Raw genomic sequence first — 56,716 nt, 5'->3', positions numbered from 1 at the left:
GACCCTGCGCACTCCCCGGGGAGAAAGACGCACGGAAGGGACCTTCATGGTAAAAGGCCCAGACGCTTCAGGATCTCCAGGCTCCGAAGGGTGTCACCGGGCCCGACAGTATGAGGGCTCACCGGACGCTCCACAGAGCCCGCGGGATGCCAGTCCTCCACCACCACCTCGTCGGCGGCGTTGACATAGGAGAGATGCAGGTCCAGAACGGGTCTTACCGGAGAGACTCGCCCCTCTCGGTCCCGCCCCAGGGTTACCCTCTCGAACCGCCTCCGTTCGAGGGTCAGGAACCACACTCCCCGGCGCGGTTTTCCCGTAAGCCTGTCGGTCATGATCCCCTTGGGGGTCTTTCCCCGGAAGAATTCCCGGAACTGGGCCTCGATCTCGGCGTCCTGCTGCACGAAGAGCTCCTGCCACTCGTCCCAGTCCGGGTTCTCGTAGAGGGTGAGGTAGAGACCCTCGTCCCGGGCCATCCACACGGCGTGGCAGGCGATACAGCGGACCCTGGCAAGCACCCTTTCGGTGTGGAAGGGACGGCGTCCCTTCACTTTGCGATGACAGGCCAGGCAGCTCTTCCCGGGCTTACCCTCCATGAGCTCGGCCCGTCCGTGGCAGTCCACACAGGTGAGGCCCTTTCGAGCGTGCACATCCGGGGTCATCTCGTGGAACTCTATTCCCCAAGGACGGGCGGGAAATTCTCCCTCCACCAGGGGGGTGCGAAAGGCGTAGGGAAGATCGTGGGCGAAGAAACCGTAGTAGTCCCATCCGATGCGATTGCCGTAGTGGCAGTGCAGACAGTTACGGGAGGAGGGTTTCTGAAACCGGTGATCCGCGAGTTTTCCCCCGGCATAGGGCAGGTGACAGGCGGCGCATCCCGTGCCCCGACGGGCCTCGGGATAGTCCTCCCCGGGGTAAAAGAGGTGACACTTGAGGCAACGGCGGCGCAGGAGGTCGTAAACCAGGTCGGCCCTGGTGGTTATGCTCTTCGGTGCGGGAATCTCCAGGAGGGACCTCACCCGCGGGAGGCCGAAGGCGGAAAGCACGGCGTTTACCGCCGGAGCCAGAGTGTAATGAGAGGCCCGGATAAGGATTCGGATCTCCTTTGCGTGGCAGGGGCCACAGGCCTTACGCCAGTTTCGGGGATGGGCCGGACGCAAAACCAGCCCCCGATGGGCCTCCTCCGCGGTCTTTCCCTTCGGGTTCCCGGCGTGACACCTGGTGCAGGGGAAGGAGTGGTTCCGGTCAAGCTCCAGCCGGTGGCACCTCCGGCAGGAGGCCCCGGCCGAAAAAGAGCACAACAAAAGAGAGAGGAGTATCAGGATCAGGGTTTTGGCCATAGTGGGGACTATGATAACATGAAAGAGAGAAACGATCTCGGAGGGAAGGGGTGGAGGCGGCCCGGCGCGTCGTCCCGGAAATAGAAGGAAAAGGGGAGGGAGTTTTCGGGCCGGTCTCCGTAGAGGAATATCTGCGTTTCGAGGAGGCCTCGGAGGTCAAACACGAGTATGTGGCCGGATATGTGTACGCCATGTCCGGGGTCTCCAAGAGACACAATCTTCTCACGGTCAAGCTGGCCCATCTGTTGTGGCCAACCGCGGAAAGAAAGAACTGTCAAGTTTTCGTAGCGGATGTCAAACTCCGTGTACGGCTCAGGGATCGGGACTTTTTCTATTATCCGGACCTGGTGGTGGCCTGTGATCCCGAGGATAGGGATCCGCTTTTTGTGGAAAGTCCCTGCCTCATCGTGGAGGTCACCTCTCCCTCTACGGCTCGCATTGATCGTTTCGAAAAGTTCTTCGTCTATGTTCAGATCCCCAGTCTTAAAGAATATCTCATCCTCTCCCAGGATCGGCCCGAGGCGATGTTCTTCCGACGCTCGCGGGAATGGGAGGAGGAGGTCTATACCCGTCCGGAGGACCGGGTGCGACTCGAGTGTCTCGGGATCGAGTTTTCCCTTTCGGAACTTTACGCCGGACTTCCCGAGGGGGATTAAAGTCCGCACACCCTTCGGGCGGCCTCGTCGAGCATCCGGGGAAGGCCGCCCCGTTCCGCGGGGACAAACCCCAGGGCCTCGCGCCAGACCTCCGGGCTTTCCATGCAGAGGTAGACGCAGACCTCCGGGGCGTGTTCGCGGATGCGCCGACAGAGGCGGCGGAAGGCCTCCGTGCGAAGGGGGCGGAAGTAGCGGCGTTTGCCGTCAAGCCCGGTCACGAACTCTCCGGTGAAGATCCTGGTTTCGGGGAGGCGTTCCTCGGCCACCTCCTTGAGATCCGGCATGAAACGCAGGGCCCCCAGGCTGATCCAGACGATGCGCTCCGCGGGGACGGTGGCAAAGATCCGGTCCACCACCTCCAGGTAGGCCTCCAGGGTTTCGGGAAAGAGGATTACGGGGTCGAAGTGGAAGGCCACGGAGAACCCCGAACGAGCGGCGCGGGCCGCGGACGAAAGTCGCTCCTCAAGGGAGGCCGAGCCCCTTTCCTCCTTCCGGGTGATAGTCCGGGCGTTTAAAGACCATGCGAAGACGATGCGGGGGTCCGCCGGAAGCCTCCGCAACCAGTCCTCCCGCAGGGCCACCTTGGTCTTCAACTCCAGCACCGCGGGGGCGGGAAGCTCGACCCAGCGGCGGATCAACTCCTCGGCCACCCCGCAGAGGTGCTCCAGGGCCAGGCTGTCGGCGAACTCCCCGGTCCCAATCCGGAGAATGCGGTTGTCTCTGCGGGCCTCGTTAAGGGCGGCCTCAAGTTCCGGCCAGCCCTCCTCCCAGAGGTTGGCCCAGAGCTTGAGCCCCGGCCGGTTGAAGTAGGCCTGGAGGATGCAGTAGGAGCAGTCCAGCGGACACCCCTCCCCGAAGTGGAAGATCCGGTAGCCGCAGCAGAGATAACGGGTGGTCCCGGGACAATTCCGGAAAAACCTTCCCGCGTAGGGCACGAGAAAAAGCCTCCGTTTTCCCCAGGAAAGGAGCGCGGGCCAGGGCCTAAAGGGAAAAGGATAATCCCTGTAGGAGGGGATGACCCTTACCGGGACATCCCCCGCCCGGGAGAGGACCTCCCGGGTGAGCCCGAAATCGAGGGCCCCCTCCTCCACCAGGATCTCCTCGAGCATAAAGGGTTGAGGGGGTTGCCCCCCGAAGTTACGGTCCAAATTACAAATAGTCCTTTACAAGAATCTCAGCGATCTGGACGGCGTTGGTGGCCGCCCCCTTGCGCAGGTTGTCGGCCACGATCCACAGGTTGAGTCCGCACTCGATGGATTCGTCCTCCCGGATGCGGCCCACGAAGACCTCGTCACGACCGGCGGCCTGAATCTGAAGGGGATAGATCCGGTTTCCCGGGTCGTCCATCACCACCACCCCCGGGAAATTCGAAAGGAGCTCCCGGGCCTTCTCCGGGGTGATCTTGCGCTCGGTCTCAATGTTCACCGCCTCGGCGTGCCCGTAAAAGACCGGCACCCGCACCGTGGTGGCGGTGACCCGGATGCTATCGTCCTCCATGATCTTCTTGGTCTCGTTCACCATCTTCATTTCTTCACGGGTGTAACCGTTCTCAAGAAAGACATCGATGTGCGGCAGACAGTTGAAGGCGATCTGATGCGGAAAGGCCCTGGGATCGGGCATCTCCTCTCCGGCACACCAGGCCCGTACCTGAGCGGAAAGCTCCTCTACGGCCTTCTGGCCGGCTCCCGAGACCGCCTGATAGGTGGCCACCACGATGCGCTTTATGCGCCCGTAATCGTGGAGGGGCTTGAGCGGGACCACCATCTGAATGGTGGAACAGTTGGGATTGGCGATGATGCCCTTGTTTTTGTAGCCGGCCACGGCGTGGGGGTTCACCTCCGGCACCACCAGGGGCACCTCAGGATCCATACGCCAGGCGCTGGAGTTGTCCACCACCACCGCCCCGTCGGCGGCAAACTTCGGAGCGTACTCCAGACTGCGGGCCCCTCCGGCGGAAAAAAGGGCGATGTCGATTCCGGAAAAACTCCTGGTCTCCGAGAGCACCTCCACCGGAATCTCCTCCCCCCGGAACCTGAGCTTCACGCCCCGGGACCTCTCCGAGGCGAAAAGCCGGAGGTTCTTTACCGGGAAGTTTCTCTCCTCGAGCACCCTGATCATCATGCGCCCCACGGCCCCGGTGGCCCCCACCACCGCCACATTAAACTCCTTGCCCATCCCGAAACCTCCGACCCTGCTTTTTTTGGGAAAATCGCCTCTAATCTAGGGCAAAACCCCCCGCCGGTCAACCCGAACGGGGGGAATTACTTTCGGAGATCGGCGATGAGCCTGGGGACGACCAGGTGTCTCTTTATCTTGCGGGTGGAGGTCTTCGGTAGTTCCTCGTCCCTGATGAGGAATCTTTTGACCCGTTTGTAATCCGCCAGAGGGGACATACGCGCCCGCACCTCCCGGGCTATGATCCTCTCCACATCCTCCTCCTTGAGGTGCCGCCCCCGAAAGTCCCGCTCGATGGCCTCGTAGTCCGGCACGATCACCGCCCAGACCTCCTCTCCCCCCTCCCGCGGGAATCCGAAGACCATGCTTTCCAGGATGTAGGGACTCTTGTCCAGTTCGGCCTCGATCTCCTCGGGATAAACATTTTTGCCCGCCGGGGTCACGATGAGATTTTTGGCCCGACCGCAGATGTGCACATACCCCTCACGATCCACGAAACCGAGATCCCCGGTGCGCAGGAAACCCTCCTCGTCGAAGGCGGCCCGGGTGGCTTCGGGGTTTTCGAAGTAGCCCTTCATCACCATGGGCCCCCGGAAGCAGAGTTCGCCCACCCCTTCGGAATCGGGCTCCCGCACCTTGACCTCCACTCCCGGAAGGGGAAGTCCCACGCTCTCGTCGCGGGGGGACGAGGGGGGATTCACCGTGAGCACCGGGCTGGCCTCGGTGAGGCCGTAGCCCTGGATGAGCTTTATACCGAGCCGGCGGTAGAGTTTCGGAAGATGCGGGGGAAGAGGGGCCCCGCCGGAGACGAAAAAGCGGAGGTGGGCGAGCCCGGCCTTCTCCCGGAGCCCGCGAAAGAGAAGACGCCCGGCGGCCTCCTCCCGGACCATCCTTCCGGCGGCAGCCACCGCCCGAAGAAGCGAACGAAAAATAAGACGCTTCGGAAGAGGGGCCCGGCGCACGGCTCGCTCTATCCCCTCGTACAGTTTCTGATAGAGAAGGGGAACCCCCAGCATAACGGTGGCCCGCGAGGCCTTCAGATCGGCCAGGATGTCGCGGCTCTTGAGACTGCGGGCGAAGGTTATGTGCGCCCCAGCGTAGAGGGGCAGAAGAAATCCCGCCGTGCACTCGAAGGTGTGGTGAAGGGGCAGCACCGAGAGGAAACGGTCGTTTTCGTCAAAGGGGAGACTCACATAACAGGCCACCACATCGGAGACGATGTTCCGATGGGTGAGCATCACCCCCTTGGCCTTGCCGGTGGTACCGGAGGTGTAGATGAGAACCGCCACCTTGCCGGGATCGGTAAAGACCGGTTCCCGGGCCCGCCTCCGCCCCTCCTCCAACACCCTCTCAAGGAAGGTTACCTTCCCGGGAAACTCTCCGGAGACCCTCTCCAGCAGGATTATGCGCCTGAAGAGCCCCAGTTCCTCGTCCAGCTCCAGAATGGTTTCTAGAAATCGCGGGGCCACGAAGATGAAGCGGACCCGGGCCTCCTCCAGAATATGCCGGAATTCGTAACTCTTGAGGAGGGAGTCCAGGGGAAGGCACACCCCTCCGGCGGAAAGGACGGAAAGGTAGGCCTGAGCCCACTCCGGGGAGTTGGGGCCCAGGATGGCGCAGCGTTCTCCGGGAACGAGTCCCAGAGCCCGAAGCCCCGAGGCCAGCCACCGTACCCTCTGGCCCAATTCCTCGTAGGTAAGGTGCCTGTAGGCCCCTTCTCGAAAGATGGAAAGGGCCCTGCGGGGCCCGAAGTCCCGCACCGAACGGAAAAAGACCTCCGGGATGGATCCCTCGCCCCGAGAGGGTCGAAAGGGCTCGAGCGTCCGCGTCATACCTAAAACCGGTAGCTCAGGTCAAAGCCCACGATGTGCGCGTGCCCGGTGTAGGTACCGTCAAGATTGGATCGGTTCGCCTCGGGAGCCGTGCCGGGCTTGGCGTCCTCCATGTGCACATAGGTGTAGGCGGCGTCCATGGTGAGGTTGCCCCGGCGATAACCCACCCCGAGGTTGAAGAAGTGCCGGTCGTTGGTGGGAAGCTCCGGCCCCCGGTAGCGGTCGTCTATGGGCGAGGGATCGAAGGCGTAGCCGAAGCGGAGAGACCAGCGGTCGTTAAGCAAATATTCGGCCCCGAACCTCACCGCCCACACATCGTCCCAGTCCTTGGGCTGGACGACCGTACCCGGAGCACCGGTGGGATTTCCGGGCTCGTGTTCGAATTTGTACTTGAGCTGCTCGTAGGTGCTCCATCCCGTCCACATCAGATCCAGACTCAGGATCCAGCGCCGGAAGTAGCGGGTGGTGATCCCAAAGGAAAGCGTGTCCGGAAGGTCGAGAAACACCTCACCGTCCCCGTTGCGGAAGGCTTGAGAAGCCGACACGAAGGTGAAACCTCCACCCGGAGCAGGCAGGACGGCGACGGTTCCCGGGGCATTGTTGTAATATTTAGCGTCTCCCTCGAGGTCCAGGGTGACCTGAGAACGGTACACCAGGCCCAGGGTGGTGTGTTCGCGCAGGCGGTAGGTCAGAGCCACCAGGAACCCTCCGTCCCAGTCGTCCCCGGTAAGCTTGGTTTTGACATCCACCCCGGTGGTGGTGGGGGCCACGGATTTCCTCAGCTCGGCGTCGGCATAGACTATCTGGGCCCCCACCGCCAGGGAGAGCCTCTTGGTGAGCTTCACCGCCACCGAAGGGGTGATGAAGTAACAGAAAAGCGAGGTGTAGACCGCATCGTAGCGCCCGGCCCAGTCGCCGTCCCAGTCGGTGGCCAGCCCGTAGGGGACATTCAGAGAGAGGTTCAGGGTGAGGCGCTCGTTCAGGGGGTAGGCCGCGTAAAGGAAGGGTAGAGGGTGCACCTTCTCCACCATGTCGAAGTTGGGCCCGCGGTCGTTTTCGAACTTAACGGTGGGATAGACCAGGGAGAGGCCGGCCATCACCTCGGGGGCCTTGAGGAAGGCCGTGGCCGAGGGGTTGTACCAGGCGGCCTCCACCATGTCCGTGCGGGCGGTGACCGCCGCCGAAAGCCCCATCACCCGGGCCGAGCCCTCGTTGAAGAGCTGAAACCCCGCGGCGAAGACTCCATTTGTCCCCAGGATCCAGAGAAGTAAAAGCAAAAACATCCTGTGCATGATTTCACCTCCGCGTGGAATCCCGTCACAGATACCTTAAAAGGCAAAAAATGGCAAGTCGTTCGTGTAAAATCCTCCAAAACCGAAGCGAAGTTTATATTTTGCACTTGAGTGGATAACTTTGTTTCTCCGGCTCCGGAGCGGCCCTCTTGACTTCTCCGGCGTGTAGGAGTTAAAAAATCCCCATGGGGGTCAAGGGGGGCGAGTTTCTTCGCCGCAGGTTCGAAAACCGCGCAATTCTTATTCTCACCTGCCGCATCGTAACGCCCATGTTCTTGGGCGATGCGTGGCAGGAGGCGGCCCTGCGCGCTGCACCCTTCAAAGGCCTTCTGCGCTACTGGTGGCGGGTGGCCGCAGGAAGCAGGGTGAAGGATCATAAAGAGTTACTGGAGAGAGAAACGGAATTTTTCGGCGGCGGGGGAGAAAAGGCCCAAAAGAGTCTGGTAAGGATCTGGGTTGAAGGGGAAGTAGAGTCCACTAAAGACGTAATTTCTAAAAAAGAAAATTATGTGGTTCATCCAGAAGTGGATTTTTGCCCTAAAGAATGTCTTAAAGAAAATCCCACTTGTAGATACAAAAAGAAAGCCGATTGCCAAAAAAGGCATGAAATTTCTCCTTTTTCTTACCTGGGAGGAATGGGCCTTTTTTATTCAGACGGTTTTAGAGTAAGACGCTCCTATCTCGCTCCGGGAGAGTCTTTTACGCTAAACATGGGAGTCCCCGAATATCTTCTGGAAGATAATGAAGAAGCCGAGATCTTTAAGACCGCCCTCCTTTACTTTCGGGCTTTCGGAGCTGTCGGCTCCCGTTCCCGCAACGGCTGGGGAAGTTTTCAGGTGGAAGGGATAGAACCTGAAAGTTGTATCCTAAAACTCAAAGACGGGCTGAAGGGAAGTTTGCCTTACTGGAAAGATTGCTTTGATAAGCCTCACCCTCACACTCTGGCAACAGATCATGAAGGCAAAATACTTTTATGGAAGGCAGAGAAATTTAAATCTTGGCAAGAGGCCCTGAAATTTCTTGCAGAAGTTTATATTTATGTGCGCACAGGTTATGTACCTGAAGAATATAATTGGCCTAAAAAAACAAAATTAGATCCAGATGGCACGCACAATATAGCAGAAAGACATCTTTTAGGTTTTCCTTTAACTAATCATCCTGCGGTAAATGTCGGCTGGGGAAAATGGAGCCAGAAGAAGAATAAGTATGTCCCGGATGCAAGATTAGCTTCGCCTCTTCGTTTTTTGGTTAAAAAATATTCTAATATATATAAAGTTTTCGTTTTACATCTTCCGTATTATTTAGATCCGAAACTTTACTCGAAATCTAATGAAAAAGTTGAATGGATTTCAAAAAAACAACAGATAGAAATCTGGCAAAAAGTTCACGAGCGGCTTGATCAGGCCATGCAGAGAGCAGGTATAAATGAGTGCCTTTAAGCGAAGTGAAGAATACTGGCGGGAGAAGCTTGCCGTTTTTCTTCACGATCCGCCGGACAAAGCCCTCTCCATCAGGGAGCATGTAAGCCGGGCGGCTCGCTTAAAGGATATACTCTATATTTCGGCTGAAGAATCCCTCCTCAAAAAGGCCGACCAGGTGGCCTCGGGGCTGGATCGAACCTTTCTTCCCCGAAGGGAAGAAGGAGGACAGATAGAATTTCCCCACCATCCTCGCATCACCCATCCCACAGGGAAAATCGAAGCCTTTGATCTTCGTTCCCTTTCCACCGGAGCAGAAGAATCATTAACCCGCCTGGTAGAACATGATACTCAGAGGTTAAACGACTTCTTTTCCGTCTTTCACTACTTCCGCCATGTGCTTCCCTGGCGCCTGGGGAAGGAAAATATAGGAGGGCTTTCCTGGCGCTGGCATTACCTCCCGGCAGATACCCGCCTCCCGGATCACTCCATCTGGCAACACTGTGCGCTAACCTCGGCCCTTTACTCCTGCTACAGGCTTTCCTCAAACCGAAAGGCCTCCCTCATGCTTTTCAGCCTCACCCCGGTCCAGAACTTTATCGCCCGCTCGCGCAAGCTTCGCGATTATTGGACGGCCTCGCTCATCCTTTCCTGGCTGGCCTCAGAAGGCCTCTGGACGGTAATCTGCCTTTACGGTTCAGACCACATTATCTATCCCTTTCCCGTGGACCAGGCCTTAATTGAAAGTCGGCTTGATGAAAAGTGCGGTTTCGGAGAATGGGCCGAACGCTATCAGCGGGAGACTCGTGCCGCCACCCTTCCCAATAAGTTTCTCTTCCTGGTCCCTGAGGGTGAGGAAAAAAATACTGCTAAAAAGATAGAAGAGACCGTAAAAGGAGTCTGGCTTGACCTTGCCGAGAGGGTACGAAATCTTGTTGAAGAAAGGGCCTTCGGAAAGGTTCCTGCGGAGTGCCTTATCGCCTTTAAAAAGATTTTTTCACGCCAAACCGAACACTTCTGGGAGTTCCACTGGACGGCCGTGCCCTTGCTCGACGAAAGCCTTCTAAATAAAGGGCAGGATTTTATTCCCGAAAATTTGGTTGTATCCCTTAGGGCTTATCTTGAGGAAGCCAGGAAGAAAAATTTTCCCTATCTTAATCTCACCGAAAAGTTCTTTTATCCGGCTTCTCACGATCTTCTGGCGCGGGGGCTGGCCGCGGAAAAGCTCTCCCCGCCAAACACCCGGGCCGAGGAGCCGGGTGTCAAATGCCACCTGCATCCGGATCTTGAGGCCCTGAGGTTTTCGTGTGTGGAGTGTGCGGAGGCGGGGATGGAAAAGTGTCTTCTTCATCCCGAGCGCCGCCCCGACCCCAACCCCCGGCCTAGGGAAGATCCCTGCTGGCAAAAAATCCGCAAAGCCTTTCCTCAATCCGAGTTTAAGGATACCGAAAGGCTCTCCGCCATAGCCCTCATAAAACGCCTGGCCTATCGGGCAGTATCGGATGGGCATCCACTTTATTCCTTTTTCAAAGAGGCGGAGAAGTTTCCCTCCAGCACGGAAATGGCCTTAAGCGAGTGGCTTAACAGGGCGGAAGAGGACATGAAAGAGCTGGGGCTATCCTCCAGAGAAGTTGCCGAGATACTTCACCGAAAAGAGGCCCGCGAAAAGAACGAAATAGAAGAAATACCCGAAGGAGAAGAAAAGGAAATCCGTAACAAAGTAGAAAAACTCCTCTCTCGTCGGAAAGACCGGGGGGATGAGATCCTTCTTCAGGATCGCTACTATGCCATTCTCCTTATGGACGGAGACCGGATGGGTAAACTTCTTTCCGGAGGTTTTGCCGCAACATGGGAAAGCGTTCTGCATCCCGAACTGGTGGAAAGAATCAGAAACGGTAAGGTTAGCAAAAACTTTGTGGAATTCTGGCAGGATTTTCTCTCCTGCAGGCGGCTCCTTTCCCCTGCCACCCATGGGGCCATCTCTCAGGCCCTGGCCCACTTTGCCCTCTACACCGTGCCCTATCTCGTTGAGACCCACGGGGGAAAGCTCATCTATGCCGGGGGAGACGATGTGTGCGCGATCTTTCCGGTATCCACCGCGATCTCTGCCGCCCGAAGGATAGGCGAGGCCTACAACTGGGCCTTTGTAAGACTCCGCAGGAAGACCTCTATTCTGATCCGTGAGGGCCGTAAGATGTCTTACTTATGGAATGAAACTCAGGAGATTAGGGAAGCTTCGGAGTTAAACGACGACGATCTTTTGCTACTTCACCTGGGGCCGGGCGAGAAAATTTCCATCTCCGGTGGGCTTCTCATCGTGCATCACAAGTGGCCGCTCAGGGCGGCCGTTGAGCGGGCCCATGAGCTACTTAACCTGGCCAAAGATTCCGGTCGGGCGGCCCTGGCCCTTGAACTTCACCGGCGGGCCGGGGAAAGGCGCACTTTTGTGGCGGGTTTTCGGGATACCGTTAAATTTTCTGCCGAAGAGGTTTTGGTGTGGGAGGCTTTTCGGGAGCTGGTGGAGGCCTTTGCCCGCAAAGAGCTCAGTTCTTCCTTTGCCTATCGTCCACGGGAACTGGCCGAAGGGCTCAGGGCTTTGAGGGATCAGGGACCGGATAGGGTGTCCGAATTTATAAGAACTCAGATTCGGAGCGAGAGGCTAAGCCATCACGAGGAGGTATCCCGACTCTCCCGAATGGTCACTGCCGTTCTTTTAGGTAGAAGAAAATACCCACAAGGAGAAAGTGATTTAGGTTTTGAAGCTCTGGAGATAGCCAGATTTTTAGGGGAGGCATGGCGACGCCATGCACATAAAACAGTGGCTTGAACTAAAGCCTCTTGACACCCTCTTTTTCCGGGGCGGGGAGCCCATGGTGGCCGGCGAAACCCATGAGGCTGGAAAGCCTGTGTTCCCGCCGGTGCCGGAGACTATAATTGGCGCCCTGCGTGCAGCCATTCTGGCCCAGAAAGGCATTGCCCCCGAAGGGTTAGAGACAGGCAAGCCTCTTGAAAATTTGCCTTACTGGGGCACCCCCGAGGAGCCCGGTTTTCGAGTGTTGGGGCCTCTTCTTAAAGTCCGAGGGGTGGTCCTTTTTCCCGCGCCGGCAAGCTGGTTTTATGTGGGAAAAGGCCGAAACAGGCTTGAAGTGCGGGAGGCCAGGCCCGAAAAACATCCTCCTGTAAAGCTTTCCCGGGAAAAGCCTCTGTGGATAGAAAAACCCCTTCCGGACATGGAGCCTCTTTCCGGAAAGTTCTGGCTTACGCGGAAGGCCCTGGAAAACGAGGGGGGCTTTGAGCTTGATGTTGCCGGGGAGCTAAGGGATATTTCCGAAGATGAAGCTTTAGCCGTGCCCACCAAATTTCTCATAAGAACAGAAGAAAGAGTTGGAATAGCCCGGGATAATATTCGTCGTGCAGTAAAGACCGGACATCTTTATGCTTCTCGCCACCTCCGTTTCACCCCGGAGGTTTCTCTTGTGGTGGGGCTGGACAAGCCGCTTTGTCCCTCTCACTTAAAAGCCGAAGGGGTCTTTCAGCTAGGGGGAGAAGGACGCCTGGTGCGTTACCGAAGGCTAAACGAGAGCGAGATCCCGGAGTTTCCCGAAAACGGCAGGGGTCGTGTCCTGGTTTTATCTCCTCTTCTCTACACCCGGGCCGAAAGATTCGGGCTTTTAAAGTTTCCTTACGCTTCGGGCAAACTCCTGCGCGTGGGCGGCTGGGACATGAGAAAGGGCTTTCACAAACCGGCCAGAGCCTATTTTCCGGCAGGAGCGGTATTTTACACCGAAGAGGACTACGGGCTTTGTGAACTAATGCCTTTTTAAGGAGGAATGAGATGATCTGGGGTGAAGAAAAGAGGCTTTGTCTTCTTTATGCCCTAACGCCCATTCATGCCGGAGCCGGACAGGCTTTAAAAGCGGTGGACCTTCCCATCCAGCGTGAGCGCCACACTGCCTGGCCGATGGTGCAGGCTTCGGGAATTAAAGGGGCTCTCAGGGACTGGTGCGAGAAGGTCTGGAAGAAAATGGGATTAAGGAAAGATCTTGCGGATTGCATCTTCGGCAAGGCGGGTGAAGAAGCCAGCTGGGCCGGGGCGGTAACTGTGACTGATGCCAGGATCCTTTTCTTCCCCGTGCGCTCCAATGTGGTCCCATTTGTGCATGTGACCTCTCCGGCGGTGCTCAAGCGCTTTGCCGAAGACCTCACTCTTTTGGGGTTAGAAAATTCTTTAGGGCAGAAAGAAGTTCAGGAGGACCAGTTTATCCCGCTCACGGGTTCCTTTCCGGATGAGATAGTCCTTGAGGATCTGGTGGCTAAGAAAGCTCAGGATAGTTCTCTCGATGACAAGAATTGGCTAAACAAAAATCTTCCCGAGCTACAAAAGGCAGTCCTCATATCCGATGAGGTCTTCGGCTATCTCGTGCGCACCGCCACCGAGGTCCAGGCCCACATAACTATTGATGATGCCACCGGCACGGCCAAAGAAGGTTCTTTGCGGTATCAGGAATACCTTCCGGCAGATTCCGTGCTTTATTTCCTGAGCTTTTTTGCCGAAGACCGCAAACCCGATAGCTCATGCAAGGAAGGAGGACTTCGTCTTCTTCCTCGGGATGTAGCTTCTCTGGTAATCGATGCGGTTGCCACCCACATCCAAATAGGAGGTGACTTCACCCTGGGTAAGGGTATTTGCAAAGTTTACTGGATAGCCCCTGATGCCTCTTCAGGAGGTGCGTCATGAGAACTGAGGGACAGGAGCGGGCCCGGTTTGCTTACGAAAAGGCCCGTGCTGCTATTAAAGTCCTGGGTGATGGAGGAGCCAAGGAATTTTCGAGCTTTGTAGCCGGACTTCCGGCTATGATCATGCAAAACGGCCTGGGACATACCCTTTGTTTCCTTCTGGCCAAGGCCGCTGACCAGAAAAACGGCAGATACAAAAAAGAAGGCCAAGAGGCCAAACACTGGCTTGCCTTTGAAGCCCTGGCTTCCTGGCTCAAAAACCAAGATATGCTTTCTTTTGATCCTGAAGCTCCCGCCACTACCATTGAAGAAATCTCCCAAAAAGAAGCCCTGGAGTATCTCACCCTACAGGAAGAAGCTTTGAGATTCCTTGAGTGGCTAAAGGTGATGAGTAAGATGTTCGTGGAGGAAAAGGGTGCCTAAGCCTGGCCGCAGAAAAGAGCAAAGACAAAAAGTTCAGCAAAATCCTCAAAAATTCCGGCCTCTACCGGAAAAGCTTGCTTCTTTTTTTGAACATCCAGGCTCGGGATTTAATTTTGGTCTTCACTTTAACAAGGGTCTTTATGCTTACTGGAACACCCAAAAAGGTCTGCGTTTTCCGATGTATCAATTCCAGGCGCAAAAAGAGGCCCGAGAAGTGCTTGATACCTACCACAAAATCAGGCCTAACCTTGAGGGCCTCCTTGAGCGGAAAAATCAAGAGATGGAAGCCCTTTGCCAGGCCTTTAGGGCCTCTGGATACGAAGTGTGGGCTAACACTTACATCCTTAAGGCTCCCCTCATTATCGGCCTCGGAAACGCTCATCCTATGGAGCGCGGTTTCACTTTCCACAGGACTTTGGGGATTCCCTACATCCCGGCGGAAAGTATAAAAGGCGTGGTGCGTCTGGTCTATCTGGTAGAAAAAGCCCAGGAGGATCCGAACTTTTTTGAAAACTGGGCCCGGGAAGATAATCTTTTCTGGAACGAGCTTTCAAAGCCTTTCGGAAGGATGGAAAAGGAAGGCAAGTCAGCCCAAAGAGGCAAAGTCGTCTTCCTGGATGCTTTGCCGATTGAGCCTCCCGAGCTTACCCTGGAGATCATCACCTGCCATTATCCTGAATATTACGAAGAAAGAAGAGGCCCCACTGAGGACCAACATCCCCGTCCTCTCCCATTCCTGGCCGTGGCTCCCGGAAGTAAATTCCGTTTTATCCTGCTGATACACGAAGATTTGGAAGAGGAGTTCCGGAAAAGAGTCAGAGAGGCCTTTGAAGCCGCGCTAACGGAGCACGGCTTTGGAGCCAAGACGGCTTTGGGTCACGGGAGGTTTAACAAGAATGTTTAAAAAGGGGCTTTTGATTTCAGTTGGAACAGGCATAGGTGACAGTCCAGAAAGTATTTTAAACGCTATCAAACTTTCTATTTCTGATAGAAATCCTAACTTTGTTGCTTTTCTTGTATCTAAGGATTCCAAAGATAACGCTAAAGTAGTAGTTGAGGAGTTAAAACTATCTTCGAGGAATTATAAGTTTTTTGAAATTCCAGATCCTAACGACTTAAATGAGTGTGTTAAGAAGACTGAAGAAGCCCTAAGATGGTTATTTAAAAAAGGGTTAGATTCTAGCCAAATTATTGCTGATTTTACTTCTGGAACTAAACCTATGTCTTCTGCCATCGTAATGGTGGCTTTTCAAAAAGATATAGGTCGCCTTAGTTATATCCAAGGAAAAAGAGAAAAAGGTATTGTAAAATCTGGTACTGAAAAAGTTGTATCTTTTCAACCTTTTATTATTAACAGTTATTTCAAATTTGAATTAGCTTATAAAAGTTTATTGCAATATCAATTTAAAATTGCACATTCGTTGATTGGTGACATCCAAAATTTCATAAATCTATTGTCAGATTATAAAAGTGAAGTAAAATATTTAAATTTCATTATACGAGGTTATCACGAGTGGGACTTATTTCACCATCATAAGGCTGCGAAATTTTTTGAAGAAGCTAAAAAAGAGTTAAAAGGTGTTCAAGAAGAAAAGTTAAAAAAACTTTTCCCGAAAGAAATAAGTCATATAAAGTTTATTGGAAATTTAATTTATAAGAAAGAAAAACATCCAGCAATTATAGCTGATTTATTGGCAAATACTGATCGTCGGATAGAAGAAGGGAAATATGATGATGCTATTGCTAGATTATATAGAATTGTAGAACTTATAGCTCAAGTTCTTCTTTTTTGTAAATATAACTTAGATAGTTCGAATGTAAACTTTGAACAGATAAAAGAAAAGATAATTCGTAAAGATCTTTTGCCTGAATGGAAAAAAATATTAGAACAAGAAAATAAAATAGGACTATGGAAATGTTATAAATTATTAAATGATTTGGGTGATCCAATTGGAAAAGAAATAAAAAATTTTCAGGATTTATTATATCAAAGAAACAATTCTATATTAGCCCATGGATTAACTCCGATTAAAAAAGAGATTGTTGAAGAATTGAGAGAAAAAGTGGAAAATATCTGTAAAAGCCAGTTTGAAAATTTTGAAGATTTATATAGGAAATCTGTTTTTCCATGGCAAAGAATTTAGTTTAAAAAATAACAAAAGAAATAAATGCCTCTAAACCTCTCCCCCAAACCCCTAACAAAAATCGTAAGAACCAGACTTCAAGAATTTTTTCCCAAAATTCGGGAGTTTTACGGGGAAAATCTTCTGGGAGTCCTCGTTTTCGGCTCCCTGGTCAGGGGAGACATAAAAATGGGTTTTGATGTTGAAATTTTATGAATATTGAAAAGATTCGGAAAATTTTTCGGGAATAGCCGTATCATCGTGAACGAGTTCCTCGAAAAGTCCGAGAAGTTTCTTTCGGAGGGTCGTGATCTCAAGGCCAGGGAGATAATTCTCCGGCATCGTTTGCGCCCCGGACAAACGGCCGAGGAATATTTTCGGTGGGGAAGTCTTTGCGAGGCCCTGGGATTAAAGGCTCAGGCCGCGGAGTGTTACGATCTTGCTATTTCTCGTGATCCCGACAATTCGCGCTATCTTATGGCCCGGGCGGAGGTGGCCTATGAAATGGAAGATCTGCCGCGAGCGGCCACACTTTTTTATCGGGTTTTGAGGCTGGCCGATTCGCAGACCGTGCGCCGGAAACTGGCGCAGGTGCTGCGGGAGCTGGGGCGCCCCGGAGCAGCCGCCGCGGTGGCCGGGCCTCTCGAGGCCGGATTTCAGGAAACCCCGCTGAGGTACTTTCCTCCCAATCTCGGGGATCGAGAACTCGAACCGTTACGAACACTTTTCCGTGGAAGACCCCTTCATGCCGAGATGCAAATTACCGTTTACGGAAGGACCGCTCTCGTCATCAGGGACGGAGCTCCCACCTCGGAGAAACTTTCACGGCACCTTCTGGGGCGGACCTATCTCGTTTATTTCCCGCTTACGGAGGACAACAGGCTCCATAGCGCCTATTTCGTAATAGCTCTTCCGGAGCGCGAGGTGGACCGAAACCGGCGTAATCGGGGCTGGCTGGCCATCAAGGCCGAAGCCGTAAAGAAGGAGGCCCTTTTGGTGTGGCATCGGGCTCGGGCGTGGGGGCTTGAGGGTGCGCTGGAGCGGGTTAACCCGTTTCGCTATCGGTTGTGGTTTTTCTTTTCCGAGCCGGTTTACTTTCTCTGGGTCAGACGATTTTTTGAGACCCTGAAGGAGAGGCTTCCCTTTCCCGGTGAGGGGATATTCTATTCTTACGAAATCGGAACCCGGGGCGAGGGAGTGGGCTGGCTGGAGAAGGGCTTTGAACTCCCTTTAGGGATACATCCGGCCACGCTTGAGCGTTCGCTTTTCGTTGATTCCGAAGGTGTCCCCCACCCGGAACAGCTTTCTTTCCTCAAACGGATACGACCCATTTCTCCGGGAGCAGTGAGGGAATTCTGTCGTCGGTCCACCCCCGTGATTCTGCCGGAGGGAGATCCTCCCGAGCTGAAAAGGCTTCGCCGTTCATGCGCGATTGTGGATCTGGTCATCAGGAGGGCCGAGGCCGGCAGGCGTCTTTCCCGGGAGGAAAAGCTTACGGTGATGCTTTCGGTGGGATTCCTGCGCAACGGCCGGGAGCTGGTTCATCGAATTCTTTCCGGCACTCCGGACTACAGTTATACGAGGCTTGAGCGGATGTTCAGAGGGGTTCCCCGCAATCCCATAAGCTGCATCAAACTGGAGTCGTGGTTCAGGGATTTTGTGATGGACACCCCCTGTGGGTGTGTGTTCGGGAGGATCTTGAGGGGGCGTTATCCTTCTCCGCTACTCCATGTTGATCCTCACCTGGTTCCCGGGCGGACGGATAGATTGACCCTTGCTTACAGTTCTCCTGCGGAGCTGGCCGGGATTTATCTCCACACCCGGGAGAGGCTTTGCCATCTGGAGGACGAGCTCAGGGAGTACTTACGGCGGCATTCCGGGAGGCTGCGGGCTGGCGATTATTTCGTTTTTCTCGAGGGCGATCGGGTGGCAGTCCGACGCCGGAAGGGTCGCACCCCTTACCCGGACGGGGATGATGTGTTTTAATTAATAAATAGTTCTTTGAAAACCGGGCGATAAGGGTCCCTTTTTTCGTGAGGGTTTTATAACCCGGTATTAAATTGTGATTTTTGGGGTATTGAGGGGAGGAACCCCATCAATTTTGATTTTGCGTGATTTCTTGAGGAGTTACTGTTAATAAGTTGGGGCAGAATCCGGGTGCGATGGGGCTTTCGGGGAGGGTTCTTTATCCCTTATCGAGGTATGATTTACAAATACAGGAAAGTACAGGAGTTACGAAGCATACTGTGAGAAAACTTTCCCTCACGAATAAGGGATTGCGACTTAGAAAAATTATCAAGATGGCGTTTCCACTCGGAGTGAGTGAGAAAACTTTCCCTCACGAATAAGGGATTGCGACAGGATAGGTTAGAGTAATCATTACCCGAGGAGGGTCCGAGTGAGAAAACTTTCCCTCACGAATAAGGGATTGCGACTCTCCGTAGAGCCAAATAAAGTTTCCTGGAAACCCTTTTAGCCCAAGTGAGAAAACTTTCCCTCACGAATAAGGGATTGCGACTTATCATGGCTTCAATATCACCTAAAATCCTCTCTATACCAAGTGAGAAAACTTTCCCTCACGAATAAGGGATTGCGACTCCTCCCTGAACACTTCCATGACACACCTCCTTAAAAGAAAGTGAGAAAACTTTCCCTCACGAATAAGGGATTGCGACGGCAGAGAGCGCGAATCCAACCTGACGAAGTTGTCTGAGTGTGAGAAAACTTTCCCTCACGAATAAGGGATTGCGACCCAGCAAAATCAGTAAAAACTAGCGTGTTAAAGCTTCCGGTGAGAAAACTTTCCCTCACGAATAAGGGATTGCGACCGAGACCTGTCAAATGAATAACATATTGAGAAAAATGTGAGAAAACTTTCCCTCACGAATAAGGGATTGCGACGATTGCGTGGAGGCGCAAAACCTTTCCATCTCCGAACTTTCGTGAGAAAACTTTCCCTCACGAATAAGGGATTGCGACCCCTTACTGCAGGACTCCATGAAAGATCAACCACAAGGTGAGAAAACTTTCCCTCACGAATAAGGGATTGCGACACGGTAAAGTGGAGTGCATTCCTGACATGTGTAACGAACGGTGAGAAAACTTTCCCTCACGAATAAGGGATTGCGACCCAGATCCAACTATGCGCCACCAAGCATAAGCGACACGCTTGTGAGAAAACTTTCCCTCACGAATAAGGGATTGCGACCTCAAATAAAAGGAGCATCAGGGAGGGCTGAAATGATCCTTTACCTCACCGAACAGGGATTAAAGGTGTCGCGGGAGGGGGAAAGGCTCAAACTGGAAATCGGCCATAAGAAAGAAGAGGTCAGGCTGGCCGAGGTGGATCAGGTGGTGGTCTTCGGAAGAGTTAGTTTCACAGCTCCGGCCCTCCAGACCCTTCTAAAACGCGGAATACAGGTCCATTTCCTGACCCTTTCCGGAAAGTACCTGGGAAAACTCTCCACTCCCTTCGGGAAAAACATAGAGTTGAGACTGCACCAGTTTCGGACATTTCACGATCCGACCAGGCGGATCCAGCTGGCCAGGGCCTTCGTGCACGGGAAAATTCACAACCAGCGGGAATACCTCGTCCGTCAGAAAAGGAGACTGGGGGAAACCTCTCTCGAGGGTCCGATATTCCACCTCAAGCGCGCCCTGACGGAACTTCCTGCGGCCAAAAATGTCGAAGAGATATTCGGTATCGAAGGGATGGCCTCGCGTCACTACTTCGAGGGACTGGGGACCCTCCTCAAACGATCCGGTTTCGAATTCCGCGAACGCACCCGCCGCCCTCCTAGAGATCCCGTAAACGCCCTCCTTTCCCTGGGTTATACCCTCCTCCTTTCCCGGATCTGGAGCCTGGTGGAAACCGCGGGGCTCGATCCTTACCTGGGGTTCCTGCACTCGCCGGACTACGGCAAGCCCTCCCTGGTGCTCGATCTCATGGAGGAATGGCGCCCGGTGATAGTGGATACGGTGGTAATTCGAGTCCTGAACTGGAAGACCATAAAGCCCGAGGACTTCACTCAGGAGACCTTTCCGGACGAGGAAGAACCGAAGGAGATCCAGCCCGTAAAACTCGGCCGGGCCGGACTCAAGAAGTTCGTAAAACAGTTTCAGGAAAGGTTAAAGGAGGAGGCTCTTTATCCTCCCCGGGGAAAGCGCTTCCGGTACGCTGACATCCTGCGAGAACAGGTATATCTTTTGGCCCGGGTACTCAAAGGTGAGAGTCCGGAATACCGTCCATTCATGATTTGATATAATTTCCTCATGGATCGGCAGTTCTACATCATCTCGTACGATATAGGGGATCCCAAGCGCCTGCAAAGGGTGCACAAATTCCTGAAGGATTACGGCAAACCGGTTCAGAAAAGCGTGTTCGAGTGCTGGCTAACGGAAAGGGAGCTGGAGAGTGTAGTGTCCTGGCTTGCGGACTTCATAAAACGCACGGAGGACCGGGTGCGCATTTACCGCCTCTGCCGGAACTGTCTCCAAAATGTTGAATTCACCGGTCCGGTATACTTCGCGGAGGAACCACCGGAGGAATTGATCCTGTGAAACAGAACTACTACCTCGTGTGCTACGACATCGCCGACGAAAAGAGGCTCCGAAAGGTGGCCCGCATAATGGAAGATTTCGGGATACGGGTGCTTTACAGCGTGTTCGAATGTCGGTTAACGCCGGAGGAGTTCGCCGTCATGAGACAGACGGTGGAGGAAGTTATTGACGCCCTGGAGGATCGGGTGCGATACTACCGGCTCTGTGAGACCTGTCGCCGCCCGGTGGTGCACCTGGGTTACGGAAAGCACACCCGTCTTCCGGAAGGGGATCACCTTATCCTTTAAAAGGGAGGTTCGTGGTGAAGAGACCGATATTTCCTTTCGCGGCCATAGTGGGTCAGGAGGACATGAAACTGGCTCTCCTCCTGAATGTGATCGATCCCGGGATAGGCGGAGTCCTCATCCGGGGGGAGAAGGGCACCGGGAAGTCCACGGTGGTGCGGGCCCTTGCGGACATCCTGCCGGAGATCGAGGTGGTGGAGGGCTGCCCATTTTCCTGTGATCCCGACGACGAGGAACATCTCTGTCCCTTCTGCCGGGAGCATCTGGAAAGGGAGGGAGAACTCCCCCGCACCAGGCGCAAGGTGCGGGTGGTGGAACTTCCGCTTTCGGCCACGGAGGATCGAGTGGTGGGAAGCATCGACCTCGAGGCGGCCCTCACCCGGGGAGAGAGGCGTTTCGAGCCGGGGTTGCTTGCCGCGGCCCACCGGGGATTCCTTTATGTGGACGAGGTCAATCTCCTTCCCGATCACCTGGTGGACACCCTTCTCGATGTGGCGGCCATGGGGGTGAATTATGTGGAACGGGAGGGGGTGAGCTTCTCGCACGCGGCCCGTTTCGTGCTGGTGGGCACCATGAATCCCGAGGAGGGAGAACTGCGTCCCCAGCTCCTCGATCGCTTCGGACTTTGCGTGACGGTGGAGGGCCTGAAGGATCCCAGGGCCCGGGTGCTCATCATGGAACGCTGGGAGGAGTTCACCCGCGACCCCGAGGCCTTCAAGGAAAGATTCCGAGCCGAGACCGAGGCCCTCGTCGCCCGGGTCGTGGAGGCCCGGGAGAGGCTTCCCCGGGTGAAGATTCCGGAGGAAATGCTCTACGCCATCGCCAAAAAGACCATAACCCTGGGCGTTGACGGTCACCGGGCCGACCTCACCATGGCGCGGGCGGCACGGGCCCACGCCGCCTTTTCCGGAAGGACCGAGGTCACCGGGGAGGATTTAGCCGTGGCCGAGCGCCTGGCCCTGCCGCATCGCCTGCGCCGGCGGCCCTTCGACGAAATCTAGCCGAAGCCGCAAAAAGTTCACAATCCCGCCGGATTCCCTTCACCTCCCTCGATAAGAATCCGGAGAGAAAAAACATCGAGGGAGGTGTCCCATGAGGTACCGGAGAATGATCGGCGGATTGTTGGTGTTGCTCCTGTGTGTGATGGGGGCGGGGAGCCTTCGGGCGGCCTCCGGGATAGAGGATCCCCTCCTCAGAATCCTGGTGCGCAAGGGGATCCTAACCGAGGAGGAGGCCCGCGAGATCAAGCGCGAGGCGGAAGCCGAGGCGGCCCGGGAAAAACAGGCCCGCACCAGGGCCGAAAGGGAAAAGAGGGAAAAGGCGGTAAAGGTCGGAACCCTTACCTATCTGGACTACTCCAACGGTTACGGACCGTTCGACGGAGGAAAGGAGGACGGTCGGAGCTATTTCGCCGTAACCCGGGGTTATCTAAACTTCAAAAAGAGAATCAATCCCTGGCTGTCCTTTCGGTTCACGCCGGACATTCACGACCAGAACGGAAGTTATGAGTTGCGCGTAAAGTACGCCTATGCCCGGTTTGACCTTCCCGACCTGGGAATTCTCACTCACCTCAAGGCGGAGTTCGGGCAGGGGCATTTCCCCTGGCTCGATTTCGAGGAGCACATAAATCCTTACCGGATGCAGGGGACCATGGCCCGGGAGTTCTTCGGCACCTTCAATTCCGCGGACCGGGGTATCTCCCTGGCCGGGAATCTGGGGGGCAAACTCGACGGAGATTTCGTACGGCAACTTACCGCCCACTATCCCCTCTTCAACCACTATGCCGGAAAGTACGGAACCTTCTGGCTCTCCTACATGAACGGAGCGGGTTACCACGGCGACGAGGTCAACGAAAACAAGGCCCTTGAGGGGCGTCTCACCCTGCGACCCTTTCCCCACAGCACCTCCGGACCCCTTCCCCTGGCCGGCCTCCAGTTCAGTTACTTTTTCGTCCGGGGGGAAGGGAACAACGATAACCTCTCGTGGGATCCCGACTACAGCGTTGATCTTTTCATGCTCTCCTATCAGCACCCGTGGTTCGTCGTCTACGCACAATACAGCACTTCCACCGGCAACAACGACGGAAAGTGGGTGGTGGACACCGACGGAGACGGTCTCAAGGACACCGAACTGGACACGAAATGCTGGTCGCTCTTTGCCGATGTGGTCCTTCCCGTTTTCGGAGAGAAACTTCACCTTTTCGGGCGTTACGACCGTTTCGATCCCAACGACGGGGAGCGTTTCTGGGACGGAAGACGCTGGGTTTCCGACTCCTCGGACGAGGCCGAACACTACATGCTGGGGCTGGCCTACTACCTCACCGGGAAAAACATCCTCATGCTGAACTTCGAGTGGATCAATTACGATCGGAACTACCGGATCTCCAAGGATACCTTCTCCGGATGGGGCAAGTACGATCCCGAGGGCACGGATGGCCTCGAGGACGGCTTCCGCGTCCAGACGGTCCTCCAGATAAGCTTTTAGAAACTCCGGAAAAATTCGTGGGGTCGTGCAGTACCGGGGAGGGCTTTAGCCCTCCCCACCTATTTGAAGAGACTCCTGACTTCCGAAGAGTAGCTTGAAAAAATTGAGAACATCGGTTTAGATAGGGCTGAAATTTCACGGGGAGGTTTGAGAATGGGGCTTTCCAATTTCCTCTTCACCTCGGAGTCGGTAACCGAGGGACATCCGGACAAGGTGGCGGATCAGATCTCGGATGCCATCCTGGACGCCATTCTGGAAAAAGATCCCTACGCCCGGGTGGCCTGTGAAACCATGGTCAACACGGGCATGATTCTCATCGCCGGGGAGATCACCACCGAGGCCCGCGTGGATTACGCCACCATCGCCCGCGGAGTGGTCAAGGAAATCGGTTACAATCACTCGGATCTGGGGTTTGACTGGCAGACCTGCGCCGTTCTCACCAGCATCGACCGTCAGAGCCCGGACATCGCCATGGGGGTGGATCGGGGCGAGGAGATCGGCGCCGGGGATCAGGGGCTCATGTTCGGCTACGCCTGCGACGAGACCCCGGATTACATGCCCATGCCCATCTGGTACGCTCACCGCCTGGCCATGCGACTGGCCGAGGTGCGTAAAAAGGGTATCCTCCCCTTCCTCCGACCGGACGGAAAGACCCAGGTGACCGTGGCCTACGAGGACAAGCGTCCGATATATGTGCACACGGTGGTGATCGCCGCCCAGCACGAGCCCTGGGTGGAATATAAGGAGCTAAGGGAAGCCATCGTGGAGGAGGTCATCAAAAAGGTTATCGCGCCGGAGCACCTTCGTCCGGAGACCAGGTTCCTGGTGAACACCACTGGGCGGTTCGTGATCGGGGGGCCCCTTGCCGACTGCGGGATGACCGGCCGCAAGATCATCGTGGACACCTACGGCGGACGGGGACATCACGGCGGGGGGGCCTTCTCCGGGAAGGATCCCACCAAGGTGGACCGCACCCCCTCCTACTACGCCCGCTATGTGGCCAAAAACATGGTGGCCGCCGGGGTCGCCCGGGAGCTGGAGGTCCAGGTGGCCTACTCCATCGGCGTCCCCGAACCCATAGCCATAAATGTGCAGACCTTCGGCACCAACGCCATCCCCGTGGAGCGTATCGTGGAGATCATCAAGGAGCTCTTTGACTTTCGCCCCCGGGCCATGATCGAGTACCTCGACATGAGAAGACCCATTTTCCGCAAGACGGCCTGCTACGGCCACTTCGGACGCAACGATCCGGACTTTACCTGGGAACGCCTGGACATGGTGGAAAAGATCCGGGATCTGGCCGGGCTGGACTAAACGAAAGGGAGGTTTTCATGGAATACCATGTGAAGGATCTTGCCCTGGCGGAGAAGGGACGGTTGCGCATCGAGTGGGCGGGTCGGGACATGCCCGTGCTGGCCCGCATTCGGGAGGAGTTCGAGCGGGAGAAACCCCTCTCCGGTATCCGGATCGGGGCCTGCCTCCATGTGACCACGGAAACGGCCAATCTCATGTTCACCCTCAAGGCCGGGGGAGCGGAGGTGGCCCTCTGCGCCTCCAATCCCCTTTCCACCCAGGACGATGTAGCCGCGGCCCTGGTGGAGGCCGGCATACCGGTCTTCGCCGTCCGGGGCGAGGATCGGGATACCTATTACGCCCACATAAAAGCGGTGCTGGACACCCGTCCGCACATCACCATGGACGACGGGGCGGATCTCATTTCCACCCTTCACGCCGAGCGTCCCGGACAGGCGGCGGAGGTGCTGGCCGGGACCGAGGAGACCACCACCGGGGTGATCCGGCTGCGGGCCATGGCCAGGGACGGAGCACTCCGTTATCCGGTGATCGCTGTAAACGACGCCCTGACCAAACACCTCTTCGACAACCGCTACGGCACCGGGCAGTCCACCATCGACGGAATCCTGCGGGCCACCAACAGGTTGCTGGCCGGGTCGGTGTTCGTGGTGGCGGGTTACGGCTGGTGCGGACGGGGGCTGGCCATGCGGGCCCGGGGCATGGGGGCCCGGGTGATCGTCACCGAGGTGGATCCCCTGCGGGCCCTGGAGGCGGTGATGGACGGCTTCGAGGTCATGCCCATGGACGAAGCCGCCCCTCGCGGAGACTTTTTCTGCACGGTGACCGGGGACATAGCCGTGATCCGCAGGGAACACTTCCTGCGGATGAAGGACGGGGCCATCGTGGCCAACTCCGGGCACTTCAATGTGGAACTGGATCTGGAGGGCCTTTCCGGGATCACCGAGAAGAAAAGACGGATTCGGGAGCATGTGGAGGAATACACCCTGGTGAACGGAAGGCGTATTTATGTGCTGGCCGAGGGGCGCCTGGTCAACCTGGCCGCGGCGGAGGGCCACCCTTCCGCGGTGATGGACATGAGCTTTGCCAATCAGGCTCTGTGCTGCGCCTGGCTGGTCCGGAACTCCGAAAAGCTCGAACGCCGGGTCTATTCCGTGCCGGAGGAGATCGACCGGCGCGTGGCGGAGATGAAACTCGAGACCATGGGTATCCGCATAGATCGTCTCACCCCGGAGCAGGAGAAATACCTCTCCTCCTGGGAGATGGGTACCTAAATGAAGAAAGGCCTTGCGGTGGTCCTTCTTTCCGGGGGGCTCGACTCCTGCGTTACCGCGGCGGTGGCCGCCCGAGACTGGGAACTGGCCTTTCTGCATGTGAAGTACGGCCAGCGCACCGAAGCCCGGGAGGAGCAGGCCTTTCTGCGGCTGTGCGAGCACTTCGAACCAAGGCATCGGCTGATCACCGAAGTCCCAGCGCTTAAGGCCATCGGGGGCTCGGCCCTCACCGACCGGAAGATTTCCGTGCCGGAGGAGGAACCCGATCCCTCAAGGATCCCGGTCACCTATGTGCCCTTTCGAAACGCTCACTTTCTGGCCATAGCCGCCTCCTGGGCCGAGGTCCTGGGGGCCGGGGCCATCTTCATCGGGGCCAATCAGGTGGACTTTTCCGGGTATCCCGACTGCCGGCGGAGTTTCTTCGACGCTTTCGAGAGGGCCATAGAGGAGGGCACACGACCCGAAACCCGCATACGGATAGAGACCCCGCTCATCAACCTCACCAAGGTGGAGATCGTGAGACTGGGAGCGAAACTGGGGGCCCCCTTTCACCTCACCTGGTCCTGCTACCAGCGAGAGGAGGTGGCCTGCGGACGGTGCGAATCCTGTCGTCTCCGTCTCAGGGCCTTCCGCGAGGCCGGAATCAGGGATCCCATCCCTTACGAAATTCCGGTAGGGGAAGAATAGCCCTTATGCCCGAAGGTGAAAGCCCTTCCGAACCCTTTGAGTGTAAGCGCTGTGGTTTCTGCTGTCAGGGGGAAAGTACGGTCTCGCTTTCGGAGGAAGAGGTGCGTCGCATGGCGGCCTTTTTGGGGCTCTCCCGGGAGGAGTTCCTCCGGCGCTACACGGTTTACCGGGGAGGGCGTCTCGAGATGCGCACGGTGGACGGGCACTGCATTTTTTACCGGGGAGAGGAGGGCTGCCTGGTGCATCCGGTAAAGCCGGATCGATGTCGTCAGTGGCCTCTTCACCCCAGCATATTGAAAGATCCGGAAAACTTTGAAATAATTCGTTCCACCTGTCCGGGCTTCCGGGAGGGACTTACCTGGGAAGAACTGAGGAAGTGGCTGGAACATGGACTCTCTGGTGGAAATCATTAAGGAATCGGTGGCCGAGGTGATCGGAACCTACACCGGGGAGACCCCGGTGCTCAGGAGGCAGTTCGTTAAACAGGATAAGGTGGCCCTGGGAGAGGTCACGGCCGTGGCCGGCCTTACGGGAAACAAACTCAGCGGGGCCTTCGTGGTCTCCTTTTCGCGCGAGGCCCTTTTCAGGATCGTGTGTGCCCTTTTCGGTTCCTGCCCCCGGGAAACCACCGAGGAGGTGGAGGACGCCGCCGGAGAGATGGCCAACATGATCTGCGGGGCCTTTCGTCGTCGGTTTGAAAAACAGGGCATTACCCTTTCCGCCTCCACCCCCTCCATCGTCACCGGGAAGGATTATCACATTCATACCCTCTGTAAGTCCGATTTTCTGGCCCTGGAATTTGATCTTTCCGGACATCCCCTGGTCGTTGAATTCTGTCTGGACAGACAATCTTAGGTTTCTGGTTAACGGAAACCCGTCTCCACAGGCACCACGGGGGTTTGGGGGCGAAGCCCCCGACGCGGGAGCCGGACTTATTCGGGAATTTTGGCCTTCACTATCTTCCCCGAATTTTTATAATAGAGGCAGATCCCCGGAAAGGAGGTCTCGAAAAAAATGAGGATTTTTCCCTTTTTCATTCTGATCTTTCTGGTGTTGGGCGGGGTGAGCTACGGAGGGGAGGGTCTCCGGGTGACCAACGAGATGATTTACGAGAAGCTGCTGGAGGTGGAGAAGCGGCTGGTGCAGCTGGAACGAAGGCAGGCGGTGCTTGAGGCGCAGTTTCGGGAGTTCAGGGAGTCGGTGGACAAGCGTTTTGAACAGGTGGATAAGAGGTTTGAGGAGATGCGTGCGGACATGAACGCCAGATTCGAGCAGGTGGACAGACGATTTGAGCAGCTTTACACCTTTCTCTGGATCATTACGGGGATATTTACGGCGCTTGTGGTGGCGGTGATAGGGTTTGCTTTGTGGGATAGGCGGACGACGATAAGGCGAGCGCGGGAGGAGGCTTTTGAGAAGGTGGAGGCGGAGGGGCGGTGGAGGGTGATTCTTGAGGCCCTGCGGGAGCTGGCCAGGGAGGATCGGCGCCTGGCGGAGGTGTTAAGGAGTTTCGGTCTGCTTTAGCCCCCGGTTTCCGGTTAACCGGAAACTAGTGTTGACTTTCAATTTTTGATTTGCTACAGAGTTTTCTGATGACTTCCTCGGAGCTTTTGCGCAAGGCTGCCCTGGGTTGTCTTTTCAAGGGGTATCTCCACAACCTGAGGGGGCCTCTACAGACCCTCCTCATGCAGATCGAGATCCTGGAGAACCGTCTTCCTCTTTCCGGAGAGTCGGAGAAAGTCGGAGAGGCCCTTTCCAGAATGAAAAAGCAAGTCTTTCAAATAGTGGATCTGCTTGCCAGCGCTGAGGACGATCTGGGCCGGGAGGATACCGGCCCCTGGTCCCTGAAGGAACTCCTGGAGAAGGAGCTTTCCTTCTGGCGGGCCGAGCTCGAGTTTAAACACAAGGTGGAAAAGAAGATTGACCTTCCCGAGGATCTGAGAGTAAGCTTCCCCTACAATCGTCTGCGAGGGGCCCTGTGTGCCACTTTTTTCGCCCTGGTCTTCGGGCTCGCCGAAAAGCGGGGGCGTCTCTGCGTTTCGGCCACCGGAGGCGAAGAGGGCGTGGAGCTCAACCTCGAGGTGGCCCCGGCCCTTATTGAACCGGAAAGTCCCTACCTGAAAGCCGCCCGGGAAATTCTATCCCCGGAGGCCGGACTCGAGGTCAACCCCGAAAGGGTGAAGATTACCCTTCCCTCCTGATGGAGCCCTCCGAGGAGAGACTCATTCTCGTCGGACTTGCGGTGCGAAAGGGTTACGCCCCGGTGTGGCCGGTGCGGAACCTTCCCGCGGGAGAGGAGGAATTGATCTCCGAGGGCCGGCGGGAGTGGGAGAGGGCGGGGGAGAGGGGTTTTTCCCTGACCTTTTACGGGGATCCTGATTATCCCGAACTCCTGCGCGAAATATCCGATCCTCCGGCTTTTCTTTATGTGCGGGGAAGGGTGCGGGGGGATCGGCCCCTTCTTGCGGTGGTGGGAGCCCGCAAGGCCACCCCCTACGGACTCAGGATCGCCCGGGAGTGGTCGCGGGAGGTGGTCCGGGCCGGGGCCGGAGTGGTTTCGGGGCTGGCCCTCGGGGTGGATACCGCGGCCCATCGGGGAGCGCTCGAGGGGGAAGGCTACACGGTGGCGGTGCTCGGCTCCGGGGCGGATGTAATTTATCCCTATCCGAATCGGGGGCTGGCCTCCGAAATCGTGGCCCGGGGCGGAGCGGTGCTCTCGGAATTTCCCCTGGGGGCCGGTCCGGAACGGTGGCGTTTCCCCCGACGGAATCGGATCATCGCCGGTCTTTCCAGGGCCGTGCTGGTGGTGGAGGCCGCGGAACGAAGCGGTTCCCTCATCACGGCGCGACTGGCCGCCGATCTCGGGCGCGAGGTCCTGGCCGTGCCCGGAAGCGTATTCTCTCCCCTGAGTCGCGGAACACACCACCTGCTAAAAGCAGGGGCCTGGCCGGCCACCTCTCCGAAAGACCTCCTCGAGGCCCTGGGGCTTTCCTCCGCGGCCACACCCGCACCGGCACCGGAATCCGAAGGCCCGCAAGATCCCCTTCTCGCCCTCATTCCACCCTATCCAAAACACTTCGACGAGCTGGTGGCCGAAAGCGGCCTCACGGTCACCGAACTTTCCGCCCGTCTCCTGGAGCTGGAACTGGCCGGACTCGTTCAGGAGCTTCCCGGAAGGTATTACCAGAGGACCTGAGGGATGCGGTTGCTGAATCTTCCGGCGGATCGGGAGGGAAGGTTCGTTGAAAGGGTGAATAGATTTCTCATCCGGGTGCGGCTCTCCCCCGGGGAGTGGGTGGAGGTTCACCTTCACGATCCCGGACGCCTTCCGGATCTCCTGACCCCCGGCCGGAGGGTTCTTCTCCGCCACGCCGCCCATTCCCGTCGAAAGACGCAGTGGGATCTCCTGGCCTTCCGGAAGAAAGATTACTGGTGTTTCTGCCACTCGGGTTATCATCGAGGGGTGGCCGAGGCCCTTCTGCGCGGGACTCATCCCTTCGGACCCTTCGAGGAGCTTCGACCGGAGCCCGGGGTAGGGGAGGGGCGGCTGGATTTTCTCCTCCAGGGCCCGGCCGGGGAATTGTGGCTTGAGGTGAAGGGCGTAACCTGGGCCCGCGACCGTGTGGGACTATTTCCGGACGCTCCGACCCTTCGAGGACTTCGCCACCTCAGGCTTCTTACGGAACTGCTGGACTCGGACCGGAGGGCCGGGCTTCTCTTCCTGGTCTTTCGCCGCGAGGTGGAGGAGGTGAGAGCGGCGGCGGAGGTGGACCCGGATTTTGCCGAAGCCCTGGCCCGGGCCCTGGATAAGGGGCTTGCGGCCAGGGCGGCGGTGCTCTCCTACGACGGAAAGGCCCTCTATCTCGAAAGGTTCGTGCCGGTGAGGGCCTAAAAGTAGCGTCCCCCCCAGAGGACCTCCTTTACCTCCTCCAGGGTGGTGCGGGCCACCTCCCGGGCCCGTCGATTCCCTTCCTCGAGTATTTCCTCGAAGAGTTGCCGGCGCGCCTCGAGTCGGGAACGCCTCTCCCAGATGGGAGCCAGCGCCCCGATCACCCGCTCGGCCAGCTCCCGCTTGCAGTCCTTACAACCCAGCCGCGCGGCCCTGCAGTCGGCCACGATCTCCCGCAGGCGTTCCTCCGGGGTGTAGAGTTTAATGAGGTTGAAGGCCACGCAGCGGTTTTCCGGGTCCCCGGGATCGCTCCGGCGGGGTCGCCGGGTGTCCGTGACCATCGAGAGGACTTTTTGCCGGACCTCCTCCTCCGAATCGTTCAGGAAGATGGCGTTCCCGTAACTCTTGCTCATCTTGCGGCCGTCGATTCCAGGCACCTTGGCCGCCTCGGGGGAAAGGAGGGGTTCCGGCAACGGAAACACCTCTTTTCCGTAAAGGTAATTGAAACGACGGGCGATCTCACGGGTGAGCTCCAGATGGGGTAGTTGATCCACCCCCACCGGAACCTTCGCGGCTTTGTAAATCAGTATGTCCGCGGCCTGAAGAACCGGATAGCCCAGAAAACCGTAAGTGGATAGATCCCTGTGCTCCAGGTTTTGAAGCATGTCCTTGTAGGTGGGATTCCTCTCCAGCCAGGGCACCGGAACGATCATACCGAAAAGCAGATACAGCTCGGCGTGTTCTTTGACGGCCGACTGCACGAAAAGGGTGCACTTTTCCGGATCCAGTCCCACGGAGAGCCATTCCAGAAGGAGCTCCCTGCTGAAGCCGGGTATGCGACGGGGATTCTCGTATTCCGTGGTGAGGGCGTGCCAGTCCGCCACGAAGTAAAAACACCGGTAGCGATCCTGCAATTCGAGCCAGTTTTTCAGAACCCCGTGCAGGTGCCCCAGGTGAAGGGGACCGGTGGGACGCATTCCGCTCAAAACCCTCTTCTCCGCCACGATTTATCCTCCGAGAAGGAGTCTGGAGAGTCCGAAAATCAAGGGGAATATAATTTTTCCCACCACGCCTGTAAAGATAAGGAGCACCAGAAGGGCAAAGCCCGCGAATTCGTAGCGCAGGTAGGACCGGGCCAGATCCGCGGGAAGCACTCCGGCCAGCACCCGGCTTCCGTCAAGCGGAGGCACGGGGAGGAGGTTGAAGACGGCGAGCCCCACATTGATCTGGACCCCCAGGGTGAGCATCAGGCGAAGGTATCCCCCCGGCCCGGTGCGGGGAAGAAGAGGGGCCAGGGACTGATAGATCAGGGCCAGGGCCAGGGCCAGCAGGAGGTTGGCCCCCGGGCCGGCCAGCCCCACCCACATCATGTCCCGCCGGGGATGACGAAAGTAGTTCGGATTTACCGGAACCGGCCGGGCCCATCCGATGGCCTGAGTGAGCACCAGAACCAGGGTGCCCACCGGGTCGAGGTGGCGCAGGGGATTCAGGGAGAGCCTACCCGCAGCCTTAGCCGTGGGATCCCCCAGGCGGTAAGCCACCCAGCCGTGGGCCAGTTCGTGAAAGGTAATGGCCGCAAGAAGCGGCGGAGCCACCAACAGAAGTCCGGAAAGATCAGGTAGCCACATCTTCTTTGCCTCTCAAAAGCGCAAGCACCAGTCGTTCCTCATCTTCCCGGGTTTTGACCTCTCCGTCAAGTCGAGCCCGGAGGAGCTCGGCGAGGATTCTCCCCATTCGCGGCCCCGGCGAGAGGCCGAAAAGCTTCCCGAGATCTCGGCCCGTGAGCTCCGGACGCGTCCTTTCCGAATAAAGAAATTCCTTAAAAATTGATCCTAACTCATTGTGTTTCAGGAAAAATCCCAGAACGACTTCCCGGGGAAAGCGTTTGAGCAGGCGGTACCGTTCGCTGGGGCGAGGGCTCCTTTTCAGTTTCTCGGACGCTTCGGCCAGTCCGGACCAGGAGTCGGAAAAGACCCGGGCCTCGGAGGAAGCCAGCCCCAGCCGCACCATATTATCCTCCTTACCGCAGGCCAGGGCCACCACCAGGGCCTTGAGGAGACTCTTTTCTCCCCACAGGGAACGGGAAAGCCTCCACAGTTCCCCTGCCCCGGAGGGAGGAGCGGGGAGGTCCAGGGCCGGCCACAGGCCCAGCTCTTCCAGGCAGAGAAGCACCCTTTCGGGGTCGGGTTCGGCCAGGATGCGTTTTAGCTCCCCCAGGATACGGGCCGGGGAAAGGCGTTTCGGGGTTTCCAGAAGGTAGGCCCGTCCCAGGGCCCGGTGGCTTTCGCGGGAAAGGCTCCACCGGAAACGCACGGCATAGCGGGCGGCCCGAAAGATGCGAGTGGGGTCGTCCACGAAGGAGTCGGGGTGGAGCACCCGCAGGGTCCCCCGCTCGAGGTCCCGGAGTCCGTCCAGGGGATCCAGAAGTTTGCGGCGAAAGGGGCCGGAAAGCCCCACGGCCATGGCATTGGCCGTGAAATCCCGGCGCAGGAGGTCCTCGGCTATACCCGCCGGGCACACCTCCGGCAGGGCCGCGGGTTGGGGATAGACCTCCTTTCGGGCCATGGCCAGATCCAGGGTGCCTCCGGGATAGGCGATCTTAAAGGTGTGGAAGAGGGAGCGGGCCTTTACCGTGCCTTTCAGTTTCCGGGCCAGCGCCTCGGCCACCTCCCCGGCCTCACCCTCCACCACCAGATCCAGGTCCTTAACCGGCTGTTTGAGGAAGAAGTCCCGGACCGGTCCACCCACCAGGTAAATAGGGCGTTTCAGTTCCTCCCCTACCTCCGCGGCGAGCACCAGAACCTCCGGATCCTCCACCGAACGAAGCAACTCGGAATAGGGAAAGGGCTTAACCGCGAGGGTGGTGTTTTTCATGTACGGCTCTGAGGTTCCCCACATCCAGGTGGGTGTAAATCTGAGTGGTGGCGAGACTCGCGTGCCCCAGCATCATCTGCACGGCCCGGAGATCCGCCCCTCTTTCGAGGAGGTGAGTGGCAAAGGAGTGTCGCAATACATGGGGAGAGATCTCGCTGGTTATGCCCACCCGGCGGGCGTAGTCCTTTATGATCTGCCAGAAACGCTGGCGGGTGAGCGGTTGTCCGTGACGGTTCAGGAACACAAAGGGTGTATCCCTCCCCTGAGAGAGAATGGGGCGGGCCTCCCGGAGGTATCTTTCCAGGTATTCCCTGGCCAGATCCCCTAGGGGGATCAGCCTCTCCTTGGCTCCCTTGCCGTAAACCCGCACGAATCCCGCGGAGAGATTGAGCTGGGCAAAGGTGAGACGCACCAGTTCCGAGACCCTCATCCCGGTGGCGTAGAGGGTTTCGAGCATGGCTCGATCCCGCAACCCCTGAGGGGTGGAGAGATCCGGGGCCTTGATGAGCCTTTCCACTTCCTCCACGGTGAGGACCTTGGGAAGGGTACGGGGCAGTTTGGGCCCTTCCACCAGGAGGAGGGGGTTTCGGGCGAGTCCCCTTTCCAGTTCGAGGTACCGGTAAAAGGTCTTGAGGGCCGAGAGCTTGCGGGCCACACTGCGGGCGGAGAGCCCCCGGGCCCTTAACTCCGCAAGAAAGCTCATTATCTCCTCCGGTCCCACCTCCTCAAAGGAGGCGATTCCGGCCTCGCGCAGAAAGTTTTCGAAGTCCGCAAGATCCCGGGCGTAGGCCGCCACCGTATTGGCGGAAAGGTTTCTTTCCAGCTCCAGATAGGCCAGAAAGTCCGCCACCGTCTCTCTCACGCCCCGGCCTCCGCGAGAATCTTTTCCGCACAGGCCTTCACCCGGGCACTCTCCGTAACCAGGAGCAGGCTGCGAACCTTGGCCAGAAACCCCTGTCTCTCGATGGGACTCCGCTCCGGAGCCATGCGGGAGAGACTCTCCAGGGTCTCGCAGACCAGTTTCTCGTCGTTGGCCTCGAGAAGGAGGATGAGGGTGTTCCAGTCCTCCGGCAAACCGTACTCCTTCACATAGTCCCGGGCCGTTTTGGTGAAACGCCTGGTCCCGTAAGCGTTTTGAAGTTTCTTGAGGGCCTTTTCGTGTTCCGGAGAGGCCTTTTTTCCGGAAAAGAGCTTCTCCACCTCTCTCAGGTACTTCTCCTTGAGCCAGTTCGAACGCTGAGTGGCCTTGCGAGCGGTCTCCCGTTCGCGTTTTTCCCGCAAACGGGCGTGCGGACTGCGGTCCCTCCGGCGATCGATCTCCCGCCAGGAAGGTCTTTTTTCGTAATAGTCGTCCTCGTAATCGTCAAAAACCACGCTCATGGCCACCTCCTCGGGCATTCCACCTGGTAGATTTTTCGGGCCGGAAGTTCTATGGCGGTAAGTTTTCCTCCGTAAACGCAGCCGGTGTCAATTCCTATGCGATCGTCGAGAAGGAGCACATCCGGGAAGGGAGTGTGCCCGAATACGATGGTCTTGGGAAGACGCCCGGGGTAGTAATAAAAGGCCTCCCGGATCCAGAGGAGATCCTCCTCGACCTGGGCCGAAAGGGCCCTTTCCGGCCGTATCCCGGCGTGAACGAAAAAGAACTCCTCGGTTTCGAAATAAAGAGGGAGTCCCTCGAGGAACGACAGATGTTCCGGGGGGATCTCCAGACGCCCTTCGGTGTAGTAATCCCGCAGGGTGCTTTCTCCACCGTTGTAGAGGAAGACCTCGGTTTCTATGCCTTTGAGGTAGCGTTTGAACATCCACTCGTGATTCCCGCAGAGGGGAATGACCCTTTCCGGGTAGCGTTCCCTGAGCTCCTTAACCATCTCTACGACCCGCCGCGGGGAGGGGCCCCGGTCTATGTAATCCCCGAGAAAGACCAGGAGATCCCTTTCCAGGTCCAGAGGAAGGATCCCGAGGAGTCTTTCCAGGGCCTCCGCGCACCCGTGAATGTCTCCCACGGCAAAAATTCTCATTTTCCCCGCCGTACTTTATAGGTCTAAAAACCGCGAACGGCCGGGATCGAGCCGCTCAAGCCCCACCTCGTGCGCCATCTCCAGAGCCTTTTCGTATTCCTCCCGGGTTAGACTTCGGTCCAGCGGGGGATACTTCCAGGCCTCTCCGCACGGGCGATACTGATCCATGAGATTCAGGTAGGTGTTGGGAGAAATCTCCCGGGCCAGGAATTCCAGAACCTCTCTCGTGCCGGAAAGGTCCCCCGGCAGCACGAGATGCCGCACCAGAAGCCCCTTCACCGCCAGACCCTCCCTTATTTCCAGGTCTCCCACCTGGCGGTGCATCTCCTTTATGGCCTCCCGGGCGATCCGGGGGTAATCCGGAACCTTGGAGAGCCTGAAGGCGATTCTTTCGTCGGCGTACTTGAGATCGGGCATGTAAATGTCCACGATCCCCTCAAGAAGCCGGAGGGTCTCCACCGACTCGTATCCTCCGCAGTTGTAAACCAGGGGGAGACGCAACCCCTCCCGGGCCGCTATTTTTACGGCCTCCACGATAAAGGGAACCTGATGGGTGGGGGTGACCAGGTTTATGTTGTGACAGCCACGGGCCTGAAGGAGAAGCATGATCCGGGCCAGATCCTCCACGGAGATCTCCTCCCCCTCCCCGAGATGGCTTATTTCCCAGTTCTGACAGTAGACGCAGGCCATGTTGCAGTAGGTGAAAAAGATGGTTCCGGAGCCTCCGAAGCCCACGAGAGGCATCTCCTCTCCGAAGTGTGGCCCGTAGCTCGAGACCATGGGCCGGGACCCTACCTGACAGATCCCCTTTTCACCGGAAAGCCGATCCACGCCGCATTCGTTGGGACAGAGGAGACAGGGGTCCATCCGTTCGTAAAGGGCCTGGATGCGTTTTTCGATTTCTCCGGATTCCACCAACTTCACATAAGAGGGTTCAAACACTCAAGTACTCCACCCAGTGCCGGATTTCCGGAGGGGGTCTGAGAATGTGCTTTAGTTTAAGATAGCAACCGGTGCACGCCGTGGCAAGTACTTCCGGGCCGTGAAGAAGGGCTTTCCGGAGGAGCTCGCGAGTAGGCCTCCCGGAAATAAAATCCTCCGGACGGATTGATCCGCAACAGGCTTCAATAATTCTTTCCCCGGGAAGAGTCTCCCTTCCTTCTTCCAGGTGACAGGGTAGATGAAAATGTACGCCTCCCTTCCGGAAGGTTCCTCCCCGGCTGACCACGAAAAGGACCGCGTCTTCAACCATTGCGGATAAGGCTACGGCCTTTGCCTCCAGGTTGGTGTTTTGAAAGGCGAGGGGATAGATGCGGCGCAGGACCCACAGGCAGGAGGCGCAGAGGGTCAGAAGAGGAGGATTCAGGCGGGAGAGTTCCTCCAGGGTTTTTCGGGCCACCCGGAGGAAGGCCCTCTTTCCCGCAAGCGTTAGGTGGGGGAGACCGCAGCAGAGGGTAGCGGTTACGGCGGGTCGGCTTCCCGTGCTTTCAAGGAGACGGAGGAGCCTGCGGGTGGCCTCCGGGTAGAGAACCGTGGCGCCGCAGGAAAGGAAGAGGGTAGGGGAGCCCTTCCGGTTTATCCGTACGGGAGGGGATTTTTTCCGGAGGAGATGTCGTCTCATTTTTTCGAGCAAAGGTCCGGGAAACCACCGGCGCGGGCCTCCGGAAAGGAGGAGATATTCGGGGAGGGGGACCCTGTTGGGGCAGATCCCTTCGCACCTCCCGCACCGCAGACACGCCTCCACCGCGGGATGTCGTTCCAGACCCCGGGTGATGAGAAAGATCCTGCCCCGCGGAGAAAGGGTTTCCAGGCCGGTTTCGAGATAGGTGGGACAGACGGAAAGACACCGTCCGCAGCGACTGCAGAGGGAGAGATCAGGCCCTTTCATCCCGGCTTACGAACTCATCCAGCCACCAGGAGGCCCAGTCGGTCTCGAGGATGGCCTCGGCCAGGCGTTTTCCGGCCTCGGTTTTGAGCCTTTTCCGGGCGTAGGCGAGCCACCGGGAGGCGTAGGGATTCCCCAGGTCCTTCTGTTCCTTCAACATAATCATGAGGTCCAGCTGGTCGGCGTCGTGAACCAGACGGGCCTCGAGACTCTCCCGGGCCAGGTATTCCCGGACGAGGTCCCGGGCCTCTTCCTCGAAGGGAAGCCCGGAGAGGGCGTCCCGGAAGGCTCTTTCCTCGTCGGTGGCGTCGTAGAGCTTGTTCACCGAATTGAGGTCCCCGATGCGGGCCTCGGCCAGGTCGTGCAGGACGGCCATCTTGAGGACCTTTTCGGTGTCGGCTTCGGGGACGAGGGAGGCGAGCAACCAGGCGCAATACACCACCCCGAAGCTGTGGGCCGCCACGCTTTCCTCGCCGGTGCCCAGGTAAGCGTAACCGGTGCGCCGGAGGCGTTTCAGCATGGCCGCCTCAAAGAGACTACGGGCCAGACGCCGGTAGGAACTCATGCCCTCAAAGGTAAAACCCTCCCCCCGACCTGTAAACCCGCTCTCAAAAAATAGGATCGGATCCTATTTTTTTCGGGCAGGAGAGATTTTGACCCTTGACAGGGAATGTCTTCTGTGTTAGGGGAAAGTAAGAAGAAATTTAATAAAAAGGAAAGTTTAAAATAAAAATCTTCTTTGGAAAGAACGGGGTGGGGGGTGGAGGTTTTCTGGTTTTCAGAAGCGTGTTTTTTAATTTTATCAGGAGGTGCGTGATGGTCATACGCCGTTTGTGTCTTGGGAAAGGGGTCCGGGTCTTTCTCCTAGCGGTTGTTCTGGTGTTGGCCGGCGCTGTATGGGGACGAGCCGCGGTGGTGAACGGGGCCAGTGCCTACATTTCCCTGGACTGGAGCAGGGCCGAGATTCAGGGTATCGATGTGGGCGACGGTGTTCCGACCATCTCCTCCTGGAGTAATCTGAACCAGGAGGCCGAGGCCTATGCCGGGGAGATCTCCAGTTCCAATTCCTCCAAGGACTGGAGCACCCCCCTGGATGTCTCGGCTAGTGCTCCCGGGGCCTCCGCCGAGGTCGAGCTTTCCGAAAATATCATGTCTGCTACGGCCTCCGCCCTGGGGAACAACGCCTTCGGAGACGGAGAGCGTTACGGTTCCTTCACGGTAAACGGGACGGGTATCCTCCTCTTCAAGGTCCCCTTTCACTGGGAGATGACGAATGTGAAGGGGGGCTGGACCTCCGTGTGGGCCTGGGGGGGAGTATGGCGGGACCAATCAGAGGAGTCAGGGTATTACTCCGACACTTCAATAAATATATATCATGATGATGTCGGACAGTGGTCCGAGGACGGGTGGCTGGTGTTGTCCTCGTACTTTAATGACGGGGATGTGGGACATATTTCGATCGGGATCGGGGCCTCGGCCTCATCGCCGGTTCCGCTTCCGGCGGGGGTGTGGCTGCTCGGGGCCGGTCTTGCGGGCCTTGGAATTGCGGAACGGAGGCGGAGAAGGTTACGGTCCTGAGGTGAGAGACCTCTTTTGGAGGAACTCCGTTCGGCGGCTCCGGGCCGCGGGTCTCCTTCTTTGCTGGAAGGGAGTTCCGTGTAAAAGTCCCCTGTTTTCTTCCCGGATGATTCCGTGAGCTTTCCTCTCTCTGAAATGTTCGGGTTGTCGGGAAGGCCTCTTTCTGGTATGGAAGGGCTAAAAGTCCGGGAGGAAGGGAGGATGAAGGCTAACGCGGCGGATTATCTTTCCCGGGAGGATCTGGAGACCCTCCAGCTCAGGCGTCTTAAGGAGACGATTCGCCGGGTTTATCACCTGGTCCCTTTTTACAGGACCAAATTCGACGAGGTCGGGGTGAAGCCCGAAGAGGTGCGGAGCCTTGAGGATCTCAGGCGCCTTCCTTTTACCGTAAAACAGGACCTCCGTGAGCACTATCCCTTCGGATTGCTGGCCGTGCCCCTGGACCAGGTGGTGCGCATCCATTCCTCCTCGGGCACCACGGGGAAGCCCACGGTGGTGGCCTATACGGAGCACGACATGCGGGTGTGGACCGAGGTGATGATGCGCACCATGCTCATGGCCCGGGTGGGGCCCGGGGATGTGGTGCACAATGCTTACGGTTACGGGCTTTTTACCGGGGGGCTCGGGTTTCACTACGGGGCCGAGGCCCTGGGGGCGGCGGTGGTGCCCTCCAGCGTCGGCTTCACCAAGCGGCAGCTCATGCTGATGCGGGACTTCGGAGCCACGGTGCTGTGCTGTACCCCCTCCTACGCGCTTCACCTTGCGGAGGTGGCCCGGGAGGAGGGGCTCGACCCGCACCGGGACTTTCGCCTCCGGGCGGGATTTTTCGGAGCCGAACCGGCCTCCGAGGGGCTTCGCCGGGCGGTGGCCGAGGCCTGGGGCCTCAAGTACTTCGAGGCCTACGGGCTCTCGGAGATCATAGGCCCGGGGGTGGCCGCCTCCTGCGAGTACGGGGAGCTACACATCTTCGAGGATCACTTCTATCCCGAAATCATCGACCCCGAGACCGGGGAGGTGCTCCCGGAGGGCGAGGAGGGGGAGCTGGTTTTCACCACGCTTACCAAGCAGGCCCTTCCCCTCATCCGCTACCGCACCCGGGACATTTCCCGGCTCTACCGGGAGCCCTGCCGCTGCGGACGCACCCTCATCCGCATGGGCCGCGTGGTGGGAAGGAGCGACGACATGCTCATCGTCTCCGGAGTAAATGTGTTCCCCTCCCAGGTGGAACATGTGTTGACCAAGGTGGAGGGCCTTACCCCCAACTATGTCATCGTGGTGGACAAGAAGGGAGTGCTGGATGTGCTCGAGGTGTGGGTGGAGGTGGACGAGAGGATCTTCACCGGAGACCTGGGGAGTCTCGAGAATCTCAAGCATCAGCTCGAGGAGGAACTGGCCAATCATCTCTTCCTGAGGGCCCGGGTGAAGCTGGTGGAGCCCAGGACCCTGGAACGGTCCATGGGCAAGGCCAAACGGGTCATCGACCGGCGGGAACTGGAAGAAAAACTGGGGAGGTAATCCATGCGGAGTCGGTACGCCATCAAGCAGCTTTCGGTGTTCCTGGAGAACCGGAAGGGCCGCCTCAAGGAGCTGACCGAGATCCTTTACCGGGCCGGGGTGAACATTCGGGCCCTTGCCCTGGCGGAAAGCGCCGAGTTCGGGATTCTGCGTCTGGTGGTGGACAATCCCGAAAAGGCCCGGAGCGTGCTTTCCGCCGCGGGCTTCACGGTTAAAGAACAGGAGGTCTTCGCCGTGGAGGTGGAGGACAGGCCCGGGGGTTTCTATCAGGTGGTAAAACTGCTGGCCGATGCCGACATCAATGTGGATTATACCTACGCCTTTGTGGGAGGTGGGGAGAAGGCCGTCCTCATCCTGAGGGTCCCCGATGAGGAATTGGAGCGGGCCCTTGAGACCCTCTCCGGCGGAGGTCTGAAACTGGTGGAACCTCTATTCTTTTACGGGAGATAAATCCCGGTTTTTTTCAGATCCGAATACCTCACCCGGTCCCCCTCCTTCGGTCCAGGGGCCGTGTAATTCCAAGGTTCCCATAACCCGGATGGACTCCGTCGAAAAATGAAAGAAGACGGGAATTCGGGTAATATTGTTTGAAGGTCCGGGGTCTGGTCGTGAGGGGCCTCTATCGTTCGCTGAATCAGTATCTGAAGGAGAGGTTCGGGGAGCGGGTGCAGAAGGTGCCGCTCGATGCGGGGTTTACCTGTCCCAATCGGGACGGCACCAGGGGTCGCGGGGGGTGCCTGTATTGCAACGCCTACGGCTCGGGGACCGGAGCGGCCCGCCGGGGACTTTCCGTAAGGGAACAGATGCTTCGCGGCATGGAGCACATGGCCCGCCGCTACGGGGCCCGCAAGTTCCTGGCCTATTTTCAGGCCTTCTCCAACACCTACGGCCCGCCGGAGCTTCTTCGAAAACGATACGAGGAGGCCCTGGTGGACGAACGCGTGGTGGGGCTCTGCGTGGGGACGCGGCCGGACTGCGTGGACGAGGCCGTGGCCGGGGTCCTTGAGGAGTTCCGGGACCGGGGCCTCATGGTCTGGGTGGAGCTGGGGCTTCAGAGCGTCCACAACGAGACCCTGGCCCGGATCAACCGGGGGCACACCTTCGAGGACTTCGTGCGGGCCCTGGAGATCCTGAAGGCCCGGGACCTCCTCGTCTGCGTGCACATCATCTTCGGACTTCCCGGTGAGGGACCTGTTGAGATGCTCGAGACCGTAAGGACACTCGCCCGATTGCCCGTGGACGGTATAAAATTTCACGAACTCTATGTGGTCAGGGGCTCGGGGATGGAGAAACTTTACCGGGAGGGGCGGTACAGACCCCTCACTCAGGGTGAATACGCGGACCTGGTGGCGGAGGCCATCGCCCATCTGCCCTCCCGGGTGGTCATTCAGCGGCTCACTGGGGACCCCAGGCCGGAGGAGCTGGTGGCCCCGGACTGGGCCCGGGACAAGTCCGGAACCCGTCGCCTCATCGAGGAGACCCTCCTCAATCGCGGGCTCTATCAGGGAAAGTACCTGGAATAGACGATTGCCGGGCCGGTCCCCCGGGGCTAGAATGGGGCCCATGAGGTGGGATAAAAAGCGCATCCTAGAGATCGACCGACGCCACATCTGGCACCCCTACACCCAGATGAAGGACTACGAGGGCCGGGATCCGGTGGTCATAACCGGTGCCCGCGGGCTCAAGCTCTTCACCGCCGACGGCCGCGAACTTTACGACACCATTTCCTCCTGGTGGGCCAATATCCACGGACACCTCCATCCGGCCCTGAACCGGGCCCTTGCGGAGCAGCTTGAGCACCTGGAGCATGTGAACTTCTCCGGTTTCACCCATCCTTGGGCCGCGGAGGTGGTGGAACGCCTCAGGGCCTTTCTTCCGGCCGCGCTCTCCCGGTACTTCTTTTCCGACAACGGCTCCACCGCGGTGGAGGTGGCCCTGAAGATGGCCTTCCAGTACTGGCAGAACCGGGGCGAGACCCGGCGCACCCGGTTTCTGGCCCTCCGCGAGGCCTATCACGGCGATACCCTGGGAGCGGTCAGCGTGGGCGGGGTGGACCTCTTCTTTCGCCTCTACCGGCCCCTCACCTTCGAGGCCCTGCGCGCCCCCGCCCCCTACTGCTACCGCTGCCCGGAAAATCCCTCCCCGGATTTCACCCGGGATGCCGAAGACATTGATTGCAATTTTCATTGTGTAGCAGTGTTGGAGAGCATTGTTAAAGAACATTGTGATGAAATTTGTGCCGTGATCGTGGAGCCCCGGTTGCTTGCGGCGGGGGGGATGATCGTTTATCCGGCGGAGTATCTGCGCCGCCTGAGGGAGATCACCCGACGGTACGGTATCCTCCTCATCTTCGACGAGGTGGCCACGGGGTTCGGACGCACCGGCACCATGTTCGCCATGGAGAGCGCCGGGGTGGTGCCGGACATCGTGTGCCTCTCCAAGGGACTCACCGCGGGCTACCTCCCCCTGGCCCTCACCGTCACCACCGAGGAGATCTATCGGGCCTTCTACGCGGACTACCTGGAGGGAAAGACCTTCTATCACGGTCACACCTTTACGGCCAACCCCCTGGCCTGTGCGGTGGCCGCGGCCAACCTGCGACTTTTCCAGGAGGAAAGACCCCTTGAGAGGGGACGAAGGGTCCGCGAGTTCTTCCACCGGCGCCTGCTGGAATTGTTTTCCGGGCGCCCCTATGTGGGGGACATCCGGTATCTGGGGTATGTGGGGGCGGTGGAGCTGGTGCGGGATCGGACCGGCCGGGAGCCCTTCCCCCCGGAAAAGAGGGTGGGATTTCGCATCTACATGGCTTCCCTCGAAGAGGGGCTGGTGCTGCGTCCGCTGGGGGATGTGATCTACTGGTTCCTTCCCCTGTGCGTGACCGAAGGTGATCTCGACGAGATCCTCACCCGAAGTCTCCGCGTCATGGATCGGGTGATCGGAGAGATTTCCTGAGGGACCCTTTATGCTGGAGGACCTCAGGAGAGAGCTCGACTCTCTTTCGGCCCGGGGGCGCCGGCGCACCCTCAGGGTGATCTCCGCCAGAGAGGGCCCCCGGGTGCGGGTGGAGGGACGGTGGCTCCTCAATCTCTCCTCCAATGACTATCTGGGGCTTGCCACCGGGCTTTCTCCGGAAAGCGTGCTGGCGGTGCTTGAGGAGTTCGGCCTGGGGGCCGGGGCTGCTCGCCTTCTTTCCGGGAACCACCTGTATTACGCCCGGCTCGAGGAGGCCTTGGCCGAGCTCTACGGCCGGCCGGCCCTGGTCTTTTCCAGCGGATATCTGGCCAATCTGGGGGTGATCTCCGGACTCGTCGGGAGGAAAGACGCCGTCTTCGCCGACAGGCTGGTCCACGCCAGCCTCATCGACGGGATGCGTCTTTCCGGGGCGAGCTTTTTCCGGTACCCCCATCGCGACCTCAAGGCCCTGGAGGATCTGCTGAAAAAACACCGGGGACGCTTCCGCCGGGCCATGATCCTCACGGAATCCGTCTTCAGCATGGACGGAGACTTTCCGGATCTTCCCCGGATGGTGGAACTTGCCCGTCGCTACGAGGCCTTTCTGGTGGTGGACGAGGCTCACGCCGTGGGGGTCTTCGGGGAGAAGGGCCTGGGGCTCGCCGAGGAGATGGGTGTCCTTTCCGAGATAGATGTTCTCATCGGGACCTTCGGGAAAGCCCTGGGCAGTTACGGGGCCTTCGTGGTGGCGGAGGATACCGTGCGGACCTATCTGATAAATCGCGCCCGGAGTTTCATCTTCACCACGGCCCTTCCCCCGGTGGTGGTGGCGGCTTCTCTGGCGGGGCTCCGCGAGGCCACCACCTCGGCAGAGCGAAGGGCAAGGGTGCGGGCCCTGGCCCGGGCCTTTCGCCAGGCCCTGGGAGAGACCTCCGGGGGGCTAGCGGACGAGGTTCCCATAGTGCCGGTCATCGTGGGCGAGGAGGAGAGGGCGCTTTCCCTTTCCGAAAAGCTGTTTTCCGCCGGGTTTCTGGCCCCGGCCATAAGACCACCCACCGTGCCGGAGGGGACCGCTCGGCTGCGCCTTTCCCTCAGGGCCGATATGGAATGGAGGGATCTGGAAAGGCTGGCCGGGATTCTGAGGGAATCATGCGCCTGAAGCTTCTCGGGAATCCGGAGGCCCGGAACCTCCTGATCCTTTTCAACGGCTGGGCCATGGACGAACGGCCCTTTCTGTCCCTCCTTCCCGAAGGGGTGCGCGTGGCGGTGCTTTTCGACTACAGGGATCTCTCCCTTCCGGAGCTCCCCCGGGTTCCCGGAAGGACTCTGGTGCTGGCCTGGTCCCTGGGGGTATACGCGGCCCTCCACCACGCCGAAAGGCTCCCCGCCCGGTTCGTTTTTCTGGCCGGAACCGGGGCCTTTAGGGATCGTCTCTACGGGATTGACCCCCGGGCCCTGGATCTGACCCTGGAGGCGCTCAAAAGAGACGGCCCTCCGGTTCTCGAAAGGTTTTACCGGCGCATGTTCGCGGACGAGGAACACGCGAGAAGATTCAGGCACCACCTCCCCCGGAGGAAACTTTCCGAGGTGATCGAGGAGCTGGAGATGGCGGCGGGCCTTCCGCCCCTCTTCCCGGAGCTTCCGGAGGGAACCCGCATCTTCGTTCCCACCGGGGATCGGATCGTGCCGCCCCCGGCTCAGGAGCGATTCTGGAGGAGGCTGGGGGGAGAGTATCGGCCCGTACCCGGAGGGCACTTTCCCTTTTACGCCTTCCGAGATCTCATCGAATGGTTCGGCGATGTCCCGTGAGCTTCTGGTGCGGCGTTTCCGCAGGGCCCTCAGGACCTACGAGACCAGGGCTCTGGTGCAGCGGCGTCTGGCCGAACGGCTGCTGGCCGCGATTCTGGAGGTGGACCGGCGGTGGCCCCGGATCCTCGAGATTGGCTGCGGCACCGGATTCTTCACCCGGCTGGCCTCCCGGCGCCTCCGGTACGAGGAGTATCTGGCCTGCGACCTGGTGCCGGACTGTTCCTCCTTCGTGAGCCCCCTGGGGGTGACCTTCGTGGTGGCCGACGGCGAGAATCCCTCCTGGGCCCGGGGACTTTTCGATCTGGTGGCGGGAAATGCCGTGCTCCAGTGGTTCCTCCGTCCGGGGGAGGCCCTTGCGGCCCTGGCCGAAAAGCTATCCCCCGGAGGACTTCTGGCCCTCTCCTCCTTCGGCCCGGAGACCATGCGGGAACTGCCCCGGAAAAAACTTCCTCCCGGACTTCTTCCCCTTAGCACCCTGGTGGCCCTGCGTCCCCCGGGATTGCGGCTCCTCAAGGCGGAGAGCCGGACGGAGACCCTCTATTTCGATTCCCCGCTTTCCATGTTAAGACATGTGCGGGAGACCGGTGCCCTGGGGGATCTTCCGGAAGAGATCTCGCTCGGGGAGATAATGAGATGGTTGAGAGAGAGCCCCGCGAAGGATCCCCTCCGGGGATATCCCCTTACCTTTGAAACCTTTATCCTGCTATGGCGGAAGGACGCCTGATCTTCGTCGTGGGCACGGACACGGGGGTGGGCAAGACCTATGCCACCGGGCTTCTGGCCCGGGCTTACCGGGAGTTAGGGGTGAGGGTCATCACCGCAAAGCCCGTGCAGACCGGAGCTCGCGAACCCGAGGACCTGCTCGTGCATCGGCGACTCATGGGAGTTCCCCCGGATCCTCCCGAGCTTCTGGAACTCACCTGCCCCTACCTCTTCGAGTATCCGGCGGCCCCGGCCACCGCCGCGGAAAAAGAGGGAAGGACGGTGGAGCTTCCGCGTATCGTGTCCGCGCTTCGCGAACTCGGCCGGCGGTTCGAGATCGTCCTGGTGGAAGGGGCCGGAGGCCTCTTCGTGCCCTTCACGCCCCGGGAGACCCTTCTCGATCTGATTCAGCTCTTTATGGCCCCGGTGGTGGTGGTCTCCGCCGCGCGTCTGGGCACCATCAATCACACCGTGTTGACCCTCGAGGCCCTTCGCAGCCGTTCCCTGGTGATTCCGGCCCTGATCTACAACCTGTACTTTTCCCCGGATCCCTATCTTGCCGGGACCAGTCTGCGGGACATCCTGCGGATCTTCGGTCCCATCCCGGTTCTGGAGGTAGGGGACCTTTCCGGGGATCCGGGGGATCTCGAGGAGGTAAAGGAGTTCCTTCTGAATACTCCGGGACTCAGGCCCTGAGCCCACAGGTGTAGCCGAGATCCAGGATCATCTGCCGATCGTCGGCGAGGCGACGCCCCCGGGTGGTGAGATAATGGCCCACCATGAGAGAGTCGGCCACCAGAGGTATCAGGACCTGGAGCTCCCTCAGGTTGTATTCCCGTCCTCCGCAGACGCGAATCTGCGTTTCGGGAAAGAGAAACCGCAAAACCACCAGGATGGCCAGGGCCTTCCGCGGGGTGAGGTGCCGGGCTCTCTCGAGAGGGGTTCCGGGAATGGGGTGGAGGAAGTTCACCGGGATGGAGTCCACGGAGAGTTCCCGAAGGGCCCGGGCCAGCTCCAGGACCTCCTCCGGCCCCTCGCCCAGGCCGAAGATTCCCCCCGAACACACGGAAAGCCCCGCCCTGCGGGCCCTGAGCACCGTGTCGAATCGATCGCGCCAGCGCTGCACCGTGGAGACCCGGGGATAGAAACTCTCCGCGGTCTCGAGATTGTGGTGGTATCTGGAGAGTCCCGCCTCCTTAAGGGCCGAAAGTTCGTCCTCCTCGAGCTGCCCCAGCGAGGCACAGAGGGAAAGATCCGGGAATTCCCGGCGCACCCGCTCGATCACCGAAAGCAGACGCTCCAGCTCCGGGGGGGAAGGCCGGATACCGCTTATTACGAAGCTGAAGCGATCCACCCCGGAGGTGGCCGCTCTTTCGGCGGCGCGAAGGAGCTCGTCCGGGGAGAGCAGGGGATATTCCGGGGCCCCGGTCTTCCATCGGGCCGACTGGGCGCAGAAGCTGCAGTCGGAGGGACACCGCCCGCTTTTGGCGTTCACGATGGCGCAGGTTTCCACCCGCTTGCCGAAATGCCGCTCCCGAATCCGGCGGGCGGCCTCAAGATGGGGCCACAGCTCCTCCTCCCCGGAAAGAAGACGCAGAAGGGTATCTCGGCGAGGCGCATTCACATCACTTCACACCCATCTGCTTTTCCTTCTCCGCCACCAGCAGTCTGGTTTTCACCACGGTGTCCGGGGTGAGGCTCATGGAGTCGATGCCGCACTCCACCAGAAACTCGGCGAAGTCGGGAAAGTCGCTGGGAGCCTGTCCGCAGATGCCGATCTTTCGCCCCCGTTCCTTGGCCACCCTTATGACCTGTCGCACCAGACGCTTAACGGCCTCGTTGCGCTCGTCGTAGATGTGGGAGACCAGCTCGGAGTCCCGATCCAGCCCCAGGGTGAGCTGGGTGAGGTCGTTTGAACCGATGGAGAATCCGTCGAAGATGTCGGCGAACTGGTCCGCCAGGATCACATTGCTGGGGATCTCGCACATTACATAGATCTCCAGTCCGTTTTCACCCTGTTTGAGACCGTACTTCTCCATGACGGAGATGACCTTTTTGCCCTCCTCGGGGGTACGGCAGAAGGGAACCATGACCTTGACATTGGTGAGTCCCATTTCGTCCCGCACGCGTTTGAGCGCCCGGCACTCCAGGGCAAAGGCCGGCTCGAACTTGGGGTCGTAGTAACGGGAGGCCCCGCGCCAGCCGATCATGGGGTTGTGCTCCACCGGTTCGTAAAGCCATCCCCCCAGGAGATTGGCGTACTCGTTGCTCTTGAAGTCGGAAAGACGCACGATCACATCGTTGGGATAAAAGGCCGCGGCGATGGTGCCCACTCCCTGGGCCAGCTTGTCCACGAAAAACTCGGCCTTGTCCTCGTAGGCTGCGGTGCGCTTCTCTATCTCCCGAACCAGCGCCCGGATCCTGCGATCCTCCCCCGCCCGCTTCCTGAGCTCCTCGAATTCGAGAAGGGCCAGAGGGTGAATGCCGATGTGGGAACCGATGATGAATTCCAGCCGGGCCAGTCCCACCCCGTCGTTGGGGATCTGGGCCTGGGAGAAGGCCTGCTCGGGAATCCCCACATTCATCATGATCCTGGTCCTGGTGCGGGGGAGTTTTTCGAGATCGATCCGTTCCACCTCGTAGGGGACCAAACCCTCAAGCAGGCGTCCCTCCTCCCCCTGGGAGCAATCCACGGTGACCTCCATGCCGGTCCGGACCACCTCGGTGGCGTTTCCGGTTCCCACGATGCAGGGGATACCCAACTCCCGGGAGATGATGGCTGCGTGACAGGTCCGTCCGCCGCGGTTGGTGACGATGGCGCTGGCCACCTTCATGATGGGTTCCCAGTCCGGATCGGTCATGTCCGTGATGAGGACCTCCCCGGGCTGAAACTCCTGGATGCCGGAGACATCCAGGATCACGCGGGCCTTGCCCTGGCCGATCTTGCTGCCCACGGCCTTGCCCACCGCGAGCACCTTGCCCTCGCCCTTGAGTTTGTAAGTCTCGTAGAACCTTTCCCTCTTGGCCCCGTGGACCGTTTCCGGTCGGGCCTGCACGATGAAAAGCTCCCCGGTGCCCACGGTCTTCCCGTCTCCGTCCTTGGCCCACTCGATATCCATGGGGCGCCCGTAGTGTTCCTCGATGATCACGGCCCACTCGGCCAGCTTAAGGATCTCGTCGTCGGAAAGCACAAAACGCTCCCGTTCACGCCGGGTGGTCTTCACATCGCGCACCGGATGCTCCGGATCACGGCTGTAGATCATCTTTATTTCCTTGCTTCCCAGCTTCTTGGACACGATGGAACGAAACCCCTTCTTGAGGGTGGGCTTGAAGACATAGAATTCGTCCGGGTTTACCTTGCCCTGGACCACATTTTCGCCGAGCCCCCAGGCTCCGGTGATGTAAACCACATCCCGGAAACCGCTCTCGGTGTCCAGGGTGAACATGACCCCCGAACAGGCCCGGTCGCTGCGGACCATCTTCTGGACCGCCACCGAAAGGTACACATTGAAGTGGTCGAACCCCTTGTCCTCCCGGTAGGATATGGCCCGGTCGGTGAAGAGAGAGGCGAAGCACTTCTTAACATGCTCGATGACCTTTTCCGCCCCGCGCACATTGAGATAGGTCTCCTGCTGGCCGGCAAAGGAGGCGTCGGGAAGATCCTCCGCCGTGGCCGAGGAGCGCACCGCCACATCCACATTCCTGCCGTACTTCTCCTCCAGCCGGGCGTAGGCCTTTCGTATCTCCTCTGCGAGTCTGGGGGGCATCTTGGCCTTCAGGATCAGGTTCCGGACCTTGCGCCCCCGCTTCTGAAGGTCCTTTACATCGTGGGTGTCCAGACCCTCGAGGGCCTTGCGAATCTTTTCGTCCAGATGATTCTCCCGGATGAAATATCGATAAGCCTCCGCCGTGACCGCAAAACCGTCGGGCACGCGAACCCCTTTGGGGGAGAGATGCTGAAACATCTCCCCCAGCGAGGCGTTCTTTCCGCCCACCAGCGGCACATCCTTGATCCCTATCTCGTCAAACCACAGAATAAGCGGAGCCTCGCCCATGAAGACCCTCCTTTCCTGAAATTTTTGAATAATTCAGGATTTTGGCAGATGGAAAAGGATCGTAATGATATTTTGAATACCTTTGATATGTCCGCTTCCGTCATCGGTGCTGGACCCGTGAATACCCCATCTCTGTCAAAGACACCATAACAAAAATTCCCCTTAAATGTCAAGCAAGTCAGGCAAGTCAGAAGCCCCGGGGCGGATGAAGGTCTTCCCGAATGCCTGAGGGGTTAGTCTCTGGCAGGAACTCCGGAAAAATTGCGGACCGCCCAGACATGGAAGTGCCGGCCGCGTTTTAGACCGATCCCCACCGCACCCTTGGTCAGATATAAGGCCCAGGCCCAGAGGGGATCGTAAAAACTGGTGGTGGAGGACCAGTAGAACTCCCGCACCTCAAGAAAGGGGTGATCCCGGGGCAGGGCAGGGGAGTGGTGTTCGGCGTCCACCAGACTCTCGAGCTCGTTAATGTTGGGAAGCCTCCAGTCGGAAAAGCCGCCGTATCTTTCCCGATTGAGCGCTTTTACCACCTCAAAGGCCTCCTCCCAGGTGGTTAGCCCCCCGGCGAGATCCGCCCTCCGGGTCCACCACAGACCGGTAAGCCGATCCCGGACCACCTCTTTCCGAACCTCGAAGCGGGGCTCGGGCCAGGGTATTCCAACCCGGAGCTCTCCGTCCTGACCGGTTCCGGCACAGGAGATCTCCCGCCCGGAGGCGTCGTAGCAGGTGCGCTGGCCGGTGGCCGGAAGGCGAAAAGGGCCCCTTACCGGCCACACCATCCGTTCGTCCTCCTTGTGGCTGTAAAACATTCGTCCGCCGCCGAAGTGCACATTCCAGGCGTAGCGGGGATTGATGGCCGCGGTGGTGGAGGTCCAGTACCAGCCGTGAAAGACCCCCTCAAAGGGATGCCCCGGAGGGAGAACCGGATTTTTGGCCTGAAAGAAGACCAGAGTGCGAAGTTCCCTCCGGTTCGGAAGGCGCCAGTCCGAAAAACCCAGAAACCTTTCCCGATTAAGACGCCTGATCGCCGAAAGGGCGGCCTCCCAGCTCATGGGAAATTCGAAAAGAGAGGCGTTTTTGGGCCAGAGGAGCCCGGTGAGTAGATCCCGTACGAGTTCTCCCTCCAGCCTGAAACGGGGCCGGGCCGAAAGCCCGGAGCGGAACTCTCCGTCCTGGCCGGTCCCGGCACAGGGGATCTCCCGCCCGGAGGCGTCGTAGCACTTGTCCTGGCCGGTAGCCGGAATCACCTTATTCGTCCTCCCACGAGATGGCCCCCACCGGACAGGTGTCGATGGCCTCCTCGCAGTCGCAGGTGTTACAGGCCTCCTGATTTTTCACATACGACTTTTCGTTTTCGTCGAGCTCGAAGACCTCCGGACAGATCTCCACGCACGATCCGCAACCTATGCACTCCTCCTGATTAACCACCAGTCTCCTGGCCATGACCTACCTCCTTTCTATTTATTCTGGATCTACTTTTAGAATAAGATTGAGAGGGAGGAGGGGCCTTGAGGGAGGTCAAATCACGGGCTCCCTTAGATTTTCAAGAGCTTGGCGTTTACGGCCACGATGACCGTGCTCAGCGACATGAAGAGGGCACCGATAGCCGGGCTCAGCAGCAGACCGTATTTATAAAGAACACCCGCGGCCAGGGGAATGGCAAAGGCGTTGTAACCCGTGGCCCAGACGAGGTTCTGGATCATCTTGCGATAGGTGGCCCGGGAGAGTTCCAGGATGACCACCACATCCAGAGGATTGCTGCGCACTAGGATCACATCCGCCGTCTCCACGGCCACATCCGTGCCCGCTCCGATGGCAATACCCACATCGGCCTGAGCCAGAGCCGGGGCGTCGTTCACCCCGTCGCCGGTCATGGCCACGATGTGCCCCTGAGTCTGGATCTCCTTAACCTTGCGGGCCTTGTCCTGGGGAAGGACCTCGGCCAGAAAGTCGTCCAGCCCCAGTTCCCCGGCCACCCAGCGGGCTACCTGTCGGTTGTCCCCGGTAAGCATGAGGCACTTTATCCCCCGGGCCTTTAGCCGGGTTATGGCCTCCCGGGACTCCTCGCGAATCACATCCGCCAGGGCAATGGCCCCGACCGGTTTCCCCTCCAGCAGGAGGAAGACCACGGTCTTGCCCTGATCGAGAAGGCGTTTCACCCTCTCGTCCGCCACCTCGAGGCCCTTTTCCCGCAAGTACCCGGGGCTCACCACCATGACCTCGCGCCCCTCCACCCGACCGAGGGCCCCTTTTCCGGCCAGGGCCCGGAACTCCTCCACCGGAGGGATTTCGCCCTTTACCGAGGCCACGATCCCTCTGGCGATGGGATGTTCGGAGTTGGTCTCCACCGCCGCGGCCAGGCGCAGGATCTCGTCCGGGGAGAGGCTCTCCTCCAACGCCACCACATCCGTGACTCCGAATTCCCCTCTGGTCAGGGTGCCGGTCTTGTCGAAGATCACCGCGTTAACCAGGCGGGCCCGTTCGAAAGCCCCCCGATTGCGTATGAGGAGCCCCCGCTTGGCCGCAATACCCGTGGAGACCGCCACCACCAGAGGCACCGCCAGCCCCAGGGCGTGCGGACAGGTGATCACCATCACGGTGACCGTGCGCTCCAAAGCAAAGGCCAGATCCTGCCCCAGAAAGAGCCACACCGCAAGGGTCAGCGAGCCTGCGGAAAGGGCGATAAGGGTGAGCCACAGGGCCGCCCGGTTGGCCAGGTCCTGAGTGCGGGACTTGCTTTCCTGCGCCTCGCGCACCAGATTGATGACCTGGGAGAGAAAGGACTCCTCACCGGTGCGCCGGATTTCCACCACCAGAGACCCTTCCCCGTTTATGGCCCCGCCGATAACCTCGTCTCCGGGCTTTTTGGAAACGGGTCTCGATTCCCCGGTCAGCATGGCCTCGTTCACCGCGCTCTCCCCGGAAATCACCACCCCGTCGGCCGGAATCTTCTCCCCCGGTTTCACCAGCACCCGATCGCCGGGACGCAGCTCCTCCAGCGGAACCTCCTCGGTGGTTCCGTCGGCACGAAGCCTGTGAGCCGCCGAGGGCATGAGGCTGGCCAGTTCCTCCAGGGCCCGCGAGGCCCCGAGCACGCTCTTCATCTCCAGCCAGTGGCCGAGCAGCATGATGTCGATGAGCGTGGCCAGCTCCCAGAAGAACATCTTTCCCGGAAGACCGAAAACCACCGCCGAGCTGTAACCGTAGGCCACGGTTATGGCGAGCGCGATGAGGGTCATCATCCCGGGACGGAGCCGGCGAAGCTCCCCCAGGAAACCGCTCAGGAACGGATATCCGCCGTAAAAGAAGATCGCCGAGGAGAGGAGAAAGAGCAGGTACCTCTGACCGGGAAAGGAGATGATGGCCTGCAGACCGAGAAGCTTCTGGATGAGAGGGGAGAACAGCAGCACCGGGAGGGTGAGAACCAGGCAGATCCAGAAACGACGCCGGAAGTCCGCCACCATGTCCCCGTGATGCGAGGTTCCGTGGGAGGCGTGAGGGGAAGCCCCCGTCTCGCTCCCGTGAGAGGCGTGTCCGAGATGGGAATCGTGAGGAGATACGGTATGATGGGAGTGGTTATCCATAAAAACTCCAAAAAAGAAAATTTTTTCTTTAAGATTCCAGAATAGTCTTTCGGGCTTGCCCTGTCAACGGAAGGAGGGACTCAGGGCCTCCGAGAGGGAACGGAGGTCGCTCAGGGCCTTGCGTACCAGCTCCGGAGAAAGGGTGCCCATTCCGCAGGAGGGGGTAAAAAGGGAGGCCCTCAAGATCTCCCCGGGCGAAAGTCCGGTGCGCGAGGAAAGCTCCTCCACCAGCGACTCGAATTTCCGGAGAAGATCCCCGGGCCTTACCCTCTCCAGATCCTCCCTGCGCAGGGTGGGCACCAGCCCCCAAGCCACCAGCCCGCCCTTTTTGATAAACTCCTTTAATTCCCTATCGTAAGCTATGAATTTTTCGGAAAAATCGTAAGCGTCGAAGTTAACGATCTGGATGGGACTTTCGGTAAGGAGACTCCAGTCGGTGTTTCCGCACACATGGATCCCGACGAGGGCTCCGGCCCGACGGATCTCGCTGATCACCTCGGAGAGGGCCGAGAGGACCTCTTCCCGGGAGACCCCCACGAAGGCCGAGGAGCCGAAGCCGGAAAGGGCCGGTTCGTCCAGGAAGACGACTACCGGACGGCCGGCTTTACCCAGGAGTTCCGCCTGGGCGCGGGCCTTTAAGGCCACGAGCTTGATCACCAGGTCCCTCAGTTCCGGATCGTAGAAGAGCGCCCTTCCGTCCGGAGTCTTGAGGCCGGTGGTCAGGGTGAAGGGACCGGTGATCTGGCCCTTGAGAGCCAGGGGGGAGGGTCCTCCGGATACGGCCTCGAGGAGCACATAAAGGCCCGGGACTTCGTCCGGGGTAGGGAAGAAACGGGTCTCCGCGAGGGTTCCCCCTCCCTCGGTTACCGATAGGTATTCCTCGTAAAAACGGAGTCTCTCCTCCTCGAAATCGTCCCTTCCGGGATCCACCACCAGTTTTTCCGGGTCAAACCCCGGAAGCCCGGAGGAAAACTGCACCAGCATCCCCTCGCCCCGGGCCGGAAGCTGGGGCCAGCAGGGGATCTCGGGCGTGTACTCCAGGACGAGTCTAACGGCCTCCCGGTGCTCGGTGAAAGGGAAGCTTCCGATAAGGGTGGGCTTTCCGGCAAGCTCACTCGCAGCGGGGCTTGAGTTCACTGCACACACCTCCGTTCTCGGGGATCAGGATGCCCTCCAGGAGTGCGGGACCGACGGAAGAGGGCTTTGAGCCGAATCTCTCTTTAAGGTAAGCGATAATGGGACCCGAGCCCTCGAGGATCTCCCACCGTGAGGCCCTCTCCACCACCAGAACCGGAACCCCCTTTAAACCGAGCAGCCGGAAAAGTCCCCGGGCCTTTTCCCTGCGACACAGGTTGAGGTTGGCCCCGGGAAGGTTCCGACAGACCTCAAGCACCTCGTGGCAGTGGGGACATTCGGGGGAGTAGATGAGGTAGAGGTCCGTCACCGGGGGGCGATCGGCAAAGGCGGGACGGGCCTCGGCCTTGAGTGGGACCAGAGGATTGGCCGTGAGCCAGAAGCCCGCAAGCACTCCCACCAGCGCCCCCGCGAGCGAGGCCTTCGGCCCCCGCAGGCCGTAAAGCACCGGAAGGGCGGTAAGCACCACCCCGATCCCGGTCACCAGACAGAAGGGGCATAAAAGTCGGTACTCGAACACCTGACGGGCCACGAAGATCGCCTCGGCAAAAAGCCCTCCCGAGGCGAGAAGCCCCAGAAGTCCGGCCGGGGCCCCGAGGGCCAGGGCCAGGCCCAGAGAGAGGAAGTACGCAAGCCCCAGGAGAACCATCTCCCTGTGGGCCAGGCGGGACAGTTCCCCCACCACCAGACAGCTCGAGGAGGTGCAGAAACTTTTTCCCTTAAGATTCATGAAAAATTCAATACTTAAGCCCAGCGTCCAAAAAAGGGCTACTAAAAGGGAAAACCTGAGAAGTTTGGAGTGGAGTGGCCTAAAAAGCATGCTATCCTCACTTGCCAAGAAAGAAAATATAAATTATTTAGCCCTAAAAGTCCAGACGAAAGGAGGGTGCCATGAAGCTTGACCCCACCAAGATGAAGGACTGGGAGATAGCCGCGGAATGCGAAAAACACATGAAGACCGTTTATCAACTGGCCGAGGAACTGGGGCTCACCAAGGAGGAGCTTCTTCCCTACGGTCACTATGTGGCCAAGATCGACTACAGGAAGGTGATGGAGCGTCTCAGGGACCGTCCCAACGGTAAGTACATCGATGTCACGGCCATCACTCCCACCCCTCTGGGGGAGGGGAAGTCCACCACGGCCATCGGTCTCATTCAGGGGCTGGGGAAACGGGGAAAAAATGTGATCGGGGCCCTGCGCCAGCCCTCCGGGGGGCCCACCTTTAACATTAAGGGAAGCGCGGCGGGGGGAGGACTTTCCCAGATCATTCCTCTGGACAAGTTCTCTCTGGGGCTTACCGGGGACATCAACGCGGTGATGAACGCCCACAATCTCGCCATGGTGGCCCTTACCGCCCGGATGCAGCACGAGGCCAACTACGACGACGAGTTCCTGGCCAAACGCGGTCTCAGGCGTCTCAACATAGATCCCAAGCGGGTGGAGATGGGCTGGGTAATCGACTACTGCGCCCAGGCCCTGAGGCACATCGTGATCGGTCTCGGGGGCAAGCGCGATGGCTACCCCATGGAAAGCAAGTTCTGGATCGCGGTGGCCTCGGAGGTGATGGCCATCCTGGCGGTGGCGAAGGACCTCAAGGACCTGAGGGAACGGATCGGGCGCATCGTGGTGGCCTTCGACAAGTTCGGAAACCCCATCACCACCGAGGATCTGGAGGTGGCCGGGGCCATGACCGCCTGGATGGTGGACGCCATCAATCCCAATCTCATGCAGACCCTGGAAGGACAGCCAGTTCTCATCCACGCCGGGCCCTTCGCCAACATCGCCATCGGGCAATCCTCCATCATCGCCGACTATGTGGGTCTCAAGCTCTCGGATTATCTGGTCACCGAGTCCGGGTTCGCCGCCGACATCGGGTTTGAGAAGTTCTGGAACATAAAGTGCCGGCTTTCGGGGCTAAAGCCCGACTGCGTGGTGGTGGTGGCCACCATACGGGCCCTTAAGTGCCACGGCGGAGCCCCGATACCGCCTCCGGGCAAACCCATTCCCAAGGAGTACTTCGAGGAAAATGTGGAGTGGGTGGAGAAGGGCTGCGAGAACCTGCTTCACTGCGTTAACATCGTCAGGAAGAGCGGTTCCACCCCGGTGGTCTGTATCAACGCCTTCC

Annotated in this window: 56 protein-coding genes and 1 CRISPR repeat array (2 of these 57 cut by a window edge); of the genes, 33 read left to right on the top strand and 23 right to left on the bottom strand. The window is 58.7% G+C overall.

From position 1 onward, the window contains the following. Both K3767_RS06545 and K3767_RS06540 read right to left on the bottom strand, forming a co-directional pair. A protein-coding gene (locus K3767_RS06545) for a class I SAM-dependent rRNA methyltransferase (protein ID WP_221172766.1) crosses the window boundary here: on the bottom strand, positions 1 to 48 show its 5' end (the start). The gene continues 1,113 nt to the left of window position 1, outside the view; the window shows 48 of its 1,161 coding nt (coding positions 1-48); its start codon is at positions 46 to 48; the stop codon falls past the left edge of the window. Further along, positions 45 to 1,337 (bottom strand): cytochrome c3 family protein, encoded by a 1,293-nt coding sequence (locus K3767_RS06540; RefSeq protein WP_221172765.1) that lies wholly within the window; start codon positions 1,335 to 1,337, stop codon positions 45 to 47. Before K3767_RS06540 ends, K3767_RS06545 begins: the two co-directional genes overlap by 4 nt. A gap of 50 nt (positions 1,338 to 1,387) precedes the next feature. On the opposite strand from K3767_RS06540, the gene K3767_RS06535 reads away from it, so the two are divergent. After that, complete coding sequence (locus K3767_RS06535; protein WP_221172764.1) at positions 1,388 to 1,993, top strand: Uma2 family endonuclease; 606 nt, start codon at positions 1,388 to 1,390, stop codon at positions 1,991 to 1,993. Here the strand turns inward: K3767_RS06535 and K3767_RS06530 are convergent. The 4 genes from K3767_RS06530 to K3767_RS06515 form a co-directional block, all read right to left on the bottom strand. Next, a complete protein-coding gene (locus K3767_RS06530; RefSeq protein ID WP_255592358.1) occupies positions 1,990 to 3,084 on the bottom strand; it encodes a radical SAM protein in 1,095 nt (364 codons plus the stop codon). The two genes, K3767_RS06535 and K3767_RS06530, sit on opposite strands and share 4 nt — an antisense overlap. Before the next feature lie 58 nt (positions 3,085 to 3,142). Further along, the gene (locus K3767_RS06525; RefSeq protein WP_221172762.1) at positions 3,143 to 4,168 is read right to left on the bottom strand and encodes an aspartate-semialdehyde dehydrogenase; all 1,026 of its coding nucleotides are present in this window, start codon (positions 4,166 to 4,168) and stop codon (positions 3,143 to 3,145) included. 86 nt (positions 4,169 to 4,254) lie between these two features. Beyond that, the gene (locus tag K3767_RS06520; RefSeq protein ID WP_221172761.1) at positions 4,255 to 6,000 is read right to left on the bottom strand and encodes a long-chain fatty acid--CoA ligase; all 1,746 of its coding nucleotides are present in this window, start codon (positions 5,998 to 6,000) and stop codon (positions 4,255 to 4,257) included. A gap of 2 nt (positions 6,001 to 6,002) precedes the next feature. Continuing rightward, the gene (locus tag K3767_RS06515; RefSeq protein ID WP_221172760.1) at positions 6,003 to 7,292 is read right to left on the bottom strand and encodes an OmpP1/FadL family transporter; all 1,290 of its coding nucleotides are present in this window, start codon (positions 7,290 to 7,292) and stop codon (positions 6,003 to 6,005) included. 185 nt (positions 7,293 to 7,477) lie between these two features. On the opposite strand from K3767_RS06515, the gene cmr1 reads away from it, so the two are divergent. From cmr1 to cmr5, 5 genes are read left to right on the top strand one after another with little or no spacing between them, the layout of a single operon-like run. Further along, a complete protein-coding gene (gene cmr1 / locus K3767_RS06510) occupies positions 7,478 to 8,731 on the top strand; it encodes a type III-B CRISPR module RAMP protein Cmr1 (RefSeq protein WP_221172759.1) in 1,254 nt (417 codons plus the stop codon). Further along, entirely contained in the window at positions 8,718 to 11,537 is a 2,820-nt protein-coding gene (gene cas10 / locus K3767_RS06505; RefSeq protein ID WP_221172758.1) for a type III-B CRISPR-associated protein Cas10/Cmr2, read from the top strand. The genes cmr1 and cas10 overlap by 14 nt, the downstream gene beginning before the upstream one ends. After that, a complete protein-coding gene (locus K3767_RS06500) occupies positions 11,515 to 12,534 on the top strand; it encodes a type III-B CRISPR module-associated Cmr3 family protein (RefSeq protein ID WP_221172757.1) in 1,020 nt (339 codons plus the stop codon). The genes cas10 and K3767_RS06500 overlap by 23 nt, the downstream gene beginning before the upstream one ends. Positions 12,535 to 12,545: 11 nt before the next feature. Next, on the top strand, positions 12,546 to 13,448 hold the full coding sequence (gene cmr4, locus K3767_RS06495; protein ID WP_221172756.1) for a type III-B CRISPR module RAMP protein Cmr4: 903 nt from the start codon (positions 12,546 to 12,548) through the stop codon (positions 13,446 to 13,448). Next, positions 13,445 to 13,870: a type III-B CRISPR module-associated protein Cmr5 gene (gene cmr5, locus K3767_RS06490; protein ID WP_221172755.1), complete on the top strand. Its 426-nt coding sequence runs from the start codon at positions 13,445 to 13,447 to the stop codon at positions 13,868 to 13,870. The genes cmr4 and cmr5 overlap by 4 nt, the downstream gene beginning before the upstream one ends. A 61-nt stretch (positions 13,871 to 13,931) precedes the next feature. Here the strand turns inward: cmr5 and K3767_RS06485 are convergent, their stop codons facing one another. Then, positions 13,932 to 14,279 carry a hypothetical protein gene (locus tag K3767_RS06485; RefSeq protein WP_221173126.1) on the bottom strand — a complete coding sequence of 116 codons (348 nt, stop codon included), beginning with the start codon at positions 14,277 to 14,279 and terminating at the stop codon, positions 13,932 to 13,934. Here K3767_RS06485 and cmr6 point away from each other — a divergent pair. The 17 genes from cmr6 to sfsA all read left to right on the top strand — a co-directional run bounded on the left by cmr6 (position 14,256) and on the right by sfsA (position 30,485). Then, positions 14,256 to 14,774, top strand: coding sequence for a type III-B CRISPR module RAMP protein Cmr6 (gene cmr6 / locus K3767_RS06480; protein ID WP_221172754.1), 519 nt, complete (start codon positions 14,256 to 14,258; stop codon positions 14,772 to 14,774). The genes K3767_RS06485 and cmr6 overlap by 24 nt on opposite strands. Continuing rightward, positions 14,767 to 16,014, top strand: a complete 1,248-nt coding sequence (locus K3767_RS06475) for a TIGR02710 family CRISPR-associated CARF protein (protein ID WP_221172753.1) — start codon at positions 14,767 to 14,769, stop codon at positions 16,012 to 16,014. The genes cmr6 and K3767_RS06475 overlap by 8 nt, the downstream gene beginning before the upstream one ends. Before the next feature lie 240 nt (positions 16,015 to 16,254). Continuing rightward, positions 16,255 to 17,979, top strand: coding sequence for a CRISPR-associated primase-polymerase type A1 (locus K3767_RS06470; protein ID WP_221172752.1), 1,725 nt, complete (start codon positions 16,255 to 16,257; stop codon positions 17,977 to 17,979). Positions 17,980 to 18,239: 260 nt separating this feature from the next. After that, a CRISPR array of direct repeats spans positions 18,240 to 19,201; the repeat unit is 37 nt; unit sequence GTGAGAAAACTTTCCCTCACGAATAAGGGATTGCGAC. A 32-nt stretch (positions 19,202 to 19,233) separates the two neighbouring features. Beyond that, positions 19,234 to 20,253: a CRISPR-associated endonuclease Cas1 gene (gene cas1 / locus K3767_RS06465; protein WP_221172751.1), complete on the top strand. Its 1,020-nt coding sequence runs from the start codon at positions 19,234 to 19,236 to the stop codon at positions 20,251 to 20,253. A 12-nt stretch (positions 20,254 to 20,265) separates the two neighbouring features. Further along, positions 20,266 to 20,553: a CRISPR-associated endonuclease Cas2 gene (gene cas2, locus K3767_RS06460; protein ID WP_221172750.1), complete on the top strand. Its 288-nt coding sequence runs from the start codon at positions 20,266 to 20,268 to the stop codon at positions 20,551 to 20,553. Beyond that, complete coding sequence (gene cas2, locus K3767_RS06455; protein WP_221172749.1) at positions 20,550 to 20,840, top strand: CRISPR-associated endonuclease Cas2; 291 nt, start codon at positions 20,550 to 20,552, stop codon at positions 20,838 to 20,840. Before cas2 (K3767_RS06460) ends, cas2 (K3767_RS06455) begins: the two co-directional genes overlap by 4 nt. 62 nt (positions 20,841 to 20,902) lie before the next feature. Continuing rightward, positions 20,903 to 21,838, top strand: a complete 936-nt coding sequence (locus K3767_RS06450) for an AAA family ATPase (RefSeq protein ID WP_221173120.1) — start codon at positions 20,903 to 20,905, stop codon at positions 21,836 to 21,838. 91 nt (positions 21,839 to 21,929) lie between these two features. After that, a complete protein-coding gene (locus K3767_RS06445; protein WP_221172748.1) occupies positions 21,930 to 23,321 on the top strand; it encodes an OprO/OprP family phosphate-selective porin in 1,392 nt (463 codons plus the stop codon). Positions 23,322 to 23,474: 153 nt separating this feature from the next. Continuing rightward, positions 23,475 to 24,635: a methionine adenosyltransferase gene (metK, locus tag K3767_RS06440; protein ID WP_221172747.1), complete on the top strand. Its 1,161-nt coding sequence runs from the start codon at positions 23,475 to 23,477 to the stop codon at positions 24,633 to 24,635. 17 nt (positions 24,636 to 24,652) lie between these two features. Further along, complete coding sequence (gene ahcY / locus K3767_RS06435) at positions 24,653 to 25,906, top strand: adenosylhomocysteinase (protein ID WP_221172746.1); 1,254 nt, start codon at positions 24,653 to 24,655, stop codon at positions 25,904 to 25,906. After that, on the top strand, positions 25,907 to 26,593 hold the full coding sequence (queC, locus tag K3767_RS06430; protein WP_221172745.1) for a 7-cyano-7-deazaguanine synthase QueC: 687 nt from the start codon (positions 25,907 to 25,909) through the stop codon (positions 26,591 to 26,593). 5 nt (positions 26,594 to 26,598) lie between these two features. Next, complete coding sequence (locus K3767_RS06425; protein WP_221172744.1) at positions 26,599 to 27,006, top strand: YkgJ family cysteine cluster protein; 408 nt, start codon at positions 26,599 to 26,601, stop codon at positions 27,004 to 27,006. Continuing rightward, entirely contained in the window at positions 26,981 to 27,448 is a 468-nt protein-coding gene (locus K3767_RS06420; protein WP_221172743.1) for a chemotaxis protein CheX, read from the top strand. Before K3767_RS06425 ends, K3767_RS06420 begins: the two co-directional genes overlap by 26 nt. Before the next feature lie 159 nt (positions 27,449 to 27,607). Next, on the top strand, positions 27,608 to 28,117 hold the full coding sequence (locus K3767_RS06415) for a hypothetical protein (protein ID WP_221172742.1): 510 nt from the start codon (positions 27,608 to 27,610) through the stop codon (positions 28,115 to 28,117). A gap of 68 nt (positions 28,118 to 28,185) precedes the next feature. After that, entirely contained in the window at positions 28,186 to 28,794 is a 609-nt protein-coding gene (locus tag K3767_RS06410) for a hypothetical protein (RefSeq protein ID WP_221172741.1), read from the top strand. Next, entirely contained in the window at positions 28,794 to 29,789 is a 996-nt protein-coding gene (dprA, locus tag K3767_RS06405) for a DNA-processing protein DprA (RefSeq protein ID WP_221172740.1), read from the top strand. The genes K3767_RS06410 and dprA overlap by 1 nt, the downstream gene beginning before the upstream one ends. 3 nt (positions 29,790 to 29,792) lie before the next feature. Next, positions 29,793 to 30,485 (top strand): DNA/RNA nuclease SfsA, encoded by a 693-nt coding sequence (sfsA, locus tag K3767_RS06400; protein ID WP_221172739.1) that lies wholly within the window; start codon positions 29,793 to 29,795, stop codon positions 30,483 to 30,485. On the opposite strand, the gene trpS is transcribed toward sfsA, so the two are convergent. Genes trpS through K3767_RS06355 form a run of 9 tightly spaced genes read right to left on the bottom strand, consistent with a single transcriptional unit; the run spans position 30,482 to position 37,827 of the window. Beyond that, positions 30,482 to 31,486 (bottom strand): tryptophan--tRNA ligase, encoded by a 1,005-nt coding sequence (gene trpS / locus K3767_RS06395; RefSeq protein WP_221172738.1) that lies wholly within the window; start codon positions 31,484 to 31,486, stop codon positions 30,482 to 30,484. The two genes, sfsA and trpS, sit on opposite strands and share 4 nt — an antisense overlap. A 3-nt stretch (positions 31,487 to 31,489) precedes the next feature. Beyond that, complete coding sequence (locus K3767_RS06390; protein WP_221172737.1) at positions 31,490 to 32,110, bottom strand: site-2 protease family protein; 621 nt, start codon at positions 32,108 to 32,110, stop codon at positions 31,490 to 31,492. Continuing rightward, positions 32,097 to 33,356: a CCA tRNA nucleotidyltransferase gene (locus tag K3767_RS06385; RefSeq protein ID WP_221172736.1), complete on the bottom strand. Its 1,260-nt coding sequence runs from the start codon at positions 33,354 to 33,356 to the stop codon at positions 32,097 to 32,099. The genes K3767_RS06390 and K3767_RS06385 overlap by 14 nt, the downstream gene beginning before the upstream one ends. Next, the gene (gene xerD / locus K3767_RS06380) at positions 33,331 to 34,218 is read right to left on the bottom strand and encodes a site-specific tyrosine recombinase XerD (protein WP_221172735.1); all 888 of its coding nucleotides are present in this window, start codon (positions 34,216 to 34,218) and stop codon (positions 33,331 to 33,333) included. The genes K3767_RS06385 and xerD overlap by 26 nt, the downstream gene beginning before the upstream one ends. Then, entirely contained in the window at positions 34,215 to 34,754 is a 540-nt protein-coding gene (locus K3767_RS06375; RefSeq protein WP_221172734.1) for a hypothetical protein, read from the bottom strand. Before K3767_RS06375 ends, xerD begins: the two co-directional genes overlap by 4 nt. Further along, entirely contained in the window at positions 34,733 to 35,377 is a 645-nt protein-coding gene (locus tag K3767_RS06370; protein WP_221172733.1) for a metallophosphoesterase family protein, read from the bottom strand. Before K3767_RS06370 ends, K3767_RS06375 begins: the two co-directional genes overlap by 22 nt. Positions 35,378 to 35,392: 15 nt before the next feature. Next, positions 35,393 to 36,319, bottom strand: coding sequence for a radical SAM protein (locus K3767_RS06365; protein WP_255592326.1), 927 nt, complete (start codon positions 36,317 to 36,319; stop codon positions 35,393 to 35,395). Next, the gene (locus K3767_RS06360; RefSeq protein WP_221172732.1) at positions 36,312 to 37,265 is read right to left on the bottom strand and encodes a (Fe-S)-binding protein; all 954 of its coding nucleotides are present in this window, start codon (positions 37,263 to 37,265) and stop codon (positions 36,312 to 36,314) included. Before K3767_RS06360 ends, K3767_RS06365 begins: the two co-directional genes overlap by 8 nt. Next, complete coding sequence (locus K3767_RS06355) at positions 37,252 to 37,827, bottom strand: HD family hydrolase (protein ID WP_221172731.1); 576 nt, start codon at positions 37,825 to 37,827, stop codon at positions 37,252 to 37,254. Before K3767_RS06355 ends, K3767_RS06360 begins: the two co-directional genes overlap by 14 nt. A 251-nt stretch (positions 37,828 to 38,078) precedes the next feature. Between K3767_RS06355 and K3767_RS06350 the strand changes: the two genes are divergently transcribed. From K3767_RS06350 to bioD, 9 genes are all read left to right on the top strand, one after another. Next, positions 38,079 to 38,840 carry a VPLPA-CTERM sorting domain-containing protein gene (locus tag K3767_RS06350; RefSeq protein WP_221172730.1) on the top strand — a complete coding sequence of 254 codons (762 nt, stop codon included), beginning with the start codon at positions 38,079 to 38,081 and terminating at the stop codon, positions 38,838 to 38,840. A gap of 201 nt (positions 38,841 to 39,041) precedes the next feature. Further along, complete coding sequence (locus tag K3767_RS06345) at positions 39,042 to 40,355, top strand: phenylacetate--CoA ligase family protein (RefSeq protein ID WP_221172729.1); 1,314 nt, start codon at positions 39,042 to 39,044, stop codon at positions 40,353 to 40,355. A 3-nt stretch (positions 40,356 to 40,358) separates the two neighbouring features. After that, entirely contained in the window at positions 40,359 to 40,805 is a 447-nt protein-coding gene (locus tag K3767_RS06340) for an ACT domain-containing protein (protein WP_221172728.1), read from the top strand. 158 nt (positions 40,806 to 40,963) lie between these two features. Beyond that, positions 40,964 to 41,878: a TIGR01212 family radical SAM protein gene (locus K3767_RS06335; protein WP_255592325.1), complete on the top strand. Its 915-nt coding sequence runs from the start codon at positions 40,964 to 40,966 to the stop codon at positions 41,876 to 41,878. Positions 41,879 to 41,918: 40 nt separating this feature from the next. Further along, entirely contained in the window at positions 41,919 to 43,307 is a 1,389-nt protein-coding gene (bioA, locus tag K3767_RS06330) for an adenosylmethionine--8-amino-7-oxononanoate transaminase (RefSeq protein ID WP_221172726.1), read from the top strand. Between the two features lie 10 nt (positions 43,308 to 43,317). Continuing rightward, a complete protein-coding gene (bioF, locus tag K3767_RS06325) occupies positions 43,318 to 44,466 on the top strand; it encodes an 8-amino-7-oxononanoate synthase (protein ID WP_221172725.1) in 1,149 nt (382 codons plus the stop codon). Next, the gene (locus K3767_RS06320; protein WP_221172724.1) at positions 44,457 to 45,116 is read left to right on the top strand and encodes an alpha/beta fold hydrolase; all 660 of its coding nucleotides are present in this window, start codon (positions 44,457 to 44,459) and stop codon (positions 45,114 to 45,116) included. The genes bioF and K3767_RS06320 overlap by 10 nt, the downstream gene beginning before the upstream one ends. Further along, a complete protein-coding gene (locus K3767_RS06315; protein ID WP_221172723.1) occupies positions 45,106 to 45,840 on the top strand; it encodes a methyltransferase domain-containing protein in 735 nt (244 codons plus the stop codon). Before K3767_RS06320 ends, K3767_RS06315 begins: the two co-directional genes overlap by 11 nt. Beyond that, complete coding sequence (gene bioD, locus K3767_RS06310) at positions 45,822 to 46,514, top strand: dethiobiotin synthase (protein WP_221172722.1); 693 nt, start codon at positions 45,822 to 45,824, stop codon at positions 46,512 to 46,514. Before K3767_RS06315 ends, bioD begins: the two co-directional genes overlap by 19 nt. Here bioD and bioB read toward each other — a convergent pair. From bioB to K3767_RS06275, 7 genes are all read right to left on the bottom strand, one after another. Then, positions 46,504 to 47,442 (bottom strand): biotin synthase BioB, encoded by a 939-nt coding sequence (bioB, locus tag K3767_RS06305; protein ID WP_221172721.1) that lies wholly within the window; start codon positions 47,440 to 47,442, stop codon positions 46,504 to 46,506. The two genes, bioD and bioB, sit on opposite strands and share 11 nt — an antisense overlap. A gap of 1 nt (position 47,443) precedes the next feature. Further along, on the bottom strand, positions 47,444 to 49,873 hold the full coding sequence (gene ppsA, locus K3767_RS06300) for a phosphoenolpyruvate synthase (RefSeq protein ID WP_221172720.1): 2,430 nt from the start codon (positions 49,871 to 49,873) through the stop codon (positions 47,444 to 47,446). Positions 49,874 to 50,106: 233 nt separating this feature from the next. After that, on the bottom strand, positions 50,107 to 51,120 hold the full coding sequence (locus K3767_RS06295; RefSeq protein WP_221172719.1) for a DUF1566 domain-containing protein: 1,014 nt from the start codon (positions 51,118 to 51,120) through the stop codon (positions 50,107 to 50,109). A 1-nt stretch (position 51,121) separates the two neighbouring features. Next, positions 51,122 to 51,316, bottom strand: a complete 195-nt coding sequence (locus K3767_RS06290) for a ferredoxin (RefSeq protein WP_221172718.1) — start codon at positions 51,314 to 51,316, stop codon at positions 51,122 to 51,124. A gap of 92 nt (positions 51,317 to 51,408) precedes the next feature. Next, entirely contained in the window at positions 51,409 to 53,457 is a 2,049-nt protein-coding gene (locus K3767_RS06285) for a copper-translocating P-type ATPase (protein ID WP_221172717.1), read from the bottom strand. A gap of 63 nt (positions 53,458 to 53,520) precedes the next feature. Continuing rightward, entirely contained in the window at positions 53,521 to 54,594 is a 1,074-nt protein-coding gene (locus K3767_RS06280) for a hypothetical protein (protein WP_221172716.1), read from the bottom strand. Continuing rightward, entirely contained in the window at positions 54,569 to 55,321 is a 753-nt protein-coding gene (locus K3767_RS06275) for a hypothetical protein (protein WP_221172715.1), read from the bottom strand. The genes K3767_RS06280 and K3767_RS06275 overlap by 26 nt, the downstream gene beginning before the upstream one ends. 161 nt (positions 55,322 to 55,482) lie before the next feature. Between K3767_RS06275 and K3767_RS06270 the strand changes: the two genes are divergently transcribed. Further along, on the top strand, positions 55,483 to 56,716 hold the 5' portion of the coding sequence (locus K3767_RS06270) for a formate--tetrahydrofolate ligase (RefSeq protein WP_221172714.1). It continues 530 nt past the right edge of the window; the window shows 1,234 of its 1,764 coding nt (coding positions 1-1,234); the start codon lies at positions 55,483 to 55,485; its stop codon lies beyond the right edge, outside the window.

Source organism: Thermosulfurimonas sp. F29 (assembly GCF_019688735.1).
GTDB lineage: Bacteria > Desulfobacterota > Thermodesulfobacteria > Thermodesulfobacteriales > Thermodesulfobacteriaceae > Thermosulfurimonas_A.
The sequence above is the reverse complement of the archived record's forward strand: the minus strand, read 5'-3'. Positions and strand labels throughout refer to the sequence as shown.

Coding starts and splice junctions, on each gene's coding strand:
- K3767_RS06540 (WP_221172765.1), bottom strand. CDS start 1,337: ATGGCCAAAACCCTGATCCTGATACTCCTCTCTCTTTTGTTGTGCTCT.
- K3767_RS06525 (WP_221172762.1), bottom strand. CDS start 4,168: ATGGGCAAGGAGTTTAATGTGGCGGTGGTGGGGGCCACCGGGGCCGTG.
- K3767_RS06520 (WP_221172761.1), bottom strand. CDS start 6,000: ATGACGCGGACGCTCGAGCCCTTTCGACCCTCTCGGGGCGAGGGATCC.
- K3767_RS06515 (WP_221172760.1), bottom strand. CDS start 7,292: ATGCACAGGATGTTTTTGCTTTTACTTCTCTGGATCCTGGGGACAAAT.
- cmr1 (WP_221172759.1), top strand. CDS start 7,478: ATGGGGGTCAAGGGGGGCGAGTTTCTTCGCCGCAGGTTCGAAAACCGC.
- cas10 (WP_221172758.1), top strand. CDS start 8,718: ATGAGTGCCTTTAAGCGAAGTGAAGAATACTGGCGGGAGAAGCTTGCC.
- K3767_RS06500 (WP_221172757.1), top strand. CDS start 11,515: ATGCACATAAAACAGTGGCTTGAACTAAAGCCTCTTGACACCCTCTTT.
- cmr4 (WP_221172756.1), top strand. CDS start 12,546: ATGATCTGGGGTGAAGAAAAGAGGCTTTGTCTTCTTTATGCCCTAACG.
- cmr5 (WP_221172755.1), top strand. CDS start 13,445: ATGAGAACTGAGGGACAGGAGCGGGCCCGGTTTGCTTACGAAAAGGCC.
- cmr6 (WP_221172754.1), top strand. CDS start 14,256: ATGGAGCGCGGTTTCACTTTCCACAGGACTTTGGGGATTCCCTACATC.
- K3767_RS06475 (WP_221172753.1), top strand. CDS start 14,767: ATGTTTAAAAAGGGGCTTTTGATTTCAGTTGGAACAGGCATAGGTGAC.
- cas1 (WP_221172751.1), top strand. CDS start 19,234: ATGATCCTTTACCTCACCGAACAGGGATTAAAGGTGTCGCGGGAGGGG.
- cas2 (WP_221172750.1), top strand. CDS start 20,266: ATGGATCGGCAGTTCTACATCATCTCGTACGATATAGGGGATCCCAAG.
- K3767_RS06450 (WP_221173120.1), top strand. CDS start 20,903: ATGAAACTGGCTCTCCTCCTGAATGTGATCGATCCCGGGATAGGCGGA.
- K3767_RS06445 (WP_221172748.1), top strand. CDS start 21,930: ATGAGGTACCGGAGAATGATCGGCGGATTGTTGGTGTTGCTCCTGTGT.
- metK (WP_221172747.1), top strand. CDS start 23,475: ATGGGGCTTTCCAATTTCCTCTTCACCTCGGAGTCGGTAACCGAGGGA.
- ahcY (WP_221172746.1), top strand. CDS start 24,653: ATGGAATACCATGTGAAGGATCTTGCCCTGGCGGAGAAGGGACGGTTG.
- queC (WP_221172745.1), top strand. CDS start 25,907: ATGAAGAAAGGCCTTGCGGTGGTCCTTCTTTCCGGGGGGCTCGACTCC.
- K3767_RS06425 (WP_221172744.1), top strand. CDS start 26,599: ATGCCCGAAGGTGAAAGCCCTTCCGAACCCTTTGAGTGTAAGCGCTGT.
- K3767_RS06420 (WP_221172743.1), top strand. CDS start 26,981: ATGGACTCTCTGGTGGAAATCATTAAGGAATCGGTGGCCGAGGTGATC.
- K3767_RS06415 (WP_221172742.1), top strand. CDS start 27,608: ATGAGGATTTTTCCCTTTTTCATTCTGATCTTTCTGGTGTTGGGCGGG.
- K3767_RS06410 (WP_221172741.1), top strand. CDS start 28,186: ATGACTTCCTCGGAGCTTTTGCGCAAGGCTGCCCTGGGTTGTCTTTTC.
- dprA (WP_221172740.1), top strand. CDS start 28,794: ATGGAGCCCTCCGAGGAGAGACTCATTCTCGTCGGACTTGCGGTGCGA.
- sfsA (WP_221172739.1), top strand. CDS start 29,793: ATGCGGTTGCTGAATCTTCCGGCGGATCGGGAGGGAAGGTTCGTTGAA.
- K3767_RS06390 (WP_221172737.1), bottom strand. CDS start 32,110: ATGTGGCTACCTGATCTTTCCGGACTTCTGTTGGTGGCTCCGCCGCTT.
- K3767_RS06385 (WP_221172736.1), bottom strand. CDS start 33,356: ATGAAAAACACCACCCTCGCGGTTAAGCCCTTTCCCTATTCCGAGTTG.
- K3767_RS06375 (WP_221172734.1), bottom strand. CDS start 34,754: ATGCCCGAGGAGGTGGCCATGAGCGTGGTTTTTGACGATTACGAGGAC.
- K3767_RS06370 (WP_221172733.1), bottom strand. CDS start 35,377: ATGAGAATTTTTGCCGTGGGAGACATTCACGGGTGCGCGGAGGCCCTG.
- K3767_RS06360 (WP_221172732.1), bottom strand. CDS start 37,265: ATGAAAGGGCCTGATCTCTCCCTCTGCAGTCGCTGCGGACGGTGTCTT.
- K3767_RS06355 (WP_221172731.1), bottom strand. CDS start 37,827: ATGAGTTCCTACCGGCGTCTGGCCCGTAGTCTCTTTGAGGCGGCCATG.
- K3767_RS06350 (WP_221172730.1), top strand. CDS start 38,079: ATGGTCATACGCCGTTTGTGTCTTGGGAAAGGGGTCCGGGTCTTTCTC.
- K3767_RS06345 (WP_221172729.1), top strand. CDS start 39,042: ATGAAGGCTAACGCGGCGGATTATCTTTCCCGGGAGGATCTGGAGACC.
- K3767_RS06340 (WP_221172728.1), top strand. CDS start 40,359: ATGCGGAGTCGGTACGCCATCAAGCAGCTTTCGGTGTTCCTGGAGAAC.
- bioA (WP_221172726.1), top strand. CDS start 41,919: ATGAGGTGGGATAAAAAGCGCATCCTAGAGATCGACCGACGCCACATC.
- bioF (WP_221172725.1), top strand. CDS start 43,318: ATGCTGGAGGACCTCAGGAGAGAGCTCGACTCTCTTTCGGCCCGGGGG.
- K3767_RS06320 (WP_221172724.1), top strand. CDS start 44,457: ATGCGCCTGAAGCTTCTCGGGAATCCGGAGGCCCGGAACCTCCTGATC.
- K3767_RS06315 (WP_221172723.1), top strand. CDS start 45,106: ATGTCCCGTGAGCTTCTGGTGCGGCGTTTCCGCAGGGCCCTCAGGACC.
- bioD (WP_221172722.1), top strand. CDS start 45,822: ATGGCGGAAGGACGCCTGATCTTCGTCGTGGGCACGGACACGGGGGTG.
- ppsA (WP_221172720.1), bottom strand. CDS start 49,873: ATGGGCGAGGCTCCGCTTATTCTGTGGTTTGACGAGATAGGGATCAAG.
- K3767_RS06290 (WP_221172718.1), bottom strand. CDS start 51,316: ATGGCCAGGAGACTGGTGGTTAATCAGGAGGAGTGCATAGGTTGCGGA.
- K3767_RS06285 (WP_221172717.1), bottom strand. CDS start 53,457: ATGGATAACCACTCCCATCATACCGTATCTCCTCACGATTCCCATCTC.
- K3767_RS06275 (WP_221172715.1), bottom strand. CDS start 55,321: ATGAATCTTAAGGGAAAAAGTTTCTGCACCTCCTCGAGCTGTCTGGTG.